The sequence below is a fragment of the Lactiplantibacillus brownii genome (genome assembly GCF_031085375.1).
Lineage (GTDB): Bacteria > Bacillota > Bacilli > Lactobacillales > Lactobacillaceae > Lactiplantibacillus > Lactiplantibacillus brownii.
The window spans coordinates 1-48,637 of sequence record NZ_JAVCWF010000004.1 but is presented as its reverse complement, the minus strand read 5'-3'; the positions used below and the strand labels follow the sequence as shown (position 1 = coordinate 48,637).

Sequence of the window (48,637 nt, the reverse complement as noted above, 5' to 3'; positions counted from 1 at the left end):
GGTAGATTGCAAATTTAATCCGAATTTTTGGACAAATTTGTCAGCATAACCTGATACGGTGTTTGCCAGTCGAGTATTTTAAGCGGTCGCTGGTTAATTTGGAGTAACGTCGTCGTTAAATCTTGAGCACTAATGTGCTCAAAACGAGTCCCTTTAGGATAAAAATAACGTAAATTCCGATTAAAGCGTTCATTACTACCACGTTCAGCTGGCGTATAAGCATGGCAGTAATAGGTCTTAATACCATATTGTGATTCAAGTGATACTAGCCCACTAAACTCAGTGCCACGGTCCACAGTAAAGCTGTGCACCGGACCATTAAAAGTGGTTAGGAACTTAGTTAGTGCTTCATTAACAGTCGCTGTCGTCCGATCTTTTAACCGGTATGCCCAAAGGAACCGTGATTTGCGATCGATTAAAGTTAATAAAACTGCCTTACTATGCCCACGAGGACCAACGACTGTATCTAGTTCAAAATCGCCGATGCGATTACGTTGATTAATCATCATGGGACGCTGTTCAATTGATCGCCCCAAAGATTGATTATATTTGGATCGTTGGTCAACGTTACGCCGTTGGCGTACGCCATGTTCAGGTAGATCATTCAAGGAGAAATCAATTCTCCCCTGATTTAGCCAATTATAAATAGATTTAGTAGCTAGTTTAAATTCGTGAGCAATCATTCCTGGTGACCAGCTTAGACGTAAATGGTTGAGAATTTTTTGCTTTAACTCATCGCTCAGCTTAGTTTTCCGACCACATCGTGATCGCTTGTATTCGGCATCTGTTTGTGCTAATTCAGCCTGATAAGGTTGACATCGAGATAATTCATAAGAAATTGTTGACGGTGATCGGTTCAGCCGAACGCCCATTTGGATATTGGACAGCCCTAGTTCACAAAAGGTTTCGATTTTAATTCGTTCGGAATAGGTTATACTAGACAAAAGATCAGCTCCTAAAAGATGGGTTTGTGGTAAACACCATTTTAAAGGAAGCTGATCTTTTTTGTCCGAACAGCGTTCGGATTAATTTTACAATCTACCACACAACCAAAAAGCCACTCATCTCATCACGAGGTGGGTGGCTTTTTTGTGTGCATTCTGCTTCATTTAAACGGACAAGTATACGTCTAAAAGCTGAACGTGTTGTCTGAGCGCGCGTGGTGTTATTCGTTAATTTTGCAGTTATACAAGACGTCCATTCTATAGAACTATAGATCTATAGATATTTAAAAATCTCGCATATTTTGTTGAACAGCTCTAACACTATCTATTACCAATTTTTTGCTTTGGTTCGGCATATTTTGAACATAGCTTTCAACGATTTCGTTGAGAACCTCATAGTTTCGCTTATTTTCAATGGTAGCTATTTGCTTTATGGCCATATGAGTGTCTAATTGTGCCTGGACAGACTTTGGAGTATCTTTTGCTGTCAATCTACGTTTTGGCTTAATTAGTACTTGGTCATTTGGCATGCTTCTGTGTTGTTCTTCAAATTTTTGTGGCTCAATTTTCTGAGGTCGTGTGGTTTTATTCTTTCTAGTTTCTCCAAAAGCACCTAATCCCATTTTATCGTTAGCAGTCATTTTTTAACCTCTAATCAATTTTAAACGTTCTAATAATTCATCTACAACCAAATCATAAAGATAGTGAACCCTTCTGTCGTTTATGTCATGGCTAGCATTATTTGTTATACCAGTGCGATCAAATCGTTTTAGTCTAGCCATCTGACGCACCTTTTGTTTAAACATGTTTGCATTGCCGAAGCTTGTAGTTGCATCTTCGATAACGTCTAAATCTAAATCATTTCCGTTTTGTTGTAAGACAGGTAAAACGCCTAACAAATCAATGTCGAGAGAGTAATCGTCTTTGATTTGCAATAAGTGCTTAACGTATGTTTCTGCCCCTCGCAATGAGCGCTCTTGGGTTTGCAAAATAACAATAACGTAATCACTTGCAACCAAAGCGGAATCAGTAAATTTGTTTAATTGTGGGGGAACGTCTAATATTACAAAATCATATTTACTTGAAATTTTTGATAATAGTTTAGAGAAATAATGATCTTGTGTGTAGTCATCAGGAAACGAAGAGCTTAGAAATTTATCATAGTTCTGTAAATCATCATCCGAAGGAAGTAAATCTAAGTTATCATTTACATGAACAATTGCATTTTCTAAACTACCTTTTTTTAAAGCAACTTCAAGCGTTTCGCTAAAATCAGGTTTAGTTCCATACACTTGGCTCATTGTTGTAAACAGCAAGTCTGTAGCATTAGCTTGTGGATCAAGATCTACTATTAAGGATTTTTTCCCTCTATTAGATAAGGTGTAAGCAATCATAACAGCATTAGTTGTTTTTCCAACTCCACCTTTAAAATTCCCGGTTGTAATAGTTGTGGTCAACATAGACACATCCTTTTGGGAAAAATTATAGCACAAAAAAATAAAATTCTATAGAAAATTTTATTCAAATCTATAGAACTATAGAAATTAATATCTATAGAACTATAGAACTATAGATCTATAGTTCTAATAAATAGCGAATATTGCCGACATAGCAGCTCTATAGAACTATAGATTTATAGAACTATAGAAATGAACATCTATAGATTTATAGAACTATAGATTTATAGAATTATAGATTACATAGTTCTATAGAACTATGTAAAAAGCGCCTTTACTTATTCTTGCTATTGAGATATTATTTAGACATAAAATAGAACATAAAAAAACACCCACCGACGGGCATCGGTGAGCGCCACATAAAAGTCATCGTTATTTAATGACTATTATATCATGGCCGGTGCGATTTTTAAAGCCCTAGGGGACAAGCTGGGGTCTAAATCCAAGGGGACACGTTTGCCAGTGCGACTTCAATAAGTCTGGCTATACCACAACAAGGTCATCTGTACGGCTGGGTGGTGAATGGTGAGCGCGACCATTAACGGCGCGGGTGGTAAAACGAAGCTTCGGCTTGGTGCCACTGATTAGTTGGTGATCGAACAAACATAAATACGTATTGCCAACGCCTACTAGGGCGTTTTTTAGTAGGTTAAACCGAAAACGTAGGTTTATAATGAGTGGTGGTAGCAATACCGCAATTGTACAGACAAGCGACGGGCGTTAACGACCGACGAACTAAGGGGAAACTTTTAGTAGTAGAATTGTACTCTGGTTCAGTTATTCCAAATAGCTGATTCCAGGGAACAATTCTGCGCTCAAAACGTCACTCCCTCTAAACTGAATGGAAAACCGTAACCCGTCAAGTCAAATTCCAAAGAAAAAAGAAAGTTGGTGGAATTGTTGGAATGTAAGGATTACATTGTTCCATTGAATCCAGATGTGATCGTTAAGAAGACAATCTATCGGAGTTCTGCAAGAATTACTGATCGACAAAGGAACCAAGTGAAGAGAGTTTTGCGTAGTCAAGGGTATCAGGGAAGAATTAGTAGTATTCGATACACTCGGGTAAATTACAAGTATTCATTTAAAGTATCAGTGAAGTATCGGGGAAGTGTTGGCAAATTTTTGGTTAATACAAAGAATGAGACAGTTGAATTTAAGGGAATGGTCTAGGAGTAATACCGGTAAATTTCACAAACTTCCTTTCCTCAATTAAAGCCAATCTGCGACCTATACCACTTCCTTTTTGGACAAGCTCACAATCAAAAAAGAACGGAATGTTGTTCCCTCGGTAATGAATCAGGTTACTTGGGATAAGCCGCCTTATGTGAAGTAGAAATTGGTATACTAAAAAAGGCTCCCGGTTTAACACTGGAGGCCTTTTTTCTAGGTTACATATTTTGAGGATGAATGTTTTTATCTTCGTAGCTTTTACTTGGGTGCTGTAACATGATGAATACTGCTTAGTTTTTGGTGCCGTACCCCGCAACAGATGCGTCGCTTCGTTGGTATTATCTTAAATGCTAAGTACCGAGTTGAGAAGGATCATAAAGATATTGGCGTCATAATCCCACTGGACGACGAAGAACTTAAATTTTTAATGACTAAAGCCTTGAGACGTTACTTTAACGCCCTAAGAAGCAATGAGAAGCACATCAAGAACGTGGAAAACTACCTGTACGGCACCATGCAAAATCTATTTGGTGTTTGGTGGAATAAACAAGCGGCTAGAGAATACGCGGCCAAACACCCCGAAGAAGAAAAGGCGGCCGACAACGATAACAGTGGGTTGTACTACTAGTCCTAAAAGGCTACAAAATCCTTTCTAAGCAGTTTTAAGACTTACTAACCTATTTTACTTAAGTTAGATTTAAATGGCTTAAACAGAAGAATAGGGGCTTTTAAATGAGTGCCAGAGCTAACCAGGCTAACCAGCTCAAAAGTTCAGCCTTTAGATCAACGCCAAGCTCAAGTGATTTGAGGCTAGGGCTTTATCTATTGATAAGGTACTCAAAAGGTAGTATAATGGTAGTAGTAAAAGAAAGGAGATGAGACAATCATGGCAGTTAAGGAAAAGAAACGGGTCCAAGTCAAGATTGATAAAGATTTGGCCGATGATACCGAAGCAGTTTTAAGCGAATTGGGCTTAAATCCAACCACGGCCATTAACATGTTTTACAAGCGGATTGTTGCTAATGGTGCTTTACCTTTTAATGCGTCTTTAAGCGAAGAAGAAAGAGCTAATTTACGCTTTTTAAAGGCGACCGAAGGGACACCAGTCACCGAGTTCAAAGACGCTAAAGAGGTCGCTGATTGGCTCAACAATCCAGATGAGGACTAATGACTTAGTCAGCCTATACGTTAGTTTTGTAGAAACTAACGGTGGCAAGTCTCGGCCAATTTTAATTCGTCGGGTATCAGAACAGACGGTCGAGGCTTTTAAAATTACTAGTCAGCATGAAAAGAAGTCGGCTTATATCAAGCAACAATATTATCCGATTCAAGATTGGCAATCCGCTGGGTTGAAGAAACCTTCCTGGGTCGATCTTGGTAATATTTATCGCTTTCCCAAAGCCGTTTTAAACTTTAAAGAAATCGGTCATTTAAGTAAGCTAGATCAAAATAAAATTTCAGATTTTACGCTTGACCTAAAATCAAAAAGAAGAGGTAAGGGTCAAAAGATAATTCAACAGCGATCAAGTAAAAGGAAGCACAAAGAAAGTAAAGCAGAGCTTACACAAAGAATTCAAAAACAGTTAAAAGACTTTGCTAAACACAATCCAGAAATTAAGCCAAAAAACAATCCTGAAAATAAAAACGATCGGCCTAGTTATTAGGTTGATCGTTTTTTAATTTACCCGGTTTATGGGCGTTAACATAGTCAGCAAATGTTTTTAAAAGTTCTTCGGTTTGTTCGACCGAGAGGTTATTAGCTTGAAAGTACTTTTCTAATAAAGCCCCTTTTTGAATTAATCGGCGAGAACGGGCTTTGCGGGATTGCCGATTTTCATAGTATTTAGATTGCCGTAATTTAAAATCTTCCCGCTCAATTTTTTGTTTTAAACGCGCTTGCTGCTCGACTAGTTTTTCATATTGATTAGACATGGAATTTCCCCATCTCGTATGGCTAATGATCTACGGACTTTACCTTTAAAAATTCAGAAAATTGCTTGGCTAAAAGCTTAATCTGATCGTTAGACAAATTAGCATAATCTAAATTGGCTTGACTGATGATTTGTTTACCTAGCCGTTGTTCAATCTTATTTTTTTCGTCCTTAATTTTTTGATTAAGGGCTTTTAATTTAGCTTCTTGTTTTTCTAAGTTACTTTGAGACATAATGATCCCTCCAATCATATTAGAAATAATCACCGACACTATATCATAAGGGAAACGTTAAGTCAAAGTATAAAAGTTGAAATAGCGAAGCGGAAGGCATACACTAAGTTAAAGTTAAGAGAATCAGAAGACCGAGTGAAATGAGGTCAATGCGCACTTACACGTCATCTTTGATGACGTTTTGCTAAACCCATTAAAACCTGTATTAGAAGTCGCCGATGGCGACAACAAAATCAAACCCATAAACCCAAATAAAGGTGGTGACCGACATGGCAATTTTTCACATGAGCTTTAGTAATATCAGTGCGGGAAAAGGGAGAAGCGCCATTGCCAGTTCCGCTTATCGAAGTGGTGAAAAGTTATTCGATCAAAAAGAAGGTCGAAGCTATTTTTATGCTCGGTCAGTCATGCCAGAAAGCTTTATTTTGACGCCAAAAAATTCACCTGAATGGACGAGTGATCGAGAGCAGTTGTGGAATGAAGTTGAAAAGAAAGATCGTAAATCAAACTCACGGTATGCAAAAGAGTTTAACGTGGCTTTACCGGTAGAATTAAGTGAATCCGAACAGAAAGAATTACTGACAAAATATGTACAAGAAAATTTTGTTGATGAGGGCATGGTAGCTGATGTGGCAATTCATAGAGATCACCCAGATAATCCGCACGCTCATGTTATGCTAACTAATCGTCCATTTAATCCAGACGGAACATGGGGATTAAAAAGTAAAAGAGAAAATATATTAGATGAAAATGGGAACAAGACTTATACAGGAAATAGTCGTTTTCCAAGATCAAGAAAGGTGTGGCTAGTTGATTGGGATAAAAAAGAAAAAATAACTGAATGGCGGCACAATTGGGCGGTTAGTGTAAATCAAGTTTTAGAGCAAAAAAATATTCCCGATCGGATCAGCGAAAAATCATTTATCGAGGAGGGAATAGATGATACCCCAATGCAACATGAGGGAATCAATAGTAAGCGGCATGAAAGAAAAGAATTTAACCAAGAAGTTAAGGACTATCGCAAGGCCAAAGCCAGTTATAAAAATAACCAAGAAAAAGTAATCAATAGAGGTCATTTAGATAGCCTAAGTAAACACTTCTCGTTTAATGAAAAACGGGTAGTTAAAGAGTTAAGCCATGAACTGAAAACTTATATCAGTTTGGAGAACTTAGATGATAAGCGGCGCATGCTATTTAATTGGAAAAACAGCACCTTAATTAAACATGCGGTTGGTGAAGATGTGACTAAACAATTATTGACAATTAACCAACAAGAAAGCTCACTCAAAAAAGCAGATGAACTCTTAAATAAAGTGGTTGATCGCACGACTAAAAAACTTTATCCAGAGCTTAATTTTGAACAGACCACGCAAGCTGAAAGACGAGAATTAATTAAGGAAACCGATAGCGAACAAACAGTTTTCAAGGGTAGTGAATTAAACGAACGTTTAATGAACATTCGTGATGATTTGTTGACCCAACAATTATTGACCTTTACCAAACGGCCATACGTTGGCTGGAAGTTATTAATGCAACAAGAAAAGGAAGTCAAAATCGAACTGAAATATACGCTGATGATTCATGACGATAACTTAGAAAGTCTAGAACACGTCGATCAAGGGTTACTAGAGAAATATTCACCAACCGAACAGCAAAAGATTACTCGCGCAGTCAAAGATCTACGGGTAATCATGGCCGTTAAGCAAGTCATTCAAACGCAATACCATGAAGTATTGAAAAGGGCCTTTCCCAAAGGTGATTTAGATGGATTGCCATTGATTAAACAGGAACAAGCCTATACAGCCGTGATGTACTATGATCCTGTTTTAAAGCCATGTCAGGCCGAAACGATTGAACAGTGGCAAACAAATCCACCACAGGTGTTTAGTCCCCAAGAACATCAACAAGGACTAGCTTATTTATCGGGACAGCTTAGCTTAGATCAGTTAGAAAATCATCACTTACAACGGGTTTTAAAGCATGATGGCACTAAACAACTCTTTTTTGGCGAATGCAAAGCCGATCCGACGATTAAGAACAGTCAGATCGAGAAAATCCAAAAACAGTTAAAAGGGCAACAAGCCAAGGACGACCAGTACAGAAAAGCAAATATCGGACATTATCAACCACTGAACTACAAGCCAGTTAGTCCAGACTATTACTTAAAGACGGCCTTTAGTAACGCAATCATGACCGCCCTATATGCCCGTGATGAAGATTACCAACGGCAAAAACAAGCGCAAGGTTTAAAGGAGACTGAGTGGGAAATGACGAAAAAGCAACGGCAACACCAAACCCGGAACCGGCATGAAGATGGGGGCATGCACTTGTAATCGGAATAAAAAATGCACCGTTAAACCTGGTTAAAAGCGGCTGAACAAGGCAGAACAGAATTAGAACAGAAGCTCAATCATAAGGAGTGAACGAACATGACCACTGTTATCTTAGCTGAAAAACCCAGTCAAGCCCGTTCATACGTCCAAGCCTTTCAAAAGAGCACAAAAAAACAGGGTTACTATACGGTTAGTGACCCTGTTTTGCCCGATAATACGCTTGTCACGTATGGTCTCGGACATTTAGTTGAACTAGCCACACCGGATAAATATGATCAGAAATACCAGCAATGGGCCTTATCTAATTTACCGATTTTCCCAGACAAATACAGGTTTGAAGTGTCAACTAGTAAAAGAGCGCAATTCAAGATCGTTAAAGATCTGTTAACGAAAGCCGATACCATTATTGTGGCCACCGATAGTGGTCGAGAAGGGTCAAATATCGCGTGGTCGATCATGAACCAAGCGCATATTGATGTTAAGTCGAAAACGATTAAGCGCCTTTGGTTGAATAGCCTAGAAAAAGACGCGATTATTACCGGCTTTAAAAATCTTGGTGATTGGCACAAAGACTATTTGGCTTATAAAGAAGCCCAAACCCGTCAAATTAGTGACTGGTTAATTGGTATGAATGGCAGTCCTTTATATACTTTGTTATTAAGACAAAACGGGGTACGCGGGGTGTATTCGATTGGTCGAGTACAGACGCCAACCTTATATATGGTCTATCAAAGAGACCAGGCAATCAAAAACTTTAAGCCGGAACCCTATTTTGAACTAAATGCTGAAATTCTTGCTAATCAGCAAAAATTTGTCGCAAAATTAGACCCCTATCAGCGATTTAAAGACGAAGCAGGGCTAATGACATTCATGCAGGCTAAACACGTTCAGAAAGGATCACAGGCTGGTTTAATCAAGGGCATTCAAAACCAGGCTAAAAAGCGTGCTAGTCCCCAACTATTCTCACTATCCAGTCTCCAAAGTGCCATGAATAAACGTTATCACGCCAGTGCCAGCCAAACCTTAGCGGCCATTCAAAGTTTATATGAAGCCAAGTTGCTGAGTTATCCCCGAACGGATTGTGCTTATATCACTGATGAAGAATTTGATTATTTAGTGGCTAATCTGACGAAGTATCTGGGTTTAGTCTCTACGCAAGTCGCTTTAACCAATACCACCCCGAATAAGCGCTATGTTAATGGGAAAAAGGTTGAAGAACACTACGCCATTATCATGACTAAAGTCGTGCCGACGAAAGAGAAACTAGCCAGCTTGCCTAAATTACAGCAACAAGTCTACGACCTGGTTTTAAGAACGACGTTAGCGATGTTTGCTGATCCGTACGAGTACGAGGAAACTACCATTATTACCCAAGTTGGTGACGCCAATTTTAAAGCAACGGGTAAGGTCCCAACTAAGCAAGGTTGGCAAGCTTTATTTGATGATCACAAAGCCGACCAGCAAGAGGCAGCCACCCTACCGATCGTTCACCAAGGCGACCAAGTTCAAGCGAATCTGCAAACGCCGCAAAAAGAAACGACACCTCCGGTACCCTTTACCGAAGGTACCCTGATTACGGCCATGAAGACCGCTGGCAAAACGCTTGATGATGAAGTAGCCCAGGCGATTCTCAAAGATGTGCAAGGCATTGGGACAAGTGCGACCCGGGCCAATGTGCTGGAAGTGTTAAAGAAACGCGGCTATCTCGTCTCTGAAAAGAACAAGCTCCACGTCAGTGAAGCCGGGATTACTTTATGTAAAGCGGTCGAACTCGAACCCTTGCTAACTAGTCCAGAAATGACAGCTAAATGGGAGCAAGCGTTACAGCAAATCAGTACCGAAGAACGCACCCCGGATAACTTTTTGAGCCAGATTAAGAAGTTTGTGGCGAAGTTAATTGCTGATGTCCCCACACAATTAACCGGCAATTCAGCCATTAAGCAACAAATCAATCACCAGCAGCAAGCGCAAAAAGTTGCCGGGGTGTTCTTAGAAACACCACAAGTAACTGTCATAAATAAACAAAAGTTTTACATCGTGAAACCCAAGCAAGGCGAGGACTTTACCCTACCCAAGAAATGGAGTAGCAAGACGCTTGGTAAGACCGCAATTAAAGCGTTGGTCACCAAGGGAGAAACGAGCAAATTAAAGGGTTTCAAGAGTAAAAAAGGAAAGTCGTTTGACGCCAAGTTAAAGCTTGACGGCCATAAATTAAGTTTTGATTTTGATTAGAACCTGCCTACCGCCCTGCACTACGTTCCGGTTGGTGAACCCGTCATTTAGGTTCACTTTTACAACCCTAAAAGTAAACCCAAACAACGGGTGAGATTAGCAAAGGAGATCATAAAATGGATAATAAATTAGCAGTCATTGGGAGTGAATTACCAGTTTTACAGGCTAAAGGAACCTACAAGTATTTAAAAGAAATCACTGGTAACGGAGCCTATTATCAAGTGGCTTGGCAAAAATTAGCTGATGGCTACATCGCCCTTTATGGCACGACCCCGATTCAAATCAACGTAGCCCCTATATTGAATGATATTTTTGAAGATGAGGAGGGGTAGACAATGCCGAGTAAAGCAGACGTTAAAGCCTGGAAAGCACAATTAGTCGCCCAAGCCGAACAGCAAATCCTAAAATTAACCGATAGTGACCGATTTAAACAGTATCTTAATACCCTGGCTAAATTTCATCATTATAGCGCCAGAAACATTGATTTGATTTATGCGCAAAATCCTCAAGCCACTCAAGTCGCCGGTTTTAAGCAATGGCAGAAGGCTTTTAACCGCACCGTCAACCGGGGCGCAAAAGCGATTCGGATTGCGGCTCCGATCATTAAGAAGCTAACACCAGCCGAGCAGAAGCATCTTGATACCACCGATGAGCGCGCCATTGTCGGTTATCGCTATCTACCCGTCTTTGATGTGGCACAAACTAGCGGTGAACCAGTGTTAAGTGCTAAAGACTTTGTCAAAGAAAATTTGGCCGATCATCAGAATGTGACAAGCTTGTATAACGCATTCAAGGACTATCTAAACCAGCAAACCGACCTTAAAGTCAGTGAAGTGCCCTTAGCAACGCTAAATGGGGCTAAAGGGGTATTTTCAACCCAGCACTAATGAAATTGTTATTGGTGGTGATGAATCCGATAATGCTTTAAAATTGAAGACGTTATATCATGAATATGCACATAGTCAGTTACACGGCTTAAAATCAGCCTTTAAAGATCGGCCACGAGCCTATCAGGAAACCCAAGCCGAAGCGGTCGCATATGTTGCCATGCAAAATATTGGCGTTGATACCAGCAACTACTCACTCGGTTACGTGGCCACCTGGGCTAAAGATAAAGCCGTGATCCATAGTGCTTTAAGTGAGATCCAGCAAGTGAGCAACAAAGTGATTGAACTTAGCGATGGCTTAACCAAACAATTAGGCTTACAAGAAGCCCCAAAAGAGCCTGAGCATGATCTAAAAAAGCTATCAGCCCATGATCTTAATAAGTCCTATCAAGGCTTGCAACAACAAATTCAACAGGCAACTAGTCCACAACAGAAAGCGCAATTTAAAAACCAGTTAAACGATGTGCACCAAGAAATTAGTGATCGAACTCAAAAACAGCTACAAGCATTTGCTGAACAGAATCCGGAAATCAAACAACCCGAATCCGAACTTGATCAAAGTTTAAAACGGTAGCCAGTTTTTAAAGGACATGCTATAATGTGGACAGAAAAAGGAAGTCCCGCCGAAAACAGGACTTCCCACGCAAGCCGCTTCAAAGGCGGTAGCATAATTACAAAACTATATTAATGTGGAAGTTTGTCAAATGGTGTTGAAGGATAGTTTCTATCCTTTGGAGATCTCCTCGTGTGGGAGATCTTTTTTGTTGTTTTATTAGTTGCGGCGTTTAATCTGGTGTGTTGTCTGAATATCGTACTTGAAGGCATAACAAATAAGCCTACCATCGTGACGTTATTGTGGTAGATAATCTAGGCAATCAGCTGGTAGACGCGTGTGAACATATTGGCCTGATTGGAGAAGCCATAACAAGCACGTTTGAGCTCCTTGATCTTACGGTTGATGCCCTCTATCGGTCCGTTAGAGTAGGACGATTTGGCGGCGTTAATTACGCCATTAAGATTCTTTCGTAGGGTATGCATGGCCGTATCTAGGGGCGTGCCGTTAGGCTGATAGTTAGTGATGATATTCTTGAGTTTATCAGCGTGACGCCCCATCAAAGCATCGTGGAGATCGATGTGGTTTCATAAGCTGTTTTGAAGGCCGGAAACGTATCGGTTCCAATATCAATAGCGTTCTGTTCGGTCGAGTACTCATTCAGGCCGAAGAGGTAGCGGCTCTTTTGTGCGTCAGGGTTGGCCTTGTGGAATAGGCGCCATCGTGATTTCAGTACTTTATATTCCCGCGAATGCTTGTCGAGTTGCTTTAAACATTGAGGGCGAATGGTAGCCATCGTCCGGCCCATTAATTGAATAATGTGGAACCGATCAATAATGAGTTCGGCGTTAGGGAATAGTTTGTGCACGAATGCCTGATAGGAGGCGTTCATGTCCATGATGACGCGTTGAACCGCGGCCCGTTCTGCGGTGCTGTACGGACTAAGAAAGAACTGTTTGATGGTTCTATTAAGGCGGTCGCTAAGTACTTTAACTGATTTGTGAGTGTCGGCGTCAATGCAAATAAACGACATGGAGCCGTGCGTGGAACGGAATTCATCAAAGCATAGATTAATCGGTAACCGGCGGCTCGCGTGTGGATGAATATTAGCCGTCAAAATACGCTGAACTGAGTTTGTCGAAATACCGGTGAGACTGGCGATAGTCTTAGCCGGGAGTGATTTACTGGCTAGCTTCAGCACATGAGTCGCTAGTCCGTGACCGATGGCGTGGTTGGTTGATACCACTGGAGTGGTGGCCGTACAAGTGCTATGGCAGTTACTACAACGCCAGCGTTGCTTGTTTAGCTCTAGAATTACGGGCCGGTCCATGGGTCCTGAAATGTGGACATGAGTGAGCTTGTGTCCGTTAGGGTGCAACGTATTGTATCCACAGCTGGGACAGCGCCTGAGTGTGTAGGTAAGCTCTGCCTGGATGACCAAATACTTTTTGCGACCCGAGCCCCGACCATGAAATTCCTCACGAGTACCGAACACCTGAATGTTTGTGTCTGTAATTCCCAGTAATTTAAGTGGATTATCTAGTTGAGATATCTATTCCTACCCCGCTTATCTTGAGTTTCGTCGCTTAAAGCATAGCACTAGGGAGGCTTAGATGCCTTTTTTTGTTATCAAAAAGGGCCTAGTACTTTTGGAATGGAAATACTTTCCAACACCAAAAATTCTAGACCTAAAAATACTGACAGTAAAATTAATCATTACGGTTTAAACCGCCGACAAATTAGCACTTTATTGCACAATTAAGGGACTTTTACCCAAAAACGATTGCAAACTGTAAATTTATTAGTTATAATTGCTTTGTGAAATTGGTACTAATTGTTTTCAAAACTTCCGAAAGAAGGCATTTGTACAATGGCTGAACGTAGTTATGACTTTCTGATGCCCAGCGTCAATTTCTTTGGCCCTGGTGTCATTAGTAAGATTGGTGATCGAGCAAAGATGTTAGGGATGAAAAAGCCCGTTATCGTCACGGATAAGTTCCTTGAAGGTTTAAAGGACGGCGCCGTGGAACAGACTTTGGATTCTTTAAAGGCTGCTGGTGTGGACTACGTTGTTTACAACAACGTTGAACCCAACCCTAAGATTCGTAACATCAAAGAAGTTAAGAAACTTTACGAAGAATCCGGTGCGGACTCCATCATCACTGTTGGTGGGGGTTCTGCTCACGATACTGGTAAAGGTGCCGGCATTATTTTGACTAATGGCGACGACATTACCAAGTTGGCTGGGATTGAAACACTCGACAAGGCTTTGCCACCATTAATCGCCGTTAACACGACGGCCGGTACTGGTTCTGAATTAACCCGTCACGCGGTTATCACGAATGAAGAAACCCACTTGAAGTTCGTGGTTGTTTCATGGCGGAACATTCCGTTGGTTTCATTCAACGACCCAACTCTGATGCTCGATGTGCCTAAGGGCTTAACCGCAGCTACTGGGATGGATGCCTTCGTTCAAGCCGTTGAACCTTACGTTTCCGTTGACCACAACCCTATCACCGACTCACAATGTGTGGAAGCTATCAAGTTGATTGAAACTTCCCTTCGTGAAGCCGTTGCTAACGGCCACAACTTGGACGCTCGGACTAAGATGGTCGAAGCTGAAATGTTAGCCGGGATGGCCTTCAACAACGCCAACTTGGGTTACGTTCATGCCATGGCTCACCAACTCGGTGGTCAATACGACGCACCTCATGGTGTTTGCTGTGCCTTACTTCTACCTTACGTTGAAGAATATAACATCATTGCTTGCCCAGATCGTTTCACCCAATTGGCTGAAATCATGGGTGAAAACACTGAAGGCCTATCAACGCGGGATGCTGCCGAATTAGCCATCAAGGCCATGAAGCAATTATCCGAAGACGTTGGTATTCCTCACTCAATCAAAGAAATTGGTGCTAAGCCAGAAGACTTTGAATTGATGGCTGAAAATGCCTTGAAGGATGGGAATGCTTTCTCTAACCCTCGTAAGGGGACAAAGGAAGATATCATCAAGATTTTCCAAGCTGCCTACGACGCTGAATAATTTAACGTAATATGATGAAAAGCCGCCGAATTTCGACGGCTTTTTTAGTGTTTGTGCGTATACTTAAGGAAGTTTGTCAAATGGTGTTGAAGGATAGAAACTATCCTTCAACACCATTTGACAAACTTCCTTAATAAACTGGTCGCGTAAACTAGTTTGGTGAACCCAAATTGCCGGTGAATTTCATCAATCACCTGGTTTAACCGGCTACGGCGAATTTGGTTACGCGGTGTTTCAAATAAATTAAGTTGTTGGCCGGAGTTGGCACTTAGTTTACTGCTATAAACGCCAATATTCCGGACAGCTTGACCGTCCCAATTCTGACGGAATAACCACAATAATTGTTGCGTCAAAACTTGATTGTCATTAGTTGGTTCCATTTTTAAAGCTTGGTGAAAGCCACCGCGGCCATCTGCTTCGGCTGCGGCATAGGAAAAACCAATGCTTAGCGATAGACACCCCGCCAGTTTATGGTGGTGCCGAAGCCGCGCCGCCACCTGTTCCCCAATTTCTTTAATGACGGTTTCAATTTCGACTTGGTTAAAATAATCTCGTGGCAATACTTGCGAATTACCCAGGCTAGCTTCTTTAACCTTAGTTGGTTCCGTGACTTGTGCGCGATCAATTCCCCAGGCCGTAGCAAATAATTGGCTACCAATGATGCCAAGTTGTTGTTTGAGTAATAAGGGTTGGTATGGGCTAGCTCATACATATTGTGAATGTGAAGACGGTTCAAACGTTTCGCCATACGGGGGCCAATCCCCCAAACGGCTGTTAATTCAGTAATTGACCAAATTTTATCCGGCACAGTTTCGTAATGGATTTCACCGATCAATTCATGATTATGTTTAGCGTAAAGGTCTAAGGCTAATTTAGCTTGCACCGGATTGTCACCAATTCCCACGGTGGTATACAAGCCTAGCTTTTGCCGAACTGTCTTTTGAATCAAGCGTGCCACTTCGCGAACGGAATTGCCAAACAGCCGCCAAGTATGGGTCATATCAAGAATGCTTTCATCAATTGAATACGGCCAAACCTCTTTTTCAGTGGTAAATTGATGAAAGATCTGATTAATCAGTAAATTGCGTTGAATATAAAGGTTCATGCGTGGTGGCACGACCCACAGCCGGGGATCATTGGGTAAGTCACGTTTGCGTGAGACATTGGCTTTAATATGAAATAAGTGCTTAGCTTCGGGTGACGTGGCTAAGATTAGCCCACCATTGGTATGCTTAAGGACAACTAACGGACTTTTAAGGGGTTAAGCCCCCGGCAACGGCTTCGCAACTAGCATAAAAGGACTTGTTATCGATTAAGAAGAACACGCCATGCAGTTCATCGTCAAAAAACATTTTGATCACTTCCGCTAGCTTTTACCTGTATTGTAGCATAAAAATCGAACGTGTGTGCCCCCGAACTGTTAGAAAGCTGATTAAAAATAGTCGAAAGTCCATTATAGTCATGCTATAATGTAGACAGAAAAAAGGAAGCCCCGCTAGAACAGGACTTCCCATGTAGAGCCGTTTAAGACGGTGGCATTAATTAACGACTAAAAATAACCGCTAGCTGTGCCAAGCTAAGGCGGTTATTTTTTTTGCTGACTTTTGATCAGCTCAACAATTAATGCAATTAAAGCCACGATAAAGGTACCGAAAGCCAGCATTAATTGTAAAGCGTCCGCAACGGACACTTAGGCTACCCCTTTCGTTAGGATTTATGGGCTTTAAAGGTTTAACACCATAAGCACCACCTCCGATCGGAAATAGCCACCGCCTTAACTTCTCTACGAACTTTAATTATACAGGAGGAATGAAATATTGGCTACGTTACAAAAAATCATTTCAAAAGCTAAGGATAATAGCAACTTCATTTATCGAGGGTGTGCATTTGAAAAATATGATTTAGTTCCAACTCTAGCTAGAAAGTTAAAAACAGACATCAGTTTTGCCCAATACAATATTTATTCTGACGTTGTTAAAAAAGCCGCTGAGCGAGGGTATTCAGAAGTAGGTATGAATGGGCTGGCAGATGGCCTTTCTCAGCACTACGGGCTCAGCACTAGTTATCTAGACTGGAGTTATTCGGTCTATGTAGCTTTATACTTTGCATTCAGCAGTTATATTAAACAGTTTGTTGATGAAAATATTTTGGACCAACATATCGATCTTTGTAAAATGCATTGTCTTAGAGACGACTTCAACAAGCACAAGTATTGCATATATAGACTTAATAAGACCTTATATGATGAGTTAAAGAATCAATATCCTAAATTACCGCTAATAGTATCTGATACAGATCATAAAAACGAAAGAATGGAATCACAGCAGGGGCTGCTATCTAGCATAGATAGCACAAAAGTAAACGATAATGCTAAAATTCAAAACTCTCAAATTAAAATATTGGCTGATTGGCTTCAATCTAATAATCCTGATGACTTTTTGAAGCAATCTGGCGATAAATACTCATGGAATAATGAAACTCTTTTAGAAAAAATAACCTTCAAACTATCGCAAAGAGATCGAAATGATTTACAAAAATATTTAAAAGAAAACGGAGCCATCAGTACCAAATTATTTCCGGATTTTGAGGGTGTAAAAAAGAACATAGAATTTTCAAAAGATTATAATATTTTGAGAGATTGGGAAATCGCCTATCAAGAAGCTCCTTTGAATTCAAATTTTACAGCCCCAGAAGATTTATCAAAAATGGTAAATGGAAATCAAAACGTTATAAATTCAAGATTAAATACAGATAATCTAGGGGAAGGAGAATTTTTCCCTTTTCAATAAATTAGCGTGACGTCCACTAGGGTATACCCTATTGGCCTTTTTTATTTCTGTGCTATACTAGGAATTACAAGTGTTCATTAGAACTGTCCAAAAGGAGAATTGGAAATGGCTAAAATCGGTTATGCGCGTGTGAGTTCCAAGGAGCAACATTTAGATCGACAGTTAGCGGCTTTAAGAGGCGTTGATAAATTATTTACGGATAAATTAAGTGGGGCTAACACTAATCGGCCAGAACTGCAAAAAATGCTGGCCTATATTCGTGAGGGTGATATTGTCCTGGTCACTGAATTAGATCGCTTAGGCAGAAACAATCAGGATTTAACTAAAATCATGAACACCCTTCAAAATAGGGGCGCCACCCTAGATGTGTTAAATTTGCCGTCCATGACCGGGATTGCTGACCCAAATTTACGTCAACTGATGACCAACTTGATTATTGAACTCTATAAGTATCAGGCCGAAAGTGAACGTAAGCGAATCATTGAGCGCCAGCAACAAGGGATTGCCTTAGCTAAGCAGCAGGGTAAATATCATGGGCGCAAACCCCAATATGCCAAAGATGATCCCCGTTTGCAACACGCTTTTAAGCTTTATCAAACGGGTATGAGTGATGTAGATGTTGCCCGTAATACAGGGATTAAACGGACGACCTTTATCAGATATCGAAAGAAATTCAATATACAAAGATGATGTTTACATGAGAGAATCATAGCAGAGCGGACCACTTGAAACTTCTAACTCCACTAAAATCCGAGAAATGACCAAGAAAAATGACAACTCTTCGAATATTGTTACTTCAAATTAAAATCAAAAATGATTACCTTAAAAATTGAGGTTTTTTAATTAAAATAATATTATTTTATGCTGTGTTATCCGCAATTCTAAATCTGGATCATAGTGATATTTGATAGCTTTGTAGCAGTATGTAAATAAAATTATTATTCTGATAAAAGCAAGCAACGATTGACAATTCTGAGCGTTATTTTTCGAATCATGGCGTTTTTATATTACAATGATCCTAGAAAAAGTAAAGTTATGGAGGCGATTAGATGAGTGATTTGGATCAGACAAACAGCTATCGATACGTCATTGTTGGTGGCGGAGTGGTTGCTGGCTATGCCATCAAGGGAATTCGACAGGAAGATTCAGAGGGTGAGATCTTAATTATTTCGCAAGAGGCGGATGTCCCATATGAACGACCGGCACTGAGTAAAAAACTATGGCTAGATGATGAATTCACTGAAGAGAACATTCAGATTGGTGCTGAAAATTATCCCAATGTGACTTTTAAGTTCAAGACAACGGTTACGGCTATTAATCGGCAAGATAAGGTCATTACATTGGCCGATAGTGAGCAAATCAAGTATGAACAGCTATTGCTAGCAACTGGCGGAGAACCTAGACAAATCCAGGGACCTTCTGATCCACATGTGCTAGTCTTTAGACAGTGGTCAGATTATCGCAAGTTACGTAAATTTAGTGGTCCGAACAAGCGAGTTGTGATCATTGGTGGTGGATATGTTGGTACAGAGCTCGCATCGTCACTGACCCAAAATGAGACTGAAGTTACGATGATTTTTCCAGAAAAAGCGCTGGGTGAGGGTAAATTTCCTGAGTCTATTCGGACTGAGTATGAAGCCACGTTCAAACGCAATGGTGTCACACTGATGAGTGGTCAGTTTGTCCAATCATATCAACGCCAAGGTGACCACTTGACTCTATTGACAAAGGATGGTACGGTGATCGCGGCCGATACGATCATTGTTGGGTTAGGCGTTACGCCGCGGATTAGTTTAGCTGAAGACAGTTGTTTGGATTTAGCTGATGGTGGTGTGAAAGTTAATGAGTATCTCAATACTAGTGACCCAGCCATCTGGTCTGCTGGAGATATTGCCTCTTATCCAGATCACATCTTGGGTCGGCAACGGATTGAGCACGTGGACCATGCCCGACTTTCTGGTGAATTAGTTGGCCGTAATATGGCAGGTGCTCACATGAGCTATCAGCATACCCCATACTTCTATTCCATGATTTTTGATATTTCCTGGCAAGCAATCGGTAATATTGATCCTAAATTGCAATTGATTTTTGATCGGCGAACGCATGGATCGCTTGTCTATTTCATAGATACCGATAAGTTAGTTGGTGTTTTAGTTTGGAATGTTAAGGTGAATCTTGATGATGTTCGCGCATTGCTTGCGAACGCTCCAGCTACAGATGATCTGGTGGGCTCCATTCGAGAGAAGAAGGCTTAGTATCTGGATGAGATATCGGTGAATCATTGCGTCATCACGAATGTACTTTAGAACAAAATGGCCATCATTAACGATGGCTCAGTAGCAAATAAAAACTAGCCTTGAGTCATTTTAAAGTGCATGAAGTGCAACACAAAAGTTAGACAAAAGTAAATATTATTATGCCGCTAAGGTATGTTCTCGATATTCACACGGGGACATACCCTTTGTTTTTGATGAGATTCGTCGGTAATTGAACCAATTAACATATTCTAAAGAAACTGCTTTTAATTCGGCTAAGCCTTTACACGGTGGGAATCCAGCCAAACATTCGGTCTTATAAAGGCGAAAAAAGCTTTCAATCGGGGCATTATCATGACAATTTCCCTTGCGGGACATACTTTGGATAAATTCATGTTCAGATAATTTTTTTGTATAGGAATCTAGTTGGTAATGCCATCCTTGATCGGAATGAGTGATGGGTTGAACATTACTTGGTAACTTATTGATTAATTCATCAACGGTCTTGGTTATTAGAATGCAATTGGGACTATTACTGATTTGAAATGCTAAAATTTCCTTGCTGGCCTCGTCGGTAATAGCTGAGATATAAGCCCATCGTGGTTCGCTAAGCGAATTTGCGTAATATCTGTATGGAGTACTATATAAGGCTTAGCCTGTTTAAAGTCTTGTTCCAAGAGATTTTCGGCGATCTTACCGACGGTACCCTTATAAGAGGAATATTTACTACTGTTCTTGTTCCGGTTATAAAGACTCACTTGTACGCCCAATTCATCCATTAGTCGGCGTACAACCGCATCTGCGATATGAACATCAAGCTTAATTAGTTCATCTTGAACCCACCGGTAACCGTAGGTTAACCGACCACGATACTTACCATTTTCAGCATATTTATCATTATGATTTTTGATCCTTTTACGTTCATCATGATGCGTGGCCTTCTTAAGCCCAATGGCACTAAGTATATCGCCAATTCTATAACGTTGTTTCTTGGGTAACTTGACTTGATCCGCCCTGATCTGATCAACTATTTCTTTTTTTTGATGCCCTTTGAAGGTCCGAACAGGGTCATTGATTTTTTAGGATGTCATTCTCCAACTTTGTGTCATAGAATTCCTGATTCTTTTGAGCGATCTCGCTTCGTAAACGCTCGATTTCACTCTGTTTTTCTAATTGACGAATCTGTTTTTTAGAACGTTTCGTTTTGGTTGACCTACCTTTGGGATGAGGCTCTAAGCTAGAATAGCCGTCTCGAATAAGCGTTTTTCGCCAAACACTAATCTGACAGGCTAAAACGTTGTATTTTCCGGCAACCTCGGCTAAAGACTCATCATGAGTTTGGTAGTAGTTTATCACATACCATTTAAATTCTGCCGAGAACTTACGCCGAGTTTTGTACCGCTTAAGTGTTTCAATGCCGTTCAGATGATATTGTTGAAGCCATCGATTAACTTGTCGCTTGGGTAATTGATGATTTCTTGCTAGTTCCGCTCTGGAAGTACCGTCGCTGAGATGTTCATTTATAATTTGAGCTTTTACAATCTACCTTAAGACTAAATCAGTATCCATCTTTTTTGAGAACGAATAGCCGATAATTCGTCGTGAGTGCAGATCCATGATGGCTGATAAGTAACACCAGCCATTACGCTTCGTTTGAATATAGGTCATATCAGCGGTCCATTTTTGATTTAAACCAGTGGTCGAGAAATCCTGCTTAAGCAAGTTGGGACGCTGTTCAACCTTGGTTTTGGAAGCCGAAGCTGCTTTCCATTTATTGACGGTAACGGAGTGGATATCCAGTTCCTTCATGAGCCGGGAAATCCGTCTTGGGCTGCACCGACGCTGCAGTGGTTGAAGTTCCAGATTCAATTCATGGTGGATCTTCATAACACCGTATCGCTGCTTAAATTCCGCAAAGATCCGCAGAATCCGTTGTTTCAAGTCCGCATCTTCGGCCCGGCGTTTTGAAGGCTTTGGGGATCGATAACGATAATACTGGGCTCTGGAAACACCGAGGATTAGGCACATCTTAGTTACCTGGTGGTGATGGCTTTCTTGGTGAATGTAATCAAAAATATTGGTTGCTTCTGCGCAAGGAAGCCCAGGGCTTTTTTTAGGATTTCGTTCTCCTCAGACAGCAAAGCCAGTCGCTTTTCCATCGCTTTAATTTCGTCTGGCGATTTACCGGATTGAGTTTTGGCTTGGTCCTAGATCCACTTATGAACGGTTGAATAGCCAATGCCATATTCTCTGGCCAGTTGGGCGGCTGATTCGCCTTGTTTATATAGGTTGATAATGTTTTGTTTGAATTCTTTGTCGTAACGAGTTGGCATGTAAAAATTCCTTCCTTTTGAGAGACGATTTATTCATTATATGCTCTCTTAAAAGTTGTCTCAGGAATCAGCTTACATCCAAATTTTAGAGTATGATAAAGTTGATTAACAATTTCGATAAAGGCGATGATGGGATGAAAAGCACGACGAAATGGGTAACACGGTGGCCCGAACGAATTAGTTACGGCTTAAGTGACGCCGCCGATAATTTAGTCTTTCAAATGATGACGACCTATTTGCTATTCTTTTACACTGATGTTTATGGACTGACACCAAGCGCGGTGGCCATTTTATTTGTCGTGGCGCGGGTAGCTGACGTTGTTGAAAGTTTTGTCATCGGGATCATGATTGATCACACACATTCACGGTTTGGCAAGAGCCGACCGTTCTTCCTCTGGTATTCGTTACCTTACGTTATTTTTGCGGTTCTCACCTTTGTGACGCCTAACTTTTCGTATAATGGTAAATTAATCTGGGCATATGTGACGTATTTAGGCCTTGGATTTCTGTATACGGCTGTTAATCTGCCAATCACGTCAATCTTACCAACGATGTCGCAGAATACTCGTGAGTTGACGTTGTTGGGTGTCATTCGTCAATTCTTTGGCAGTTCGGTTCAAATTGTGGTGGCGGTATTCACATTACCCTTGGTTGCGTTCTTCGGCCACGGTAATCAGCAAAAAGGGTTCTTGGGCACAATCATCGTGTTTAGCCTGATTTCATTTCTTTTGATTATCAACACGTTTGTCCATGTTCGCGAACGGTTCGCGAATCCTGAAATTGCCCATCAACCGTTAACAACTGTCCTAAAAATGTTGAAACATAATCAGCCATGGATCGTTATGTCAATCGTGATTCTCATGTACTGGCTGGTGACGGCAATTAAGAATCAGACAACCATTTACTATTTTAAATATACGGTGGGAAACGAAAACCTGGTACCACTAGCTAACAGTTTTACCCTGGCAGCGTTAATCGGGGTATTGCTGATCATTCGAATTACCGAGGTTCGCAGTAAGAAGCAAACGATGCTTCGCGGTATTTTAATGGCGCTGGTTGGTCAAGCCGTGATTGCGATTGGGGTTTATACCAAAATACTGTGGTTCTTGTTTGGCGGTGTCTTGATTAACTCGATTGGCAATGGGATCATTATCGGCCTCGTCTCAATCATGATTGCTGACACAATCCGTTATGGTGCCAGCATGGGGATCCAAGCCGAGGGAATTCTGGCTTCAACGGATGACTTTGGCGTTAACGTCGGCCTTGGTGTTGGCGGCTTGATTACAGCTGGTTTGTTTCACTTTTCGGGTTACGTTGCCAATCGAACCCAGAATGCCGCAACTCTCACCATGATTGATTTGAATTATGTTTGGATTCCGTTGGTTATTTATGTGGGGATGTATTTTGTATTGCGGCTTTATGATGAGGGGCGGATTGAACGAGCAATAGAAGCAAGAAAATAAGTCCGAATTATATTCTAAATAATAATTTTTGATTTGCTAACTAACACCGGTGCGGTGTGATATTATTGGTTCTGGTGCAAATTTTCCTCGCTGACTTGATTTTAGTATACTGGGTGCCAAGAAACGAGGGATTGCGCGCATGAATCACTTTAAGGGACGCCACTTTCAAAAGGACATCATCTTAGTAGCCGTTGGCTACTATTTCAGATTCAGTCTCAGCTATCGTGACATCGTTGAATTGCTTCGGGATCGGGGTATCACTGTTCATCACACCACGGTCATGCGTTGGGTTCATCACTATGGCCCCATCTTTAAGGCTCTATGGCGTCGGCATCAAACAGCTCACGCTAAAAGTTGGCGAATCGATGAGACCTATATTCGAGTTAAAGGCCGTTGGGCCTATTTGTATCGCGCTATTGACAGTAACGGTTTGACCATGGATTTTGAGTTACGAAAACACCGCGATTATACCGCATCCTATCACTTTTTGAAGCGTCTCTTGACGACCAATGGTCGGCCTGATCGATTAGTCACTGATCAATATCGGGCAACACTGAAAGCAGTGAAGCAAATTTATTGAGCAAAATATGATAGACATTAAGTAATAAGTGTTACCCTTGAAAATGTAATGAAGAAACTATTGTGTTAGGAGGATTTTATGGATAAACGTAAAATTGTAATTGTTGGTGCTTCACATGGTGGTCATGAATCAGCAATTGAGCTGTTGGATAAATATAATGATGTAGATGTAACTGTTTATGAAGCTGGCGACTTTATTTCATTTATGTCCTGTGGTATGCAATTATACTTAGAAAATAAAGTTACGGCTGAAGATGACGTCAGAAACTTTGCTCCTGAAGATGTTGAAAAGAAGGGCGGTCATGTTTATGCCAACCATGAAGTAACCGCGATTCATCCTGAACATAAGACAGTAACAGTTAAGGATTTAACCAATAATTCTGAAGAAGAAGTTCAATATGATAAGTTAATTCTTTCATCAGGTGTAACGCCAAAGGTTTTACCAGTACCTGGCAATGATCTTAAGAATATCTATTTAATGCGTGGACGTGATTGGGCTTCTAAGTTAATGAGTGCTGTTAACAATCCAGCAATTAAGAATGTTGCTATTGTTGGTGCTGGTTATATTGGTACTGAAGCTAGTGAAGTATTTGCTAAAGCTGGCAAGCATGTAACTTTAATGGACATGATTGATCGTCCATTAGGAACTTACTTGAACCCTGAATTGCTTGATGTTTTGGAACCTACCTTTAAGAAGAATATGGACTTGAAGATGGGCGTTAAAATTGAAGGCTTCAACGGTAATGAAAAAGTTGAAAGCGTCAAGACCGATCAAGGCGATATACCAGCTGACTTGGTTGTTGTTTCAGCAGGGGTAACTCCTAATACTGATTGGATAAAGGGCACAGTTGATTTAGATCAAAGAGGCTGGATTAAGACTGATCCATACTTGAGAACGAATGTTAAAGACGTTTACGCTATTGGAGATGCAATTTTGCCACTTTCTATTCCAGCAGGTAAGCCAATGCCAATTGCTTTAGCTACTACTGCTAGAAGAGAAGCACAATATGTGGTTGATCATATCTTTGAAGATAAGCCAGATCGCGCTTTCAAGGGTGTTATCGGTGCTTCAGCTCTTAGCGTCTTTGACTATCACTTCGCTACTGCGGGATTAAATAAGTTTTCAGCTGCTAAGAATAAGCTTGATTATCAAACTAGCTTCTATGAAGATCATATGCGTCCAGCTTATGTCCCAGAAGCAGATAATCCTAAGGTATATGTCAGCTTAACCTTTAATCCATATACTCACCAAATCTTAGGCGGTGCTGTCCTTTCTAAGTATGATATTACTGCTCAAGGCAATGTTTTAGCTTTGGCAATTAGTCATAAGATGCGCTTGGAAGACTTGGCTGAACAAGACTTCTTCTTCCAACCAGGATTTGACCGTCAATGGAGTTTGCTTAACCTAGCTGCTCAACATGCATTAGGTATGGCAAGATTCTAATTTAATCGTTAATAAAAATAAATTATAAAGATAAAAACTAGTCATGTTTTTAACGGCTCTTTGTCAAATGGTGTTGAAGGATAGTTTCTATCCTTTGGAGATCTCCTCGTGTGGGAGATCTTTTTTGTTTTTTTATTAGTTGCGGCGTTTAATCTGGTGTGTTGTCTGAATATCGTACTTGAAGGCATAACAAATAAGCCTACCATCGTGACGTTATTGTGGTAGATAATCTAGGCAATCAGCTGGTAGACGCGTGTGAACATATTGGCCTGATTGGAGAAGCCATAACAAGCACGTTTGAGCTCCTTGATCTTACGGTTGATGCCTTCTATCGGTCCGTTAGAGTAGGACGATTTGGCGGCATTAATTACTCCATTAAGATTCTTTCGTAGGGTATGCATGGCCGTATCTAGGGGCGTGCCGTTAGGCTGATAGTTAGTGATGATATTCTTGAGTTCATCAGCGTGACGCCCCATCAAAGCATCGTGGAGATCGATGTAGGTTTCATAAGCTGTTTGAAGGCCGGAAACGTATCGGTTCCAATATCAATAGCGTTCTGTTCGGTCGAGTACTCATTCAGGCCGAAGAGGTAGCGGCTCTTTTGTGCGCCAGGGTTGGCCTTGTGGAATAGGCGCCATAGTGATTTCAGTACTTTATATTCCCGCGAATGCTTGTCTAGTTGCTTTAAACATTGAGTGCGAATGGTATCCATCGTCCGGCTCATTAATTGAATAATGTGGAACCGATCAATAATGAGTTCGGCGTTAGGGAATAGTTCGTGCACGAATGCCTGATAGGAGGCGTTCATGTCCATGATGACGCGTTGAACCGCGGCCCGTTCTGCGGTGCTGTACTGACTAAGAAAGAACTGTTTGATGGTTCTATTAAGGCGGTCGCTAAGTACTTTAGGTAGATTGTAAAATTAATCCGAACGCTGTTCGGATTAATTTTACAATCTACCAAATATCCTTTTTCATGATCTTTCACCTGTCTTAGATTTTAGAAGTATCACTTGGTTTCTCAATTAACTTAAACCGTCGCTGCTGCGTGCGTTTACTAATCCCCGTCTTTCGTTCAATCATCTTGTAGGTCATGCCTTGTTTTCGCAGCTCATAAGCAAATCTGATTTGTTCATCAGAATACGTTTTCGGTCGCCCTTCCCGAAACAACGGATCATGTTGCTTGGCATACAATTTACCTTCTTGTGTGCGCGTGACAATCATATCGCGTTCAAACTGCGCAAAGGCGCTAAATATTGTAAAGACTAATTGGCCAGTCGGCGTATTGTCAATTAAGCCCATATTCAAAATGTTGACTTTGACATTTTCTTTAAACAACTCTTGGATAATGGCTAATGCCTCGCGTGTGTTCCGCGCAAACCGATCCAGCTTAGTGACAATCAAAGTATCACCTGTTTTTAGAGCGCGCAACAGTTTTTGAAACTCCGGTCGTTCAGTAGTTGTGCCGGTAAACTTTTCCTGAAAGATTTTTTCTGCTCCTGCCAATTTTAGTAACTCAATTTGATTTGCTAATTTTTGATCAGTGGTACTGACCCGCGCATAGCCATATTTCATCTTTTTATCTCCTTACTTATGTCATTAAGTAATGACACGGTTCTAACCCTTTAATTATACAGTGTCAAAAAAGAGGCCACAACTGTTAAGTTATGACGCAGTTTATATATTCATTTAGCGGACATTAACCCATTTATTAATAAAAACTGGACTTAGAATGCGTTTCTCAAACGTCGAAACATGAAAAAAAGCCTATTTCTAGGCGCTTTTTACGATTATTGTTGTAAAGTTTGTTGGGCTTTTTTAGCTCTTGGCTTTTTAAATCTGGATTATCCTTTGCACCTGAAGATGGAAAGGGGACTGCTTCTTCTGCTTATGGTGGTCTAGGCATGGCTTTAGGTAATAACGGATTTAACGTTATCGGTGCTTTGTTCCTTAGCCAGTTTCGACTAGGATTTATAGTCTTTGGTATATTCACATTTGCTGGCGTATTAATTGCAACTTTGATTGTCCATGAGCCTTCTAATTTAGATGAAACCTCAACTAAAAAGAAAGAAAAGTTTTCTTTAAAAAATGTAAAGTTAATTTTTCCTTCTTGGCAAATTGGCGCGACTACTACCTAGCTCTTATAGGAAAAATGTTTCAGGGAGTTGGAAACTTTGCAATTACAGGATACATTTTATATATAATGACCGACTTTCTTCATCGTGGTAATCAAACTCAATCTTCTATCCAACTTGTTAACATGATTATGCTTATTTTTGGCATTTTGATGGGATTAGTCGCTGGGCCACTATCTAATAAATTTAAAATACTGAAATTACCAGTAGGTCTCTCAACTATCTTATTAGCAATTGCAGGTCTCTCCCTGTTCTTCTTAAGAAATAATACTGGTATTATTCTTTACGCCTTAGCTGCCGGTTTAGGAATGGGCTTATGGAACGCACTTGATAATTTATTAAACTTAAAAGTTATCCCCGATCAAAATCGTGTTGCATTTTTCTTAGGTGTTTACAACTTAGGTAATACAATTACACAAGCTATCGCACCCGTTTTAGCCGCTGCCGTCATAAGTCTTTTTGGTTATTCTGGAATTTTTATTGTTTCATTTATTTTTTCCTTGATTGGTGGTATTTCAATGCTATCGATTAAATCATTAAAACGTTAGTAAGATATTTTTTAGCAATCCTTATTTAAAGTTAAGGATTGCTTTTTGTTCTCTTCAGTTGCAATCGCTTGCAACTCGCACCTATCCTCTGCTATGCTCGTGCCAACAATGGTAATTATTTATTCACCTAAATTTAGGATGGAGGTAATTAAATGACTGAAAGTTATCAATTTGATGTTTTGTACTTAGGCGCGGGGCATGGTGCCTTCGACGGGGCGGTTCCACTAGCTAATAGTGGTAAAAAAGTCGCCATTATCGAAGCGGACAAAATCGGGGGAACTTGTCCAAACCGTGGATGCAACGCGAAAATTACGCTGGACAACCCGGTTCAACTTTTACGCCACCAAGAACGCCTTGATGGCATTGTAAATGGTGACTTAAAGCTGGATTGGACTGCCAATGTAGAACATGAACACGAAGTCATCGACGGCTTGCCGGACATGATTACTGGTTTACTCGACTCTGTTGACATCGAAATTATTCACGGTCGTGGAAAATTTGTTGATGCTCACACCATCGAAGTGGATCAACAGCGCTACACCGCTGACAAAATCGTGATTGCAACGGGGCTACGTCCCCACCATCTAGATGTTATGGGCTCAGAACTTACGCATGACAGTACCGATTTTATGAACCTCAAACAGCTTCCTGAAAATATCGTAATTATTGGCGCGGGCTATATCGGCATGGAATTTGCCACGATTGCCAATGCTGCCGGCGCGAACGTCACTGTACTTTTACGCCATAATCGGGCGTTGCGCAAATTTAATCAAGATTACGTAAAACAAGTCATTGCCGACCTCGAAAAACGAGGGGTGAAGTTCATTTACAACGCTCAGGTGGATCGTTTTGAGGAAGACGGTTCTCATTTTACCGTGTCTTATAACGATCACGAAACCCTCACCACCGACTGGATTTTGGATGCTACCGGACGAATTCCTAACATCGAAAACATCGGATTAGACGAAGTAGGCGTTAGTTACAATGCTAACGGGATCGAAGTTAACGATCATCTTCAAACTAACATTGATAACATCTATGCTTCTGGTGATGTGCTTGATAAAGAACAGCCTAAGCTCACCCCGACTGCGATCTTTGAATCTAGTTATTTAACCCAACTTTTCACAGGAAAGACTACTGACGCAATCAACTATCCGCCCATCCCAACCATTGTCTTTACCTCACCACAAATCGCACAGGTTGGTATGAGCGTCGAAGAAGCTCAGCAAAATCCTGATTACACCATTAAAACTAATCATCTTCCTGACGGATGGTTCCGCCAAGTTGATAAGGAAACAATTGGTGATAACACCTTGATTTACGATCAAGACCATCATCTTGTAGGAGCAGCTGAAGTTAGTGAACATGCTGCCGATGCAATTAACGTTTTATTACCAGCAATTGAGTTTCAATATACAGCTGAACAACTAGGCCGCATCGTACCTCTCTTCCCTACTTTGGGAGCGGACGTCTGGTCACAGATTTAAAAAAACGCTGAGCCTCTTTTAAGGAGACTCGGCGTTTTTTTATTATTTAGTAAATTCAGCAATTGCATCATCAATATGTTGCCGTACTACCTCAACATGATCCATTTCATCATCTTCTACATGTGGTAAAGGATTACGTGCTCGTCCTACACTTACCCCACGTTTAGCTAAGATTAACTTCATCACATCATATAAATTACCTTTAAATGATGTCAATTTAACTGAATCATCTATTTTCGCCATAGTCCCCACCATTTTCTTGGTTTTTCTTGTTCTTCTATCCTTTTTTGAACTTTGATTTGTTCCTGCAAATTTTCCAACTTCTCTTTAAGAGCGTTCCCGTTCACTTCATCTTTATATTGATTGTCTAAGTGTTTGAATTCTGTTTCCTGTGAGGGCATTTTGAGAACTTTTAATCTGTCGTTTTCTGCTTTGTATTCTTCGAGCAGTTGTTTGTCCTGTAAGGCCAATCTTTGTTGCTGATCTAGTAACTTATGTAACTCTTTCTTTTCAGATTGAATTTCTGATACTAAATTTCGAAGGAATTTCACTTCATCTTGTCCATCAACCGCATCTTTTTTGTTGTCGTCAACATCATCTTTTTGTTGACGGTATCTTGTTGACGAATTGTTTGAGAACATTGCTTTAATAGCTTTTTGCCCATCAACATCAACGTAAACAGTATTACCTTTTGTTGATGTAAATTGACGTAAATCGATTGACGCATCTCTTTTTATCTTTTGCCATATAGCCTGCTTTGAAACGCCCAATTCATCAGCAAGTTCTCTAATTGTTTTAGGCATTATTTCCAAACCCCTTTCGGAGTTCAGCAAGTGCTTCTTGTCTTGCTTGATCTCTTATTTTTTTATCGTGCTCGGCCTGTTTATCAGCCAATGCTTGTTTCTCAGTAGAGCCTAAAGTTAACCCTTTAACCTTGTCAATGGCGCGCCATTTTTCCTGCTCTGTTAATTCACCATTATGCTGAATATTAAAAAGCTTTTGACGCTCATCTTGTAATTGGCCTTGTGAGAAATCATTGGCATCTTTCTTTTCGGGTTTCCAGGTAAACGAATAGCCAATAACTGGTTTCCCACGCCCTTTACCATATTTTTTTCTAACCGTTAATCCTCTAAACAAAGGAGTTAATTCTTCTTTAATGGGTTTTATAACAAATTTATCGACGTTAGAGGGACTATTCCAGTAACTTTTGGGCATATCTAGTAATTGGTAGATTGTAAAATTAATCCGAACGCTGTTCGGACAAAAAAGATCAGCTTCCTTTAAAATGGTGTTTACCACAAACCCATCTTTTAGGAGCTGATCTTTTGTCTAGTATAACCTATTCCGAACGAATTAAAATCGAAACCTTTTGTGAACTAGGGCTGTCCAATATCCAAATGGGCGTTCGGCTGAACCGATCACCGTCAACAATTTCTTATGAATTATCTCGATGTCAACCTTATCAGGCTGAATTAGCACAAACAGATGCCGAATACAAGCGATCACGATGTGGTCGGAAAACTAAGCTGAGCGATGAGTTAAAGCAAAAAATTCTCAACCATTTACGTCTAAGCTGGTCACCAGGAATGATTGCTCACGAATTTAAACTAGCTACTAAATCTATTTATAATTGGCTAAATCAGGGGAGAATTGGTTTCTCCTTGAATGATCTACCTGAACATGGCGTACGCCAACGGCGTAACGTTGACCAACGATCCAAATATAATCAATCTTTGGGGCGATCAATTGAACAGCGTCCCATGATGATTAATCAACGTAATCGCATCGGCGATTTTGAACTAGATACAGTCGTTGGTCCTCGTGGGCATAGTAAGGCAGTTTTATTAACTTTAATCGATCGCAAATCACGGTTCCTTTGGGCATACCGGTTAAAAGATCGGACGACAGCGACTGTTAATGAAGCACTAACTAAGTTCCTAACCACTTTTAATGGTCCGGTGCACAGCTTTACTGTGGACCGTGGCACTGAGTTTAGTGGGCTAGTATCACTTGAATCACAATATGGTATTAAGACCTATTACTGCCATGCTTATACGCCAGCTGAACGTGGTAGTAATGAACGCTTTAATCGGAATTTACGTTATTTTTATCCTAAGGGGACTCGTTTTGAGCACATTAGTGCTCAAGATTTAACGACGACGTTACTCCAAATTAACCAGCGACCGCTTAAAATACTCGATTGGCAAACACCGTATCAGGTTATGCTGACAAATTTGTCCAAAAATTCGGATTAAATTTGCAATCTACCTTATAAGTGTCATTCACACTATCTCTTGTAGGATCTCCTTATTAGACAAGCAAATTAAAATGTGGAATAATACTGTTGTAACAAATACATTATGGGAGGTTATATTATGAGTCTAGATGACAAAATTGATAGCACCAAAGATAAGGTAAGTGGAAAAGCTAAAGAAGTTGAAGGCAAGGTTACGAACGACAAGGCCCGCGAAGCTGAAGGTAAGGGTCAAGGTATTCTAGGTAAGGCTAAAGATAAACTGTCAGATTCCAAAGATGCTGTTAAAGATACGGTTGATAACGTAAAGGAAAAGTTAGATAAAGACGATAAATAAATTATCATTTTTAAGAAGACCAAAATCTGGTCTTCTTTTATTTTTTCACGCTTGTTACCCTGTTTTTTCTCCACACTGTAATACGCGGCTTATGTGGTCGCTGCGGCTTTTTACGTTACCACCGTCCATCTTTAAGCTGATGTTCTAAGTCACCCAAGCAACGTGTCTCTGTGCGACTGACAAGGCCAAATCTGCTATTTACCATCTGGCCCATGCCGGCCACCTCCAAATTTTGGGCAAAATAAAAACGCCACGCTATTTAGCACGACGTCTATTATCCTTACACCATCTTATCGAGCCGAGCACCCGCCTGTGCCCACTCCGGAAACTCATACCCGTATTTACTATGAATTAATCATGATATCGCCACCTCCTGACCATATGCAAAAAAAACAGTGATTAGCTGAACTTTTCGATAAATCTATTAAAAGTTTCCGTAGTCCCATTTGCAATTAGTACAACTAAAGCTTCATAGCTAATTTATCAAATTCTTGTATATCAATACCCGTTGCTCCAATTAAATCAAGAATAATCTCCTTTGCTAAGTCTTTACTATAGGAATTTAATTGTTCTGTGAAATCTGGCTCTTCACTTTCATACAGGCCATTGAGCAGTGGAATAATGTAACTATAGATATACACTATTAGTGGATATTCTTTTAATTCCACCAAAACGGTATCAGTTATCCCATCGCTAACCATTTTAGATTTTCTCGTATCAACAACAATTTGATTATGAACATCAACTTTAAAATATACCTTGTTACCACGCTCAGTTAACTCCATTCCGACACTTCTCAATGGAAACTGTCGGGCGATATGCATCTTTAAGACTGATAAATCAGTAATATTAGGTGAGCGACCAATTATCATATCTTGCAAATCATCTCGTTGAATTGTTCCCGAGAACGCATTCATTGCTGGCAATCCAATATCAGAATTAATTTGCCTGTTGTTTCGATCATATTTCCAAAACATCCAAGCAAAAAAGTTATCTTCAAGATAATCAGTACATTCAACATTGTCGTTGCCAATCAATTGAAGGATTTGGTCAACTCTAGTTTTGTCACTAGTGAATATAGCAACATATACTGCATCATCTACCTTTTACCAAGCAATTGATGAAATGCTAGCTAACGCTAGTCCTAGTGATAAATTGTCTAAACGCTTGCAAGCAATCTTTGCCCAAGCATCTATTTCTCGGCGTGATATGTTGGGTGCAATGATTGGCGCCGGTATGAATATTGCTCCTATGTCAATAAATGGCACATCTTTTTCTAAACACTCGTTCTAATTCTGTCGGAATTAAACCAACTGATGTAATTTGAGGTTCGGATTACCAAGTCCTCAAAATTGGAAAAAGTTGTTTGAAAGGCAAACTCTCTCTTCAACAATGAGTGAAAAGCTTCAATTGGCCCATTATCATAAGGATAACCTTGTTTTGAGTATGAGTGGCTAATCTGATGCCGTTCAAGTAAAGTTTCAACTTCGTTGCTGGTGTACTGTGAACCCATGTCAGAGTGAAAATATTGTGGCTTTTGATGACATTCAAGCGCCTGATTAATCGTTTCTACAACTAACGTCGCCTCCATCTGACGACCAATCTTGAAAGCAAGAACTTGATGAACCTTTGGTTCGTAAATAGAACTGAGATAAACCCAGGTTCCTGGACGTAATTCCAAATAAGTAATGTCAGCACGCCATATCCTTGCATTGGGCTGGTGCTTGATTAAATTGGGGCGTTGTGAATGATCCACATGAGTGCCAGGTTTTTTAAATCGCCGATTCATTAAAGAGTGAATCTCCATTTCCCTCATTAATCGTAAAATTCGTTTTGACCCAACACAGATGCCTGACTTGCGAAGCACCATCGTTATTCGTGGATAACCATAGGCACGATAATTATTTTCCCAAATCAATTCAATTTTTTCTTTGAGCTGATTATCAACACGTTCGTGTTGACTAGGTTGATATCTTTTCCAATGGTAATAGGTGCTGCGCGGTAATTTCAGTGCCGAAAGAATAATTGATAAGCGGTGTCGCAATAACTGATCTTCTATGAAGACAAGGCAATTAATTCGTCCTAATGCTTTCCCAGTAACACCGCCGCAGCTTTTAAAATTTCAAGTTCCTCCTTTAATCGCTGATTTTCCCTTTGAAGTTGTTTGAATTCTTTGGACGTTACTTCAGTACCGTCTTCTAGCTCAACTGATTTAGCGCCTTTAACCCAATTCCGAATTGAATCGGCTGAAGGACCGTATTCCTTGGATAATTCATCGGATCGTCGTCCCGCTTTAACCATCTCCACAATGGACTTTTTTAAGTCCTCTTCATAACGTGTAACCATAAATAAAAATGCTCCTATGATGATATTTTACCAAACTAGCAAAACTAGTCCGGAATCTCATCATAAGAGCATGTATACTTGTGTATAGTAAGTTTGCTGAACTGCAACAAATACAGGAGGAACAAATGTTTTTAGCAATTAGAGAGATTAAAAAAGAAAAACTACGGTACGGCTTGATTCTAACAGTCGTCGTCTTAATCAGTTATTTGATTTTCATTTTAAGTGCCCTGGCGCTCGGGCTGGCAACAGCTAACACCGCTGCGGTGGACAGCTGGCAGTCTAAGTCCTTTGTAATGACCAAAGACGCTAATGGCAATGCCGGACAGTCATTACTGACAACGAAACAGGTGGATCAGTTAAGCGACGACAAAACCGCAACACTTGGCATTACACCAGTTAATATGAAAATTGGCGGAAAACGTGAATCCGCACAATTCGTTGGGATGAATAACGACGAGTACATCGCTAAAAACCTACAATTAACCAAGGGGCACTTGCCAAAGGCAGCTAACGAAGTCGTCCTCGCTGACTCAGTTGATAAGGATATTTACGGTATGGGGGATAAAATTTCGATTGGGTTATCTGATACGAAATATAAAATCGTGGGTTATGCGAAAAATGCCACGTATAACACCGCACCTGTTATTTATGGCGCGTTAGCGCAATGGCGTGTCATTAAGGGCGTGTCAGATCAATTCCAAGGTAGCGTAGTTACTTCAAAAACGTCACAATCGGTCGATGATAAAGCATTAAAGACTTATTCATACCAAGCCTTTATCAATAAATTGCCAGGTTATACACCGCAAAAAGCGACGTTTGGTCTCATGATTGGCTTCCTGATTGTCATTTCATTGATTGTGATTACCATCTTCCTCTACATTCTAACGGTTCAAAAATTGCCTAACTTGGCAGTTTTGCGTGCACAAGGCATTCCAAATCGTTTCTTGGCCCAAAATACGTTATTTGAGACGTTCTTTATTATGGCAACTGGTATCGTCGTTGGTGCTGTACTATCGGCATTAACTGAATTTGGGATTCCAGATAGCGTACCAATGGCATTTGATTGGGGATTGATGGGACTCATTGCGGCCGGATTGATGGTAACCGGGTTACTGGGTGCAATCATTCCGATTCGTGTGATTAGTAAGATTGATCCGGTATCAGTAATTGGAGGTTAAAAAGATGCGTGAAGAAAAACTAGCCCTTGAACACGTGACGAAACAATTTGGTCAGAAAACTAATTTAGTTACGGCACTAGAAGACGTCAGTTTAGCGTTTAAAGCTGGTGAGGTGTCGCTTATCATTGGTCCTTCAGGATCTGGTAAAAGTACCTTGCTAACCATTTTAGGCGGGTTACAGACACCAACAGACGGCTCAGTTCGTTTGAATGGTCACGACATCAGTGATTTGAGTACCAAAGAAGCCGAAAAAACACGACTTGAACAAATCGGTTTCGTCTTACAGGCGTACAATCTCGTGCCATATTTAACCGTAGCAGACCAATTCAAACTTGTTGACCAGGTGAAGCCTAACAATAACCTCAGTCAAGATGGATTTGACAAAATTATTGAAACGCTAGGCATTCAAAAATTATTAAACAAATACCCTGGCGAATTGTCTGGCGGTCAACAACAGCGCGTTGCAATTGCCCGTGCGTTGTATACAGACCCGGCGATCATCCTAGCCGATGAACCTACGGCAGCATTAGATACGGCACGTGTCAAAGAAGTTGGCCAACTTTTTGCTAATATTGCGCATGACGAGGAAAAAGCAGTCGTCATCGTCACGCACGATGATCGTCTGCGAGAGTTTTCTGATAATGTCTACAAAATTGTCGACGGAAAACTATCTAATACGGACTGATTAACACACTTGCTCTTATGCTGATATTCCGGACTAGTTTTTCTCGTTTGGTAAAATATCATCATAAGAGCAATAGATTATTTAGTTATGTTTTTGTCGAGCTTGCATTTTTGCTAGTCCGCTTGTAGCAAGGGTTTCAGCCCAATATAATAACTAAAATTTATAAGGTTACTTTTCAAATGTGTTGATTATCCATTGCAGAGAAAAGAACACAATAAAAATGATAAGAATAGGAAGCAGTCTAGCCAGCCAAATATTGATGTTTGGATATTGTGACAGAGTATGATAGAGCCATTGGGCAATTATAAAAGCGCCCAATCCGCTGACGATTTATTTGATGTTTTTATACATGTTATTTCTCCAATATATTCATACTAATATAGTACCTATAATACCATTAAACAAAAAAACAGCCCCTATTATCTATCCACTAGATAACGGGGGCTGTTTTATAGGGGCGATTAAAAGGCACAAATAACCCCTCAAAAACGTTGTTAAAATAGCCCCCAATATCTACATTATAGATATTGGGGGCTATTTTAATTTATTTTTTTATAAGTGCCCCTAAACTATAGCTATTGATTCAAGATTTCATGGGAGCCAGTTGCAACCAATAACAAAATCAATTCATCATGATCTAGCTGATAAATAACAATCCAGTTGTCATAATTTTTACCATAGCTCCCATATCTGGCAGGGTGAAATTCACGATAGCCACGCCAATTTCCTTTTAATGCATGATCTTTAATCTGTTTCAAAACAAGTACATCTTGTTCAACAATTGCTTCTAAACAAGGCTTCAAGACAGTTATTGGGAAATGTTTTTTGACTAGTTTTTTTAATTCACGTTCAAAAGATTTGGTCTGTTTAATTTGCATCTAACTTATCGATCCAATCTTCAAAGTCAGTCAATGAACCAATGTTTTTGACCTGCCCTGTTTCTGCTTCTTTTTTAGCGGCTAAGGCTTCCGGAGAATCTAAAAAGCTGACTAATCGAACTTCATTATTGGCCGCTTTAACTAACGATAAGCGTATATACTCAGAAACGGTTAGCCCTTGTTTTGCTAGATTAGCTTTAGCCCGTTCACTAATGTCAGGTGTTACACGAGTTGAAATTGTCTTGTTTTTAATAATAGTATTACTCATTCTAATCCGCCTCCTTTAAGTTTACCATCGTACTACATTATAATATTCGATTTTTAGGTTTTCTGCAACTAAATTAATTTTAAAGTAAAGGAACTAACAGCTTATGCAACAAGTTGTCTTACCCATCAAAGATTCAAACGTTCTTAGAAGCTGTCTCAGGAATCAGCTTACATCCAAACAAGATCATCGATTCATTAAACGACACCGGGTGCGGTCAGCAAGTTTCCAAAGCATCCGAACCGCTAGTGCAACACTCAGCGGCATTGAAGTCATCCATGCATTACGCAAGAAAACCCGACGAGAGCTAAGCCTCATCGGGTTTTCAGCCGTGGACGAATTAAAAGCGATGGTGCCAGCATAACCTACAACACCCTATCAACAACTAGGTAAAAGGCACACTCTCAGACTATTTGCACCAGAGCCCTAAGCGGGCCTTTGCTGATTTGATTGCACTAGCTACCGAGACGATCGTCGATGCGACCAGCCTAACCGTCGTCACCAGTGACCCACTCAGTGTCGACCGCCAACAGCGACTCACCCATTTTGAAGCCCGGCCTTTACTCGCGCCGGTAGATTTGTCCAACACCACGTCAATTCCGGTTACAACCATTCAGGCAACGACCCAGGCTAAACTTGCCGAGCTCCCACGAACAACTCAGCGGCTCGTCAACCCAGATCTTTACCCGGTCTACATGACGACCACACTCAGCCAGTTGCAAACTAGTTTGTTGAATAAAATGACGATACTAGCAGATTAACAAACGAACACGCGTAGCAACGACCAAAGCCACTTCTGTACTTAGCGTTCAAATGACCGCTAAGTACAGAAGTGGCTTTAGTTTATATCAAGTAACAGTTAGCTCACTGACCAGTAATTTGATCATGTTCACCCGGGGTCAATATTTTGGTCATCACCGTAATCAAATACGCTTGTTCGCGCTCAATTTCAGTTCCCGGCAATTCCAGTATTAACCGCGCTAGGTAACCGAATAGCTGCGATAACAAACTTTGCAGTATCAAATCATTCGGCCAATCCACAATCAAATGATCTGCTTTTAGTTGATTGATGACACTTCCCATCTGCTTGACCATCTTAGGCGCAATCTGGCTAAGAATCTGTTCGCGTCGTTCGGTGTCAAAAGCTGCCACTTCAAAAATGACCTTTAACTCTTTCACGTTAGCTTTAGCAAATGCAACTCGGTCCGTAAAAATTGCTGTGACGAATGCCTGTAGACTGGGATAACGCTGCCGTAATTTATCCTCTGAAAAATCACTCGCTAAGATTGGCACAATGTGCGCGGTAATTGGTGCTAAGATGGCATCCCGTAAGGCAGCCTTAGTCTTATACCGCCGATAGACCGTCCCCTCCGCAACGCCGGCCCGTTGTGCAATATCACTAGTACTGGTCTGGTCAAAACCCTTTTCAGCAAACAAATCGAGACTTGCCTGGAGGATGGCCCGTTGCTTAGGTGTAATCGTTTCATTCTGACCTAGATCCTGTTGAAAATAATCCCGTATCCGTGGTCGTTCCATATCCTCACACCTTCCGATAACGTTTCATTCCAACAATATTCAACATTGTTAGTACGACCATAAACCCTACTAATATTAACAAATTGACACCAATATCGCCAAGCCCAGCACCCTTTGTCACAACAGCCGTCATCGCATTAGCACCATAGTATAACGGCATGATGTGGGCAATTGCTTGCAACCAACTGGCCATGCCATCGACTGGAACCAACCCAGCAAAAAAGATTTGTGGTACAACAATCAGTGGAATAAACTGAATCATTTGAAATTCTGAGTTAGCAAAGGTGGAAATAAAGATACCCAAGGTCAAAGCCACTAACGCTAATAATAAGTTAGTCAGAAAGACCAGCCAAATACTACCAACTAAGTGAATCTTGAAGACCGTAATTGTAAAAACAACGGTCAGGACAGTCTGAATGATGGCAAAGCCCCCATAACCAATTAGATAGCCCATAATAATTTCACTCCGTCGAATTGGGGTTGCAAGTAGCCGGCTTAGGGTTCCAGTAGTGCGTTCATTCAAAAGTGAAACGCCAGAAATCAAGAACACAAAGAAGAAGACAAAGAAACCGAGAAAGGCTGGAAAAAAGTTTTCAAAGAACGTTGAATCACTACTACTATAAATATAATGAGACTTAGTCGTATAACTGGTTGCTTTAGCTGACTGAGTCGAACTAGACGTCGTGGCTGTGGCCTGCTTGAGTTGCTTTTGTAATTTCTCAGCAGTTGCCTGGTCACCGCGGGCCTGGGCTTGTGCAATGGCAGTCTTCAGCTTGGTCACCGTTGCTTGTGTCTGGGCTGCTGTCAGCTTCTTCAAAGCGGCTTGTTGCGATTCAAGGGCCGCGCGCTGTTTCTTAGTAACGGTCACCAGCGTCTTCATTTTCAACTTGACTAATCCTGATTGTAAACTCGCCTTAATTAAAGACGTGTTGGTTGGATTGCTATTTGAATAAGTAATCGTCAATTGACCATTTTTCTGAGTCAAATAGCCATCTAGATCATGCTGCTTAATCATTTTCCGTGCCTGTGAACTATCATAATGATGAATCGTCACGTTTTTGGTATCGATCACGTTAACCACGGATTGGTCTACATGATGAACACCCAAGCTTGCTACTTGCGTCGTGTTGTTTTGAAATAAGAAATACATCAGCGTCATAATCAGCAATGGTGCCAAAAACATCAGCGCCAAGGTACGCTTATCACGTAACATTTGCTTAAAAACTCGTCTAACGATTGCCATCGTTCGCATCTTGCATCCGCCCCGCTTTCAAAAAGACCTGTTCGATCGTATCTACTGCATACTGTTGTTTCAGTGCCGCGGGTGTCCCCTCAGCAAGCGCAATCCCGTGCCGAATCAACATGAGATAATCACACCGTTCTGCTTCGTCCATGACATGCGTTGTCACGAGCATCGACTTACCGGTATCCTTGATCTTATTTAGTTCGGTCCAAATTTGTTGCCGTAATTCTGGATCAATCCCAACGGTCGGTTCATCTAAAATCAATAATTGGGGATCCTGAATCAGGGCAATTGCCAACGACAAGCGCCGTTTCATCCCACCCGAATAGCCACTGACCCGCTTGTCTAATTGGGACGTTAAATCAACTAATCCGGCTGCATAATCAATCATCTGTGCTAACTTTATTTTTGGAACGCTCATCAATTGCCCAAACAAGGTCAGGTTTTCACGGGCCGTTAGTGTCTCATACAAAGCGTCACTTTGGGCCATATACCCTACTTGTGCCATTACCGCCCTATTGGGCATCACCGTATCCATGACTTTAACAGTGCCACTATCCACAGCTTCCATCCCTAAAATACTCTTGATCAAGGTGGTCTTCCCAGCTCCTGATGGCCCAATCAAGCCATAAATCATTCCAGCCGGCAGTGTCAAATCAATCTGATTGAGCACTTGCTGATGACCAAAGTGCTTGCTGACCTGCTTGGCGATGACATAATCCGTTGCCATTTTAATAACCCTCTTTCTCAAAGCGAGTGTATACTCACTCACTTAATGGCCTTAGTATAATCAGTACATCTCGGTTTGTCAACATTAAAATGAGTTATCACTCACTTATTTTGTTTCCGGCCTATTTGTCACCGCATTGCAAACAAAAATGCGCCACCCCGTTGTTGGGATGTCGCATTTTAATTAAATAGCAGCACTGATATAAGCGTTAGCAATGTTTAAGCCTACCGATTTTTTAATATTATTTTATTCATCAATTTCCGGCGCCGACCCAAGCTCTGCCTGAATCATCCAGATTTTCTTCTCAATTGCGGTTTTGAGACCAATGAAAATATCTTGGGTACTGAAGTCTTTTTCAACATCGGATACTTCAATGCCGTGTTGGTAAAGGTCTTCCAAGTAACGATAGCCATCAACTAAGTGTGCGAGGCGTTCTGGGGTTGTTTTGTCCCATTCACCAGGCCAGTCTTGAATCTTAGTGTTTTCGGCCATTTCTTTTAAGGTCGAGTAAGGACTGCCATCAAGCGCAATCAGCCGTTCAGAAATGACATCGAGTTGGCTGTCAATTTCTTCCATGAACTCATCCATCAAGGGGTGCAACTTCAAAAAGTTGGGTCCACGCATGTACCAATGCGTCTGATGGATAATCATTGACATCTGGCTCAAATCGGCAACGAGTTGATTTAATACTGCTTTGGTTTTCGTATATTTCATTAGATTGATCTCCTTTCGATATGGTCATTATAACATAGTGGTAGCTTAATCTGAAACGTTATAGACTGGCAAATTAAGTTATTTATAGCCCGTAGAATTAAGTCGTTTTGAAAAGATGGAGACGTTATATGGTAGATTGTAAAATTAAATAAATCTACAATTGAATTTTATTTACCTTATGAAGATGTTCAAAACTGCACTAGGCCCTGTCAAGTTGACAAATGAAATAATATAAAGTTTTTGGTCACTTAGATGGCTTCATTCCAGTATTCATCCGGGGTGAGGCCATTTCTTTGTGCTGAGCGATTGTCATGATTAAAATATTCGATTCCTGATTCAACGAGCGTTATTAACTCTTGATAGGTCTTTGCTCGCGGATGACGCGCCATCCAGCGAAGTTTAAATTCATTCCACCAGCGCTCCATCGGGGCGTTATCATATGGTGTTCCTGGACGCGACATACTGCGGGTGATCTCAAATTGATTGATGAAATGATTGAACGCTCTTGAGGTATACGCCGAACCACGATCGGTGTGAATAAGTGATGGGACCTTACCAACTGCAGTAAAGGCACGCTGAAAAACCTGGATCTCAGCGGCACTCGTTTCTGTGGCGCTGAGATTGTATGCCAAGAGTCGGCGACCATATAAATCCAAGACACCACTTAAGCGGACTTTGTACTCACCACTAAGCCCATAAGTTAGTTCAGTTGAATCAGATAACCAAACTTTATTGGGCGCTGTCACTTGAAAGTTTTGCTTTAAAACATTGTCGAGTAAATATTGTTCAGCTTGTTTGGCCCGTTTATGCTTCTTTGGCCGTACTTGACAGCGAATATCAAGTTCACGCATGACCCGGCGAACTTGCTTCAAAGTTACCGGAAAATCAATTAGTTTATCCGCTTGTAAGTTAGTCAGAAGATTTCCAGCACCGATACCTTGGTGGTGAAAATCAAACCAATATTGGGTGCGTGTTTTGAGTTGTTTATTGTGCTTTTCCCATGTTGTTTCCTGTCGTCTAAGCCCTTTATGATAAGCTTGTCGGCTGACGCCGATAACGGTTAAAAGTTTCGTTACGGCACCATGATTACCTTGGCTGACTACCTTGATAGCGTGGTAAGCCAGCCGATGTGGTTTGTTCACCCCCTGCGCTGAAGTTCCTGAAATTTTTTTATGAAGGCCTCGTAGAGTTCCTTATCTGCCAGTTGTGCTTTTAGTTCTCGGATCTGGAGATTAGCCTTATCTAGTTCGGTTAATTCATGATTGGCTTTTCGATGCCCACGGTTATCTACGAGCGCTTCATAGCCGCCACTTTTAGTCTTGATCACCCAAGTACGGACCTGTTGGTAGGAGACTTGAAAGTGATCCGCGGCTTCGGTATACGAGTGTTTAGCTTTAGTCACATATTCAACGATCCTGATGCGTTCTTCAAAAGTTGTTTGCCGACTCATGGTAGGGACCCGCTTTCTAGACGGTCTGGCCGTCAAGGTTTTATCCCTATTATACCTGGAAACCCAGTTGTCGAGTTGTGTTGATGAACGTAAACCAAATTTTGTGGCTAAATCCAGCAGTGACCCTTCACCGGCCAAAAAAGCCTGAACAGCTTTAAGTTTCAATTCGTTGGAATAATGATTATTTGTGTGCGCTTCCGTGAGCCCTGCCAACCCATCACGTTCAAGGCGCGACTGCCAACGCATGAGCGTTTCTCGATGGATACCATGTTGTCTGGTAAAAGTCCCAATTGATAAACCTGATTGCTTGAATTTAGCTAACAGCGCCAACTTTTCCTGAAGCGTGTGTCTAGCTCTAGGCATACAAAAATCCCCCTATGATTAGTCAGATGAATTATAGTATTTCATCTGACAACCATAAAGGGATTATCGCAATCATAGGCCCAATTCATAACCTTATTGGCATCATTTTTATACTTCTTGGATTGTTCTTTTAAATACATTGTATAGGGAATAAGTGGCGTCGCTTTAAAATCCTTTAAAACAAAGTCATAATTTGGTTCACTACCATAACCTGCATCCGCTACTACGTAACGGAACGTGGCCTTTCTTTGTTGGACTTGATTCAAAAATGGGACTAGCGTTCTTTGGTCAGCTGGCCGTTGATTCAAATCATAAAATAGGACAAATTGATTTTGAGTACCAATCTGTAAGTTATATCCTGGTTTTAATTGACCATTTTGCATTGGATCTTCCTTCATTCGCATAAAGGTTGCATCATGATCAGTCTTAGAAAAACTGTTTCGGTTTCCCAGAATTTCAAGATAATCTTCATATTTTTGCTTCCGAGGCTTTAAATCCGAAGTAATAATATGCTTAAAATGTTTTAGTTTTCTTCGTCGTTGCTTTGATGGCGAGCCACCTTTAATGACTTTTTCTGCACTAATTTTCTGATCGAGGTCATCAATATCATGTTCTAATTCACGTTCTGCATGATCTAACTTCGCCAAAGTGCCTTCGGCATCAGTTGCTAGATTAACCTTTTCTTGAATCATGTCATCAAATAAGGCGCTAGCTTTTTCCTCTAACTTGGCATCATTTCGTTCGACGCTTTTTCGCCAAACAAAGGAGTATTTATTGGCATCTGCGACAATCTTTGTGCCATCAATAAATAACGATTCGTCATCCACTAAACCATATCCACTTAATTGTTCATGAAATTGAAGAAACATTTTTTTGATAATCCCTTTTGCTACTTGTGAAATTCGAAAGCGATTAATGCTCCGATAACTTGGGACTTCGTCCGGATTACCAATTAACCACTTCATTGGTAGGTTTTCCTCTGCCATTTCTTGGATAGCACGGCCAGAAAACGTATGACGCATATAAGCAAATAATAGGAGTTTCATCATCATCGCTGGCGAATATTTTGGTCGCCCAAACTTGTCAGCATCCGGATACAGAATTTCAGTGGGAATACTATCTACAAAATCACTAATTGAAACGACAATATGATTGGGATTAATTTTAAATTCAATTGGAAATGTTAATATGGTTTGGTTATTGTTATAATGTTTATACACGGTGGGCACCAACTTTCTTATTTTGTGGTGATTTAAGATTAACAGATTTGGGCACACCGTGCCTACATAAAATGAAAGAACCAGGAATTCAAATTCGAATTCCTGGTTCTTTTATTTTAGATTAGGACTTTTGTCCCAGCCACGATTTAAATTTCAAAAATGTAAGCGCTTGATTTTAGTGTCGAAAGAGAATAGACTTTAACTACATTGTTAAAAATTAAATTGTGCACCACATTCTAGTAGGAGGCATTTTTATGATTACCAAACACACCAAAGCAACTACAATTTCTGCCGGCACTGCACTTCTCAAAGTGCTAGAAGCATGGCAAGTTGATCACTTATATGGGATTCCTGGTGGCTCTATTAATTCGGTTATGGATGCTCTTGAGGCCGAAAAAAGCCAGCTGCAGTACATCCAAGTTCGTCATGAGGAAGTCGGCGCGATGGCAGCTGCAGCCGATGCCAAACTTACAGGAAAAATCGGCGTTTGCTTTGGGTCAGCAGGCCCTGGCGGAACTCATTTATTAAATGGTTTGTACGATGCCCGAGAAGACCATGTTCCAGTATTAGCATTGATTGGTCAATTTGGAACCTCCGGTATGAATATGGATACTTTTCAGGAAATGAACGAGAATCCCATTTATGCCGACGTCGCCATTTATAATGTTACTGCGGTAAATGCCAACACACTTCCCCATGTAATTGACGAGGCAATTCGCCGGGCGTATGCGCACCAAGGCGTTGCAGTCGTTCAAATACCTGTTGATTTACCTTGGCAACTAATTAAGGCTGAAGATTGGTACTCCTCAGCCAATAGTTACCAAAAACCCCTTCTGCCTCAGCCCAACCCTGAAAAAATAAAACAAGTGGTTGACATACTTCAAACGGCCAAACGACCACTAATCTATTACGGAATTGGCACGCGGGGTGCTGGAAAAGAACTACAAGCATTAAGTCAACAACTAAAGATTCCATTAATCAGCACCTATCCGGCCAAGGGCATTGTCCCCGACGATTACGTGGCTTACCTGGGATCAGCCAACAGAGTGGCGCAAAAACCAGCCAATGAGGCGCTAGCACAAGCTGATACAGTCTTATTTATCGGCAATAATTATCCTTTTGCTGAGGTCTCTAAAGCTTTTAAGAATACATCTAAATTCCTCCAAATCGATATTGATCCGGCAAAATTGGGTAAACGGCACAAAACAAACGTCGCTGTCCTCGCTGATGCCAAATTAGCATTAGCAGCTATTTTACAACAGATTAATGAACGTGATGCAACTTCTTGGTGGCAAGCAAACCTAGCCAACAATAAAAATTGGCGGCAATATCTGGCTAGTTTAGAGAACAAAACAGATGGACCCTTGCAAGCATACCAAGTATTAAAGGCAGTCAACCAGGTCGCTGACCCCGATGCAGTTTTTTCGATTGACGTTGGTGACATCAATCTAAACGCTAATCGTCATCTGAAGCTGACTCCGAAAAACCAACATATTACGTCAAACTTGTTTGCAACAATGGGCGTAGGAATTCCTGGCGCAATTGCAGCGAAGCTGAATTATCCTTCAAGGCAGGTTTTTAATCTAGCGGGTGATGGAGGAGCAGCCATGACGATGCAAGACCTAGCAACCCAGGTTCAGTACCGTTTGCCAATTATTAACGTTGTCTTTACCAACCATCAATATGGATTCATTAAAGATGAGCAGGAAGATACAAATAAAAATGACTTTATCGGGGTAGAGTTTAATGACATTGATTTTAGTAAAATCGCATCTGGCGTGCACATGAAAGCATTTCGAATTGATAGAATCGATCAACTAACTGACACCTTCAATCAGGCAAGAGATCTTGCCAAAACAGAACCGGTTTTAATTGATGCTGTCATTACCGGGGAGCGACCATTACCCGCTGAAAAGTTGCGGTTGGATTCGTCGGTTTATCCAATAAATGAAGTTCAAGCGTTCAAACAACGCTACGCTGCAGAAGACTTACACCCCCTCGCAACATATTTGGCTAAGTATGGACTAACTGATGCACAAAACGAAGTTGGACAAGGTGGCTTCTAGATTAATCGTTTTGGGGTGTAGTTTTCTGAGTATTCTAAACTGATTATTTACTGATTGGAGGTATTAATGTGACTAGAAAAGTTGTGATTGTTGGTGCTTCACATGGTGGTCACCAAGCAATTATTGAACTACTTAATAGATATGACGATATTGACATTACCTTGTTTGAATCTGGCGATTTTATTTCCTTTATGTCTTGCGGAATGGAACTTTACCTGGAAAATGACGTTACGTCTGTCCATGACGTCCGTAATTTTCGTCCAGCCAGCTTTCCACAAGCAAACGTGCACATTCTAGATAATCATTTGGTAACTAAAATTAATCAGAGTCGACAAACTGTCTCAGTAAAAAATCTTAAAAGTAATCAGGACACCGAAGTTAGCTATGATAAGCTGATTCTCAGTTCGGGGGTGACCCCCAATGCATTGGCCGTTCCCGGTGCGGATCTAGAGAATGTGTTCCTGATGCGGGGCTATGATTGGGCGACGAAAATCAAGGCTAAGCTAGCTGATGATAACATTAAAAATGTAACAATTGTCGGAGCCGGATACATTGGTATCGAGGCCGCTGAAGCTGCCGCCAAGGCAGGCAAACAGGTTACTTTATTAGACGTTATCAGCCGTCCTTTGGGTACCTATCTAGATGCCGAATTAACTGATATTTTAAGTAATGAACTGGCGACAAGAGGAGTTAAAGTTCACACAAATATCGAAATTTCGGAATTCTGTGGTCGCAACGGACAAGTGGAGTGGGTCAAGAGTAAGCAGGACAATTTTCCAAGCGACTTGGTTATTCAAGCTACCGGGGTTAAAGCCAATACCAACTGGCTAAGAGGAACTGTTGATCTTGATGAACGTGGCTGGATCAAAAATGACCCCTATTTGCGAACAAATTTGTCGAATGTTTACGCGCTCGGCGATGCGACCTTGGCCTACTCGGTGGCTGCCGATAAGAAAATGCCAATCGCCTTAGCAACAGTGGCCCGTCGTGAGGCGCGGTATATCGTTAAGCATTTGTTTGAAAAAATACCCACTACGCCCTTTTCTGGTGTCGTTGGCTCCTCTGCTTTGAGTGTTTTCAGTTACAACTTTGCTCAAAGTGGATTAAATAGTTTCACTGCGCATCGTGCGGGCATCAACGTTAACAGTTCCTATTATGAAGATAATCTGCGGCCGGCTTTTATACCAAAAGACAAGGGAAATACAAAAGCTTATACAAAGCTTTTCTTCCAACCTTTTGATCATCGCCTAGTCGGTGGAGCAGTGCTATCAAAGCATGACATCACAGCGCAGGGGAATGTGTTGGCTTTAGCCATTCAATACCGGCTAACCTTAGAGGACCTAGCTGAAGCAGATTTCTTTTTCCAACCTGGGTTTGATCGGCAATGGAGTTTATTGAATTTGGCTGCTCAACATGCGCTAGGTGAAAGTGAGTTTACTAATAAATAAAGCGGCTTCCCTTTTTTGATAGATAATACGATAAATATAAAAAAGACAGGTTAAAGGCAATGACTCAAGAAAATTATTGCTCTTAACCTGTCTTTTTAATAATTTA

Annotated in this window: 46 protein-coding genes and 8 pseudogenes; 26 read left to right on the top strand and 28 right to left on the bottom strand. The window is 40.8% G+C overall.

What is annotated here, in order from left to right:
- Nucleotides 1–14 precede the first annotated feature (14 nt).
- From RA086_RS14915 to RA086_RS14905, 3 genes are all read right to left on the bottom strand, one after another.
- Nucleotides 15–944 (bottom strand): IS30-like element ISLpl1 family transposase, encoded by a 930-nt coding sequence (locus tag RA086_RS14915; RefSeq protein WP_015473476.1) that lies wholly within the window; start codon nucleotides 942–944, stop codon nucleotides 15–17.
- Nucleotides 945–1,228: 284 nt separating this feature from the next.
- On the bottom strand, nucleotides 1,229–1,585 hold the full coding sequence (locus tag RA086_RS14910; protein WP_024526904.1) for a hypothetical protein: 357 nt from the start codon (nucleotides 1,583–1,585) through the stop codon (nucleotides 1,229–1,231).
- Nucleotides 1,586–1,588: 3 nt separating this feature from the next.
- On the bottom strand, nucleotides 1,589–2,401 hold the full coding sequence (locus RA086_RS14905) for a ParA family protein (protein WP_147781539.1): 813 nt from the start codon (nucleotides 2,399–2,401) through the stop codon (nucleotides 1,589–1,591).
- A 900-nt stretch (nucleotides 2,402–3,301) separates the two neighbouring features.
- On the opposite strand from RA086_RS14905, the gene RA086_RS14900 reads away from it, so the two are divergent.
- From RA086_RS14900 to RA086_RS14885, 4 genes and pseudogenes are all read left to right on the top strand, one after another.
- The gene (locus tag RA086_RS14900) at nucleotides 3,302–3,574 is read left to right on the top strand and encodes a hypothetical protein (protein ID WP_082604759.1); all 273 of its coding nucleotides are present in this window, start codon (nucleotides 3,302–3,304) and stop codon (nucleotides 3,572–3,574) included.
- A gap of 286 nt (nucleotides 3,575–3,860) precedes the next feature.
- Nucleotides 3,861–4,202: pseudogene (locus RA086_RS14895) on the top strand (replication initiator protein A); the annotation flags it as partial.
- 258 nt (nucleotides 4,203–4,460) lie between these two features.
- Nucleotides 4,461–4,742, top strand: coding sequence for a type II toxin-antitoxin system RelB/DinJ family antitoxin (locus tag RA086_RS14890; protein ID WP_045137392.1), 282 nt, complete (start codon nucleotides 4,461–4,463; stop codon nucleotides 4,740–4,742).
- Nucleotides 4,732–5,238 carry a hypothetical protein gene (locus RA086_RS14885; protein WP_308704555.1) on the top strand — a complete coding sequence of 169 codons (507 nt, stop codon included), beginning with the start codon at nucleotides 4,732–4,734 and terminating at the stop codon, nucleotides 5,236–5,238. Before RA086_RS14890 ends, RA086_RS14885 begins: the two co-directional genes overlap by 11 nt.
- On the opposite strand, the gene RA086_RS14880 is transcribed toward RA086_RS14885, so the two are convergent.
- Together RA086_RS14880 and RA086_RS14875 are read right to left on the bottom strand one after the other, a co-directional pair.
- Nucleotides 5,228–5,506, bottom strand: coding sequence for a hypothetical protein (locus tag RA086_RS14880; RefSeq protein WP_308704554.1), 279 nt, complete (start codon nucleotides 5,504–5,506; stop codon nucleotides 5,228–5,230). The genes RA086_RS14885 and RA086_RS14880 overlap by 11 nt on opposite strands.
- Nucleotides 5,507–5,528: 22 nt before the next feature.
- Nucleotides 5,529–5,756: a hypothetical protein gene (locus tag RA086_RS14875; protein WP_076639168.1), complete on the bottom strand. Its 228-nt coding sequence runs from the start codon at nucleotides 5,754–5,756 to the stop codon at nucleotides 5,529–5,531.
- Between the two features lie 251 nt (nucleotides 5,757–6,007).
- Between RA086_RS14875 and mobQ the strand changes: the two genes are divergently transcribed.
- The 4 genes and pseudogenes from mobQ to RA086_RS14855 all read left to right on the top strand — a co-directional run bounded on the left by mobQ (nucleotide 6,008) and on the right by RA086_RS14855 (nucleotide 11,764).
- Nucleotides 6,008–8,071, top strand: a complete 2,064-nt coding sequence (mobQ, locus tag RA086_RS14870) for a MobQ family relaxase (RefSeq protein ID WP_308704553.1) — start codon at nucleotides 6,008–6,010, stop codon at nucleotides 8,069–8,071.
- Nucleotides 8,072–8,167: 96 nt separating this feature from the next.
- Nucleotides 8,168–10,303, top strand: coding sequence for a type IA DNA topoisomerase (gene topB / locus RA086_RS14865; protein WP_308704552.1), 2,136 nt, complete (start codon nucleotides 8,168–8,170; stop codon nucleotides 10,301–10,303).
- 116 nt (nucleotides 10,304–10,419) lie between these two features.
- Nucleotides 10,420–10,635, top strand: coding sequence for a hypothetical protein (locus RA086_RS14860; protein ID WP_004466187.1), 216 nt, complete (start codon nucleotides 10,420–10,422; stop codon nucleotides 10,633–10,635).
- Between the two features lie 3 nt (nucleotides 10,636–10,638).
- Nucleotides 10,639–11,764, top strand: a pseudogene (locus RA086_RS14855) (ArdC-like ssDNA-binding domain-containing protein).
- A gap of 293 nt (nucleotides 11,765–12,057) precedes the next feature.
- On the opposite strand, the pseudogene RA086_RS14850 reads toward RA086_RS14855, so the two are convergent.
- Nucleotides 12,058–13,295 (bottom strand): annotated as a pseudogene (locus RA086_RS14850) (ISL3 family transposase).
- 318 nt (nucleotides 13,296–13,613) lie between these two features.
- On the opposite strand from RA086_RS14850, the gene RA086_RS14845 reads away from it, so the two are divergent.
- Complete coding sequence (locus RA086_RS14845; RefSeq protein WP_308704551.1) at nucleotides 13,614–14,786, top strand: iron-containing alcohol dehydrogenase; 1,173 nt, start codon at nucleotides 13,614–13,616, stop codon at nucleotides 14,784–14,786.
- A 128-nt stretch (nucleotides 14,787–14,914) separates the two neighbouring features.
- On the opposite strand, the pseudogene RA086_RS14840 reads toward RA086_RS14845, so the two are convergent.
- Both RA086_RS14840 and RA086_RS14835 read right to left on the bottom strand, forming a co-directional pair.
- A pseudogene (locus tag RA086_RS14840) lies at nucleotides 14,915–16,138 on the bottom strand (Y-family DNA polymerase); the annotation flags it as partial.
- 233 nt (nucleotides 16,139–16,371) lie between these two features.
- On the bottom strand, nucleotides 16,372–16,449 hold the full coding sequence (locus RA086_RS14835; RefSeq protein WP_076661461.1) for a putative holin-like toxin: 78 nt from the start codon (nucleotides 16,447–16,449) through the stop codon (nucleotides 16,372–16,374).
- Nucleotides 16,450–16,603: 154 nt separating this feature from the next.
- Here RA086_RS14835 and RA086_RS14830 point away from each other — a divergent pair, with 154 nt between their 5' ends.
- The 3 genes from RA086_RS14830 (at nucleotide 16,604) to RA086_RS14820 (ending at nucleotide 19,830) form a co-directional block, all read left to right on the top strand.
- A complete protein-coding gene (locus RA086_RS14830; RefSeq protein ID WP_308704550.1) occupies nucleotides 16,604–17,575 on the top strand; it encodes an FRG domain-containing protein in 972 nt (323 codons plus the stop codon).
- A 105-nt stretch (nucleotides 17,576–17,680) separates the two neighbouring features.
- The gene (locus RA086_RS14825) at nucleotides 17,681–18,265 is read left to right on the top strand and encodes a recombinase family protein (RefSeq protein WP_204122203.1); all 585 of its coding nucleotides are present in this window, start codon (nucleotides 17,681–17,683) and stop codon (nucleotides 18,263–18,265) included.
- Between the two features lie 359 nt (nucleotides 18,266–18,624).
- Nucleotides 18,625–19,830: an NAD(P)/FAD-dependent oxidoreductase gene (locus RA086_RS14820; RefSeq protein WP_002825823.1), complete on the top strand. Its 1,206-nt coding sequence runs from the start codon at nucleotides 18,625–18,627 to the stop codon at nucleotides 19,828–19,830.
- 159 nt (nucleotides 19,831–19,989) lie between these two features.
- Here RA086_RS14820 and RA086_RS14815 read toward each other — a convergent pair whose 3' ends face one another.
- From RA086_RS14815 to RA086_RS14800, 4 genes are all read right to left on the bottom strand, one after another.
- Nucleotides 19,990–20,418 carry an IS3 family transposase gene (locus RA086_RS14815; protein WP_225419883.1) on the bottom strand — a complete coding sequence of 143 codons (429 nt, stop codon included), beginning with the start codon at nucleotides 20,416–20,418 and terminating at the stop codon, nucleotides 19,990–19,992.
- 480 nt (nucleotides 20,419–20,898) lie between these two features.
- Nucleotides 20,899–21,354 carry a helix-turn-helix domain-containing protein gene (locus tag RA086_RS14810; protein ID WP_236906188.1) on the bottom strand — a complete coding sequence of 152 codons (456 nt, stop codon included), beginning with the start codon at nucleotides 21,352–21,354 and terminating at the stop codon, nucleotides 20,899–20,901.
- Nucleotides 21,355–21,372: 18 nt separating this feature from the next.
- On the bottom strand, nucleotides 21,373–21,894 hold the full coding sequence (locus RA086_RS14805; RefSeq protein ID WP_308704556.1) for an IS3 family transposase: 522 nt from the start codon (nucleotides 21,892–21,894) through the stop codon (nucleotides 21,373–21,375).
- 143 nt (nucleotides 21,895–22,037) lie between these two features.
- Nucleotides 22,038–22,163 carry an IS3 family transposase gene (locus tag RA086_RS14800; protein WP_016374491.1) on the bottom strand — a complete coding sequence of 42 codons (126 nt, stop codon included), beginning with the start codon at nucleotides 22,161–22,163 and terminating at the stop codon, nucleotides 22,038–22,040.
- Nucleotides 22,164–22,297: 134 nt separating this feature from the next.
- Here RA086_RS14800 and RA086_RS14795 point away from each other — a divergent pair, with 134 nt between their 5' ends.
- The 3 genes and pseudogenes from RA086_RS14795 to RA086_RS14785 all read left to right on the top strand — a co-directional run bounded on the left by RA086_RS14795 (nucleotide 22,298) and on the right by RA086_RS14785 (nucleotide 25,649).
- Nucleotides 22,298–23,626, top strand: a complete 1,329-nt coding sequence (locus tag RA086_RS14795; protein ID WP_062904648.1) for a glycoside-pentoside-hexuronide (GPH):cation symporter — start codon at nucleotides 22,298–22,300, stop codon at nucleotides 23,624–23,626.
- Between the two features lie 139 nt (nucleotides 23,627–23,765).
- A pseudogene (locus RA086_RS14790) lies at nucleotides 23,766–24,200 on the top strand (IS6 family transposase); the annotation flags it as partial.
- Between the two features lie 84 nt (nucleotides 24,201–24,284).
- Complete coding sequence (locus RA086_RS14785; RefSeq protein WP_042749386.1) at nucleotides 24,285–25,649, top strand: NAD(P)/FAD-dependent oxidoreductase; 1,365 nt, start codon at nucleotides 24,285–24,287, stop codon at nucleotides 25,647–25,649.
- A 230-nt stretch (nucleotides 25,650–25,879) separates the two neighbouring features.
- Here RA086_RS14785 and RA086_RS14780 read toward each other — a convergent pair.
- Together RA086_RS14780 and RA086_RS14775 are read right to left on the bottom strand one after the other, a co-directional pair.
- A pseudogene (locus tag RA086_RS14780) lies at nucleotides 25,880–26,556 on the bottom strand (ISL3 family transposase); the annotation flags it as partial.
- A gap of 85 nt (nucleotides 26,557–26,641) precedes the next feature.
- Nucleotides 26,642–27,223 (bottom strand): recombinase family protein, encoded by a 582-nt coding sequence (locus RA086_RS14775; protein WP_014940888.1) that lies wholly within the window; start codon nucleotides 27,221–27,223, stop codon nucleotides 26,642–26,644.
- A 329-nt stretch (nucleotides 27,224–27,552) separates the two neighbouring features.
- Here RA086_RS14775 and RA086_RS14770 point away from each other — a divergent pair, with 329 nt between their 5' ends.
- The 3 genes from RA086_RS14770 (at nucleotide 27,553) to RA086_RS14760 (ending at nucleotide 29,818) form a co-directional block, all read left to right on the top strand.
- Nucleotides 27,553–27,786 carry a hypothetical protein gene (locus RA086_RS14770; RefSeq protein ID WP_010013316.1) on the top strand — a complete coding sequence of 78 codons (234 nt, stop codon included), beginning with the start codon at nucleotides 27,553–27,555 and terminating at the stop codon, nucleotides 27,784–27,786.
- A 65-nt stretch (nucleotides 27,787–27,851) separates the two neighbouring features.
- Nucleotides 27,852–28,331 carry an MFS transporter gene (locus RA086_RS14765; protein WP_323670464.1) on the top strand — a complete coding sequence of 160 codons (480 nt, stop codon included), beginning with the start codon at nucleotides 27,852–27,854 and terminating at the stop codon, nucleotides 28,329–28,331.
- A 152-nt stretch (nucleotides 28,332–28,483) separates the two neighbouring features.
- The gene (locus RA086_RS14760) at nucleotides 28,484–29,818 is read left to right on the top strand and encodes a dihydrolipoyl dehydrogenase family protein (protein WP_002831210.1); all 1,335 of its coding nucleotides are present in this window, start codon (nucleotides 28,484–28,486) and stop codon (nucleotides 29,816–29,818) included.
- Nucleotides 29,819–29,860: 42 nt separating this feature from the next.
- Here the strand turns inward: RA086_RS14760 and RA086_RS14755 are convergent, their stop codons facing one another.
- The 3 genes and pseudogenes from RA086_RS14755 to RA086_RS14745 form a co-directional block, all read right to left on the bottom strand.
- A complete protein-coding gene (locus RA086_RS14755) occupies nucleotides 29,861–30,061 on the bottom strand; it encodes a hypothetical protein (RefSeq protein ID WP_020090466.1) in 201 nt (66 codons plus the stop codon).
- Nucleotides 30,049–30,621 carry a helix-turn-helix domain-containing protein gene (locus tag RA086_RS14750; RefSeq protein WP_125574589.1) on the bottom strand — a complete coding sequence of 191 codons (573 nt, stop codon included), beginning with the start codon at nucleotides 30,619–30,621 and terminating at the stop codon, nucleotides 30,049–30,051. The genes RA086_RS14755 and RA086_RS14750 overlap by 13 nt, the downstream gene beginning before the upstream one ends.
- Nucleotides 30,614–31,048, bottom strand: a pseudogene (locus tag RA086_RS14745) (replication initiation protein); the annotation flags it as partial. The pseudogene RA086_RS14745 and the gene RA086_RS14750, both read right to left, overlap by 8 nt.
- 95 nt (nucleotides 31,049–31,143) lie before the next feature.
- Here RA086_RS14745 and RA086_RS14740 point away from each other — a divergent pair.
- Entirely contained in the window at nucleotides 31,144–32,073 is a 930-nt protein-coding gene (locus RA086_RS14740) for an IS30-like element ISLpl1 family transposase (RefSeq protein WP_003561810.1), read from the top strand.
- A 120-nt stretch (nucleotides 32,074–32,193) separates the two neighbouring features.
- Nucleotides 32,194–32,409, top strand: a complete 216-nt coding sequence (locus RA086_RS14735; protein ID WP_125702122.1) for a CsbD family protein — start codon at nucleotides 32,194–32,196, stop codon at nucleotides 32,407–32,409.
- A gap of 461 nt (nucleotides 32,410–32,870) precedes the next feature.
- Here RA086_RS14735 and RA086_RS14730 read toward each other — a convergent pair whose 3' ends face one another.
- Both RA086_RS14730 and RA086_RS14725 read right to left on the bottom strand, forming a co-directional pair.
- Nucleotides 32,871–33,446: a hypothetical protein gene (locus tag RA086_RS14730; RefSeq protein WP_035457754.1), complete on the bottom strand. Its 576-nt coding sequence runs from the start codon at nucleotides 33,444–33,446 to the stop codon at nucleotides 32,871–32,873.
- A gap of 239 nt (nucleotides 33,447–33,685) precedes the next feature.
- Nucleotides 33,686–34,755, bottom strand: a protein-coding gene (locus RA086_RS14725) for an IS3 family transposase (protein WP_112278733.1) whose coding sequence is annotated in 2 segments (ribosomal slippage) — nucleotides 33,686–34,527 and nucleotides 34,527–34,755 — 1,071 coding nt in all. Because the reading frame shifts where the segments join, the coding sequence is not laid out codon by codon here.
- 125 nt (nucleotides 34,756–34,880) lie between these two features.
- Between RA086_RS14725 and RA086_RS14720 the strand changes: the two genes are divergently transcribed.
- Together RA086_RS14720 and RA086_RS14715 are read left to right on the top strand one after the other, a co-directional pair.
- Entirely contained in the window at nucleotides 34,881–35,933 is a 1,053-nt protein-coding gene (locus tag RA086_RS14720; protein WP_046811107.1) for an ABC transporter permease, read from the top strand.
- A 4-nt stretch (nucleotides 35,934–35,937) separates the two neighbouring features.
- Nucleotides 35,938–36,618 carry an ABC transporter ATP-binding protein gene (locus tag RA086_RS14715; RefSeq protein WP_046811108.1) on the top strand — a complete coding sequence of 227 codons (681 nt, stop codon included), beginning with the start codon at nucleotides 35,938–35,940 and terminating at the stop codon, nucleotides 36,616–36,618.
- Between the two features lie 575 nt (nucleotides 36,619–37,193).
- Here the strand turns inward: RA086_RS14715 and RA086_RS14710 are convergent.
- Both RA086_RS14710 and RA086_RS14705 read right to left on the bottom strand, forming a co-directional pair.
- The gene (locus tag RA086_RS14710; RefSeq protein WP_021357787.1) at nucleotides 37,194–37,496 is read right to left on the bottom strand and encodes a type II toxin-antitoxin system YafQ family toxin; all 303 of its coding nucleotides are present in this window, start codon (nucleotides 37,494–37,496) and stop codon (nucleotides 37,194–37,196) included.
- Entirely contained in the window at nucleotides 37,486–37,764 is a 279-nt protein-coding gene (locus tag RA086_RS14705; RefSeq protein ID WP_003625288.1) for a plasmid mobilization protein, read from the bottom strand. The genes RA086_RS14710 and RA086_RS14705 overlap by 11 nt, the downstream gene beginning before the upstream one ends.
- A gap of 157 nt (nucleotides 37,765–37,921) precedes the next feature.
- Here RA086_RS14705 and RA086_RS14700 point away from each other — a divergent pair.
- A pseudogene (locus tag RA086_RS14700) lies at nucleotides 37,922–38,125 on the top strand (IS6 family transposase); the annotation flags it as partial.
- Between the two features lie 49 nt (nucleotides 38,126–38,174).
- Entirely contained in the window at nucleotides 38,175–38,522 is a 348-nt protein-coding gene (locus RA086_RS14695) for a hypothetical protein (protein WP_057707481.1), read from the top strand.
- Between the two features lie 103 nt (nucleotides 38,523–38,625).
- Here RA086_RS14695 and RA086_RS14690 read toward each other — a convergent pair whose 3' ends face one another.
- The 7 genes from RA086_RS14690 to RA086_RS14660 all read right to left on the bottom strand — a co-directional run bounded on the left by RA086_RS14690 (nucleotide 38,626) and on the right by RA086_RS14660 (nucleotide 45,017).
- Nucleotides 38,626–39,297 carry a TetR/AcrR family transcriptional regulator gene (locus RA086_RS14690; RefSeq protein ID WP_125547619.1) on the bottom strand — a complete coding sequence of 224 codons (672 nt, stop codon included), beginning with the start codon at nucleotides 39,295–39,297 and terminating at the stop codon, nucleotides 38,626–38,628.
- A 4-nt stretch (nucleotides 39,298–39,301) separates the two neighbouring features.
- On the bottom strand, nucleotides 39,302–40,549 hold the full coding sequence (locus tag RA086_RS14685) for an ABC transporter permease (protein ID WP_010620835.1): 1,248 nt from the start codon (nucleotides 40,547–40,549) through the stop codon (nucleotides 39,302–39,304).
- Nucleotides 40,527–41,270, bottom strand: a complete 744-nt coding sequence (locus tag RA086_RS14680) for an ABC transporter ATP-binding protein (protein ID WP_003587212.1) — start codon at nucleotides 41,268–41,270, stop codon at nucleotides 40,527–40,529. Before RA086_RS14680 ends, RA086_RS14685 begins: the two co-directional genes overlap by 23 nt.
- Nucleotides 41,271–41,516: 246 nt before the next feature.
- Nucleotides 41,517–41,984 carry a Dps family protein gene (locus tag RA086_RS14675; protein WP_003587210.1) on the bottom strand — a complete coding sequence of 156 codons (468 nt, stop codon included), beginning with the start codon at nucleotides 41,982–41,984 and terminating at the stop codon, nucleotides 41,517–41,519.
- A 248-nt stretch (nucleotides 41,985–42,232) separates the two neighbouring features.
- Nucleotides 42,233–43,126, bottom strand: coding sequence for an IS3 family transposase (locus RA086_RS14670; protein ID WP_112234114.1), 894 nt, complete (start codon nucleotides 43,124–43,126; stop codon nucleotides 42,233–42,235).
- Nucleotides 43,123–43,797 (bottom strand): helix-turn-helix domain-containing protein, encoded by a 675-nt coding sequence (locus RA086_RS14665; protein ID WP_125547621.1) that lies wholly within the window; start codon nucleotides 43,795–43,797, stop codon nucleotides 43,123–43,125. Before RA086_RS14665 ends, RA086_RS14670 begins: the two co-directional genes overlap by 4 nt.
- Before the next feature lie 41 nt (nucleotides 43,798–43,838).
- Complete coding sequence (locus tag RA086_RS14660) at nucleotides 43,839–45,017, bottom strand: transposase (RefSeq protein WP_125547623.1); 1,179 nt, start codon at nucleotides 45,015–45,017, stop codon at nucleotides 43,839–43,841.
- A gap of 254 nt (nucleotides 45,018–45,271) precedes the next feature.
- Between RA086_RS14660 and spxB the strand changes: the two genes are divergently transcribed.
- Nucleotides 45,272–47,083 carry a pyruvate oxidase gene (spxB, locus tag RA086_RS14655; RefSeq protein ID WP_128484815.1) on the top strand — a complete coding sequence of 604 codons (1,812 nt, stop codon included), beginning with the start codon at nucleotides 45,272–45,274 and terminating at the stop codon, nucleotides 47,081–47,083.
- A gap of 68 nt (nucleotides 47,084–47,151) precedes the next feature.
- On the top strand, nucleotides 47,152–48,531 hold the full coding sequence (locus RA086_RS14650; protein WP_203643179.1) for an FAD-dependent oxidoreductase: 1,380 nt from the start codon (nucleotides 47,152–47,154) through the stop codon (nucleotides 48,529–48,531).
- Nucleotides 48,532–48,637 lie beyond the last annotated feature (106 nt).

Excerpts from the sequence above, each read along its gene's own strand:
- RA086_RS14680 (WP_003587212.1), bottom strand. The coding sequence starts at position 41,270 with ATGGCAACGGATTATGTCATCGCCAAGCAGGTCAGCAAGCACTTTGGT.
- RA086_RS14715 (WP_046811108.1), top strand. The coding sequence starts at position 35,938 with ATGCGTGAAGAAAAACTAGCCCTTGAACACGTGACGAAACAATTTGGT.
- RA086_RS14845 (WP_308704551.1), top strand. The coding sequence starts at position 13,614 with ATGGCTGAACGTAGTTATGACTTTCTGATGCCCAGCGTCAATTTCTTT.
- RA086_RS14775 (WP_014940888.1), bottom strand. The coding sequence starts at position 27,223 with ATGAAATATGGCTATGCGCGGGTCAGTACCACTGATCAAAAATTAGCA.
- RA086_RS14800 (WP_016374491.1), bottom strand. The coding sequence starts at position 22,163 with ATGCCAACTCGTTACGACAAAGAATTCAAACAAAACATTATCAACCTA.
- RA086_RS14825 (WP_204122203.1), top strand. The coding sequence starts at position 17,681 with ATGGCTAAAATCGGTTATGCGCGTGTGAGTTCCAAGGAGCAACATTTA.
- RA086_RS14880 (WP_308704554.1), bottom strand. The coding sequence starts at position 5,506 with ATGTCTAATCAATATGAAAAACTAGTCGAGCAGCAAGCGCGTTTAAAA.
- RA086_RS14760 (WP_002831210.1), top strand. The coding sequence starts at position 28,484 with ATGACTGAAAGTTATCAATTTGATGTTTTGTACTTAGGCGCGGGGCAT.
- spxB (WP_128484815.1), top strand. The coding sequence starts at position 45,272 with ATGATTACCAAACACACCAAAGCAACTACAATTTCTGCCGGCACTGCA.
- RA086_RS14720 (WP_046811107.1), top strand. The coding sequence starts at position 34,881 with ATGTTTTTAGCAATTAGAGAGATTAAAAAAGAAAAACTACGGTACGGC.
- RA086_RS14665 (WP_125547621.1), bottom strand. The coding sequence starts at position 43,797 with ATGCCTAGAGCTAGACACACGCTTCAGGAAAAGTTGGCGCTGTTAGCT.
- RA086_RS14755 (WP_020090466.1), bottom strand. The coding sequence starts at position 30,061 with ATGGCGAAAATAGATGATTCAGTTAAATTGACATCATTTAAAGGTAAT.
- mobQ (WP_308704553.1), top strand. The coding sequence starts at position 6,008 with ATGGCAATTTTTCACATGAGCTTTAGTAATATCAGTGCGGGAAAAGGG.
- RA086_RS14860 (WP_004466187.1), top strand. The coding sequence starts at position 10,420 with ATGGATAATAAATTAGCAGTCATTGGGAGTGAATTACCAGTTTTACAG.
- RA086_RS14890 (WP_045137392.1), top strand. The coding sequence starts at position 4,461 with ATGGCAGTTAAGGAAAAGAAACGGGTCCAAGTCAAGATTGATAAAGAT.
- RA086_RS14785 (WP_042749386.1), top strand. The coding sequence starts at position 24,285 with ATGGATAAACGTAAAATTGTAATTGTTGGTGCTTCACATGGTGGTCAT.
- RA086_RS14910 (WP_024526904.1), bottom strand. The coding sequence starts at position 1,585 with ATGACTGCTAACGATAAAATGGGATTAGGTGCTTTTGGAGAAACTAGA.
- RA086_RS14685 (WP_010620835.1), bottom strand. The coding sequence starts at position 40,549 with ATGCGAACGATGGCAATCGTTAGACGAGTTTTTAAGCAAATGTTACGT.
- RA086_RS14820 (WP_002825823.1), top strand. The coding sequence starts at position 18,625 with ATGAGTGATTTGGATCAGACAAACAGCTATCGATACGTCATTGTTGGT.
- RA086_RS14765 (WP_323670464.1), top strand. The coding sequence starts at position 27,852 with ATGACCGACTTTCTTCATCGTGGTAATCAAACTCAATCTTCTATCCAA.
- RA086_RS14710 (WP_021357787.1), bottom strand. The coding sequence starts at position 37,496 with ATGCAAATTAAACAGACCAAATCTTTTGAACGTGAATTAAAAAAACTA.
- RA086_RS14690 (WP_125547619.1), bottom strand. The coding sequence starts at position 39,297 with ATGGAACGACCACGGATACGGGATTATTTTCAACAGGATCTAGGTCAG.
- RA086_RS14875 (WP_076639168.1), bottom strand. The coding sequence starts at position 5,756 with ATGATTGGAGGGATCATTATGTCTCAAAGTAACTTAGAAAAACAAGAA.
- RA086_RS14735 (WP_125702122.1), top strand. The coding sequence starts at position 32,194 with ATGAGTCTAGATGACAAAATTGATAGCACCAAAGATAAGGTAAGTGGA.
- RA086_RS14675 (WP_003587210.1), bottom strand. The coding sequence starts at position 41,984 with ATGAAATATACGAAAACCAAAGCAGTATTAAATCAACTCGTTGCCGAT.
- RA086_RS14770 (WP_010013316.1), top strand. The coding sequence starts at position 27,553 with ATGGCTTTAGGTAATAACGGATTTAACGTTATCGGTGCTTTGTTCCTT.
- topB (WP_308704552.1), top strand. The coding sequence starts at position 8,168 with ATGACCACTGTTATCTTAGCTGAAAAACCCAGTCAAGCCCGTTCATAC.
- RA086_RS14885 (WP_308704555.1), top strand. The coding sequence starts at position 4,732 with ATGAGGACTAATGACTTAGTCAGCCTATACGTTAGTTTTGTAGAAACT.
- RA086_RS14750 (WP_125574589.1), bottom strand. The coding sequence starts at position 30,621 with ATGCCTAAAACAATTAGAGAACTTGCTGATGAATTGGGCGTTTCAAAG.
- RA086_RS14795 (WP_062904648.1), top strand. The coding sequence starts at position 22,298 with ATGAAAAGCACGACGAAATGGGTAACACGGTGGCCCGAACGAATTAGT.
- RA086_RS14835 (WP_076661461.1), bottom strand. The coding sequence starts at position 16,449 with ATGCTGGCTTTCGGTACCTTTATCGTGGCTTTAATTGCATTAATTGTT.
- RA086_RS14705 (WP_003625288.1), bottom strand. The coding sequence starts at position 37,764 with ATGAGTAATACTATTATTAAAAACAAGACAATTTCAACTCGTGTAACA.